A 55,595-nucleotide genomic window follows, 5' to 3' on the forward strand; every position below is an offset into this window, starting at 1 on the left:
CTGTTTTGGCATGTTCTATTTTTCCCTGTGGGCATGAATTGCCAGATCTATAAACATTTATGTAATTCCCATAAGTGTAATTGCATCTATGAGAATAATATCTCCCATTCCACCCAGTTTGCATGAGAGTGTTTTCCACTCCGTATTTTACAAGCAGAGTTTTGCAAGCCTCAGCCGGTGAGGCCTTGCCATATATTTTATATGGCGCATATATGTTCCATGTAAAAACTTCTGCTTTTAATCCGAAGGAAATAATTGATAGTGCCAAGGTGGAAAAAATGGCATATGTCACATTGTGAAATTTATGGTGTGAGGTTGGGTTTAGAAAAAGAGTGGATTTCTTTTTTTTCAGTTCTTTTTGGGAGGGGGAAGGCATATAGCTACTCCAATGTGCTCTAAAGAGGAGGGGGGAATGCGTTTTTGGTTATGTTCGACAAAAGACATAAAGGCTCATTTATTATAAGTTTGACTTGGTGCGACGGGATGTTAAAAGCCCCTTATCATCATAGGTAAACTCAATTACCCGATCTGGTTCGGTGATTTTAAGGGGCAGACGGAATTCGGAGTGCCACTCTGTGGTGATTACCCGCTCATTGGGAGTGCCCTTGGCTTCCGTTCTTTTTATCTCCAAACCGCGATTATTGTGGTCATAATCTGTCACCACACCTTCCCAGTTAGTGACCAGGTCCCGAAAGCCATTCACATCATAGGTTGTGGATTGATTGGCTGCAGCACAGTTATCAGAGCGATGCCCTTCCACACGGGTGACCTTCCGTACGCCATGAATGGTGGTGTAGTGGTAGGTTGTCTCTTTGCCCAAGGCATTGGTGACAGTGACACGAGGATCATCGGCATCATCAATATGGGTGTAGTCCAGAGTGACTTTTTCCTGGCCAGCGTGTTGTGAGGAGGTAGCCCGGCCTTGGGAATCGTAGGTCCAGGTGGCAAAGCGCTTGCCGCGCTCGTCGGTTATACCGGTGAGGGCATGGGGGAGAGAGGTGTTGCCTTCGATATGCTCCGGTTCGTTGTAGTGATAGATGCGCTGTTTTTTGGTTGGTAATGTTACTGACGTAATTTTGTGATCATCATTGTAAACATAGAGATATTGATTATTGTCTGGATCAATAAATTTGGAAACGCGTTTTTTTTCGTCGTATGAGAAGTGGAGACTATTACCTAAGTGGTCAGTAACACGATCAAGCGTTAGATCGTTATCATCACCTCCCTGCTGGCGGCTTGCATCATGAGTTAGGGTTATACTCTGCCCTTGACTGTTAGTTATGGATATTAATCGTCCTTTGCTGTTATATCTTTCCTTGATGTTGTCCTCTGTTGTCACAAGCCATCCGTTAGAGAAGCGTTCAAGTGATATTTTAACGTCAGGATCTGTAATCCATACACCGTCTTTCAGCTTAAAAATAAAGCGTTTTCCATCTTTTCTGGAAACTTTTACCGAAGTCTTTGACTGACTAAAAAACCAGACAAATTGCCTGTATGTATCAAGCCAATGATTTTGTTGAGTGTTATAGTAGCGGGTGAATTCAAGATTGGTTGTCGGGTTCTTGTAGTCTGTCTCATAATGAAACTTATTACCCGTCGTTAATGTGATTGGATTGCCCGCTGTGCATCGATTCTTGCCGTAATTCTTTTCAATAGATATTTTTCGACACAGTCCTGTTTTGTCTGGATAATTATCTGTAGCGCATCCACGCCCTTTATAGATAGCAAGCCAGCGAAAGTGACCTCCGTCCCAGTATCTCGTTCCTTCTAAATAATATATTGGAAGAACGCCGTTACATCGCACATAGCGAGGGTGTTTCCATGCTGATTGTATTTTTTCTTTGGCCCTACTACATGCCCTGGAAGCTTCATTTTCGCTCCCGTATTCGTACGTTGGAATAGCCTGCGTCGGAACTGAAAAGAGCATGAGTATAAATAAGCCTAGCGCTTGATATGGATTCATAAATTATTTTTTATTCGTTTATTATCTGTGATGACATAGCTTGCTTATAATAAGGAATTACTTGTATCTGATTAATGCTGACAATGGGAGTAGTTTCATGACGTTTTATGGGGCTGGTTTGGTCTGACGGGGCGTTAACGACCCCTTGTCATCATATGTAGACTTAGTCATCCAGTCAGTTTTTGTTTGTTTTGAGAGTCTAGTGTCACTTGGAGAGGGCCAATATGTGGTGGTTATCCACAGATTGAGCCCCGGCTATATCTGGGGTATAGGCGCATGATCTTAGGGATTCGGGGCTTGTAATTGACAATTCTCTTGGAAGTATATGCGTATTTTCTTTTTTGCACGCTACCGCCTCCTCCTCCCTATTGGTCCGTATGTGCTTAGTGCGATAGGGGAATTAGAAGGATCTTGTAATGCGTGTTTATTCAAACATACTTTTTTTACGGATATAAGTCACAACTCATAATTTACTTTTCGTTCTTGTGATGTGTAGTAACTTAGATATTTGGTAGTTTCTATAGAAAGGTGGGCTATCTAATTTGTGTTGTTATTGAGAGATGCAACCCTGCTTTTAGCTCTTTTTTATCCAGCTGCACCACCCCACATCGGCAATTAAATCCATTAGGTGGAAAGTGCTTCTCCCAAAACGGGTCATCTACCGGAATCATCTTGCCATTCCACTGTAAATGCTCTGATCGCACCCGGTCATCATCCACCGCGTCATACATTAGATAAGGAGCTGTGTGTTTATTTACCTGAATCTGCTGCCAGGTACCTGCTGCATAGGCATGCTGAATATTCGTACGAAATATGGTCTGTAGCCGTGAGGCAGAGCCTAGCTGTGCGTTCACTATTTTCCCTGTAGCTGGGTCAACAACATCCTTTTTTCCCCACCAGCCTGCTTTCTGTAGCGTTGGAATCAACTGTCCTCTGAACTCCTCCAGCGTAGAGCCATCGGTAATAGCCTGCTGTACCTTAACCTGAATAAACCGCAATAAGTCAGTGTCCATCATCTTAGCTACGGTGAATGCTTTAGCGTGCTCCTCGGCAATCATCTCCTGCCACGCAAAGGTGGGGCGAAGGCCTTTAGCGATAAAGTGTTTAATGGCCTGTAGAGGAGCCAGATCAAAGACGACACTGGCTTCAAAGAAGTTATAGATGCGGATTGCCACAGCGCTTTGCTCCTCAGTCCCGTTGTCCGCGAAGCAGTCCCATCAAGCGGCCTACAAAGTTAGCTTTCTGGAATGACTCCACTGTATGGGGTTTAAGCGGCTCTTCTAGCTCCAAAAACTGCTGCACCTTCTCTTCAAACAGAGCGAGGGATTCGGTTTTATCGAGTTCTTCCAGCAGCTGCCTGACCCGGTCACCATAGAGTTCATCATATTTTGTGGATAAGTATTCTGAGGCATCTGCCAGACTTTGCTGGTCGGCTCTTAGGGCTGCTCGTTTTTGGGTAAGCGGTGTGATCTCTGAAAACTCTTTTGGCAGCGGTGGTGCGCCCTGGCCAGAAGGAGGGAGTGGCGCTGCTTCTTTCTTCTTCCAGCCTTCGCCGTAGGTGTTGAGGATGTACTCTTCTGTGGGTTCATACCCTAACAGAGAAATTCTGTTATCCCGCTCAGCCCTCTCCATCAGGTCTTCTTCCGGCTCGGTTTTGCGCCAGACCTTGGGTGGGTTGGCTTCAGGGAAGTTCCACTCGGTTAGCCAGGTGATGACTTGTTTGTTGAATGACTCACACAGCAGGTCGGCATCCGCCTTAATCACATGCTCTTTCACCTGCTGGTGTACCTGTGCCTGACTGAGGCTGCTGCCATCATCGGTGGTCATGGTCTGGCTCAGGACGATTTTACTAATTGCAGCATCCATACGGTCACAGAGAGCATCGTAATCCGCTGTACCTGAGCGTGCGGCTTCCAGCAGTTCTATCAGAACATTGTCGGGTATCACCAGCCCGCTATCCTGTTGTATGGCGCTCAGGGCCTGCAGGGCTTTGTCCCGCTCTTTGGGGTCGTCAGCTTGTCCGGCGGGGAGTTTGGCGACAGCGGTGGGGGAACCGAATTTTTCCAGAAATACCAGCCAGAACTTGATGCCATTGCGTTTAAAGAAGGCGGGCCAGTAGAGATAGTGCGCCAGCCCCAGACCATAAGGGTTGTCGGCATGATCCTGCCCGGTGGCAAAGACCCAGAACTTTCTTTTGGGCAGCAGTATGCCATTGGGCTTGTTCTGGGCAATTAGACGCAGGTTAAATTTCAGGTCAAACACAAACCGGGAGCGCTCCCGTACCTTGATGGTATCCAGCACTATGCGGCTGCCGTCGGTGGCCCATAGGCATTCGGCCACGCCATAACCGAAGAACACGCTGTAGAGCATCTTGTCGGTGATATCGTCGAAGGAGATATGTTCCAGCTGCTCCTTAATAAAAGCAGCGGCCTGTTTATCCACAGCCGATTCACTGGCGGGCTCCACATCCCATTCGCAGGAGGTGACTGCCAGCCTGCGCTGCTGGAAGGTGCTTTTTACCTGATCATCCCGCAGGATCTCGTTGTAGATGCGCAGGTCTCTTCCGCGCTGGTTCAGTACCGAGTCGGGGTTCTCCAGCAGCATGGCGCTGTAGGCTTGTGCCATTTGGATGCCGTGGTCGGCTTTGGCAATCTCCCTGAAGGTGGGTTTGTTTTTATCCATGTTCAGTATCCTCTGAAATCTGCGGGGCCTTTCACTACGCCATAGGCCTGGTCATCCCTGATTTGTTGTTTGGTGTCTTGCATCTCATAGGCGACAGCACCGACGCGCTTCTGTCCGGTGGCGGCATAATTGAAGCTGGCTTGGTGGGCGTGTGCCCAGGAGAGAAACTGGCTGGTGCTATCGACCTGGTCGTCGTGGGGAGCAAGGGGGAATATGGTCAGTTCCAGCTCATAATCCAGCAGCCAGGGGGCGGATTCCGGTAGATACACCATGCCTGCTTCAAACAGGCTGGAGACAGCAATAAGCCGGTCAACTTTGTTTACACCTTTCGGGTCGATGGGAATAACCGGGCATACCAGTTTAGGACCGTTCTGCTGAACACCTTCCCGCAGTTCCTGAATCAGTGACTGTCCGCTGCCTTTGTCTTCTATCAGCACCGCCTGTGGTTGCCATGCTGTGTAGAGGCTGGTGACGGCTCGTTTCAGGGCCGGGTACTCCATTCGTTCCCGGAACACATCTAGCAGATACCAGCCGCGCCGGGTTTCGCCCCATGTGGTGCAAACCGATGGGTCGTGTATCTGCTCAGGTTTGTAGGCTGTATCCCAGCTCTGCACGATGCGGAGAAACTCCACGGGCAGGGTGTTGTAGCGCTGGAACCACTGGGCTTTGATCAGGCCACCTTCCGGTGTGGCATTCCAGTCACCCATTAGCCACGCCTGCACCAGCCAGGGTGGGCCGGACTTCTTCAGGCGGTTACGGTATTTCGGATCGTTCCTGAGCAGCAGCGGGTTATCTTCCAACCGGCTGGGGATATAGATACGGAGATCGCCACTGGCATCATCCTCTACCGGACACATGCCTTGTGGAGCTGGGTCGATATAGCGCTTCTTCAACCATTCATGGCCGGGGCCGCCGGGGTTGGCGGAGATATTAAAGGTGCTGGGAATACCATAAGGGTTACGCAGGGTGGCCTGCAGTTTATCGATAGGGGCGGAGTCGGGAAAATTGCCCCCTTCATCAATATATAAGTCGGTGTAGGAGTGCCCCTGGTACTTGCCCGCATCAGCATCCCTTTGAAGAGAGCGCAGTCGCAGGTTGGCTCCACCGGGCATCACCCAGGTGGATTTCTGGGTTTTAAACACGGCACCTGTCGGCTCAAACAGTTCGAAGCTGCGGGCAATCACTTCATCCAGCTCCGGCATACTGCGACGGATAAACAAACCCTTGCAGTGGGGGCCGTAGGTCTGGGAGCGCTTCAGCCATTTGCCGAGAAAGCCGTCGGTTTTGCCGCCGCCTCGGGCACCGCCGTAGAGAATATCCTCGAATGGGCATTGCAGCAGGGAGGTCTGCGGGCCGGGCTGGGGTGACCAGGTAACGGGAGCCGATGACATTAATCATCTTGTGGCGGATGGCCAGAGCCGTATTGAGATAACCACTCTTCGGGGGAAAGGGTGGCGGGCAGCAGATAAATACCTGAACCGGCTTCGGTCTCGCCGGTTGGGTCGGTAGGGGCGATTTTGCTGGGAGAGTAAAGCCCGGCCAGTTTGGCCCGGTGATCCATCACCTTCAGGATTTTATCCACAGACTGCGGGTTGCCACGCATGGCATCACTCCAGAGTGCCCGCTGTAAATTGTCGAGCCGGTCCAGTTCCAGTGAGCGCAGATGACGGGTGCTTTCGCCGAGTTTTTCTTCCAGCTCCTGCAGGGCGCGGGTGACATAACGATGGGCCGCTGACTTGGAAATCCCCAGCTGGGACGCTATCTCCCGGTAGGACAGTCCGGCCCGTCGGTATTGCACCGATTCCAGGGCTTTTTGCTTGGCATTGAGCTGCTGCTGGGAACGGCTCATGTCCCACCTCTATATGTCCCGGCTTTATCTCTATCCTGAAAGCTCTCTCTGGTCTCGCTATGGATGGCCTGTTCGCCGGTAAACTCCTGCCAGCGCCGAATAATGACATCACAGTATTTCGGATCAATCTCCATAGTGCAGCACCGGCGCTGATACTTATGGCTGGTGATGAGTGTGCTCCCGGAGCCACCGCAGAAATCCACCACCAGATCACCGGTTTTGCTGCTGTTGCGAATCATCTGCTCGATTAAAGCGATCGGTTTCATAGTGGGGTGTTCCCGGCTGGCGCTGGGTTTGTCGGCATGAATCACAGTCTTTTTGTCCCGCTCGCCATACCAGCAGTGAGCGGCTCCGGGCTTCCAGCCATAGAGAATGGGTTCGTGCTGCCAGTGGTAATCCTGCCTGCCCATAACCGAGGTGTTTTTTACCCAAACCAGGCATTGCTTCAGTTCAAAGCCTGCGGCTTTCAGGCTCTGGCGAAAATTCAGCCCTTCGGTATCGGCATGGGCTACATAGATAGGGCCGCCGGGTTTGAGTACTTCACAAAGGCGGGAAAAATACGCCAGCAGAAACAGGTAAAACTGTTCGTCGCCCATACTGTCGTTGTTGATGGTCAGGGCATCACTGGTCTTGCCTTCATAGCTGACGTTATAGGGCGGGTCGGTCCAGCACATATCGGCTTGCTGGTTATCCATTAAAAGGCTGACGTCTTCTTTGCTGGTGCCATCGCCGCACATCAGTCGATGATCGCCGAGCTGCCAGATATCACCGGGCTGGGTAACAGATGAATCCTGTGGGCCTGATACGATATTTTCATCACCCAAACCTTCTGCGACGGTATTGAGCGCATCTTGTGACGTCAGGTTATCCAGCAGAGCTGCGAAATCCTGGTCATCTACATCAAGGGAGAGAATCAGTTCATCCAGCATTTTCCGGTCGGTAGTGGCCAGTGCGGAGATTGGGTCGAGAGTGGCGAGGGCCTTCTGTTCTTCTTCCTCACTCAGCTCCACATAGAGTACCGGTACATCGTCTTCCCCTTCGCTCTGGGCCAGCTCGACCCGAAGATGCCCATCTACCAGATGACCGGTGGTTTTATTAACAATGACTTGTTGTATCCAGCCAATTTCATTCAATGCACCTTTCAATGCAGCTTGTTGGGTTTTGGGGTGCTTGCGCCAGTTAAAGGGATTGGCCAGTAACTGGTCGGGGCTTTCGGTGCCTTGCCCAATAATCCTGTCTTGCCAGTGTCCCATGGTCGCGTCCTTGCTCGGTTAGGAGTGGATCAGTGCAGCGTTGTATTGGCACTGCGACTGAACAGCCGGTCGAGCTCTTTGTCCTGTTTGCCGCTGCGCCACTCTTCCACACGGTTATGCCAGGCTGACTCACACTCAAAGCAACGGTATTTGTAGTAGGCAAACTCTTCGTGGGTGAGGGGCTTGCGGCACTCCAGACATTTCATACTGTGGTGGTTGTGAGTGTGGTGAGCGTGATTGCTGTTCAAGGTTCGAGTCTCCAATATCTGCGGCGGGCGAGTTGCTGGTGGCCGTAGGTGCTGTGGGCAGTGCGAATCACATCGAGCGCTTTTTGTGGCTGGCCGGATTCGAGATAACTGATGGCGGCATCCATCGTCCCCAGCAGGCAGCCGATATCAAAATCCAGTACATAGGCCAGTTCAGCCAGATCCTGCTTCTTGTATTTCGCGGCGAGCTTTTCGGCTTTCTGCTCACAGGAGAGCTTGTCTGAGGAGCGCTTGTTTGTGGATAAGGTGTCGATAAGCAGGGAGTCGTCGTGTTTATTCACAGGCTACCCCCTTTGGCTTTCAGGGCATGAATCACATAGGGCGCAATATTCTTCACTGCTCGTTCACCAAACAGAAAGCCAAGCACCAACAGGTTGATAGCGATCAGCGCAGACTGTTGCTGGGTATTCAGCGTCCACTCGGAGAACCACTTCCAGTCCAGATAGAGGGTGAAAAAGCCCCAGACCGGACGCTGGCAACCACGGGCAAAAATCAGCAGATGGCCAATGACCGGAATGGCTTTCAGGTCACCGGCAGTGCCTTCAAGGCTTTTAATACGTTCAGTCAGGGCCTGTTCCGCTGCCAGAGAGTGCTGGTGGGCCTGGTTTTTCCGCTGCGACACGATTTGTTCCAGCTTCAGGCGCAGGTTTTCCCGTTTTTCCTCGGACATATCCGGAGGAAAGTAGTCGGTCACCGCCTGGTAGATCACCTGTGGTAATCCTGCTGTCAGGGTGTTGGTAACCTTACCCAGCCACTCCCCAATCATGAGAGTTGCTCCTTCACACTGAAGGGCACGCCATCCCGTTCCCAGCGAATCCCCAGGTCGATTAGTTCATCGCTGTAAGGTTGGCAGCCCAGCTCGTGGTGGATAATGCTTTTCACCAGTCCTTTCATCACCGGTTCAATGCCACCGGGGAAGGGTGTGTCTGGTGACAGGCCGGTAAAGCCTGAGACCGCCTGAACATACGACTCAGTATTGTTTTCTGAAGGGGGAGCCCAGCGGTTGATAATCACCCGTACAGAATTGAGGCGGTGTTTAAGATGATAAGTCCGCAGGGTGCGGGCCATGGCCCGAATGCCGAATTCCGGTGAGATGAAATGGCAGAAGCTTTTATCGGGCTGTTGCTCAGACAACCCCTGCCACTGTTCTCCATGGCGGATATTGCCGGGATTATGATTACGGTATCCGCGAATCAGTGCGACCAGACTCATGCTTCCATTCCCTCGCGTCTGTCTTGATCTCAATCGACAGCCATGACTCGTACAGCTTGACTCCGGCCACCAGCAAGCTGGCGATCACCGCGACTGTGGCTCCGATAGTGAACAGCTTTCTGACTTCTATCCGCAGGCTGCTGACGTCCCTGTGCAACTGCTCTCCGGATTGTTTGATATCACCGATATTGGTGGAGATGTTTTCAACCTGTGTCTGTAGCTCAGTGACACTGTTCTCCAGCATATTCACCCGGGGCGGGGTGGTTTCCAGTGTCGCGATGCGGTGCTGCATTACCGCTATGTCCTGCTCCACATCGCGAATGCGCTCGTCCATAGCGCCTCCTGTTTCGCGGTTGTCCCTGACAGATCTTGCGAACTGTGCGGGCACCCAGACCATAACGGCTGGCAATTTCACCGGACGGAGCGCCGTTGATATGGTCTTCAATAATGGCGTTGTTGCGGGCAATCATTGCCAGGGTGGTGGGAATGTAGATCTGCATACCGCCGAAGGCTGCGGATAACTGTGCAGCGGCTTCCTCGCCCACGCAGGCCAGAATCTCGGAATCAGGCGACATGGTTCTGGGAATATAAATCCGGCGTGCACCGAATCGTTGTTCCAGCAGTGTCGCCTTGTCCCGGCCAATGGCTTGAATAATATCCGCTTCCGTTTTCATCAGGCGTTAAGCCACCATGTTGAAACCGCATGATCGGAGATTGTGCAAGATCTTGTTTCGCCTTCCTGAACCTGTTTCTCATTTCCCATCTGCTCAAGAGACAAGGCCGTTTGATAACGGGATAATCCGGTTTCTATTGAGATTTCGGGTACTGTGAGTCCGTTCTGTTTTTGAAGAGCTTCTTTGATTTTTTGAAAAGTATTGAGGCTCATGCAGCGCGTCCCTGTGCGTTCACTCCTGATGTGAGTTCTATTTTTCACACTAATACGCTATGCCTCCCCTTGTCAAAGTATGACGATAAAAAATATTGTTATTGCGTAAATTGTGATTCGTTATAACGAATTTAACAAGCGAGAACTCTTGTGAGAGATGCAATGAAGTTCCCATTTTTGAAGAAAACAACCAGTAGGAATAAGGTCTTGCCGTTAAAGGGTTTTGTTATTGTCGTCTAATAATTGCTTCAGGTTGTCGAGGGCTTCCTGAGCTGTTTTGAGTTTGCGTTCTCGTTGTTGCTTGTTCAGGTTCATCACAGGCTTGGATTTGTAGGGTAGATGGGCGGGTATTCTGTTCTCGGGTTTCGATAATCTCAGGAACAACGCAATACTGGGAGGCTGCTCCACTTTGTTGCGGCAGGTCTCAATGGTCTGGCCAATCTGCTGCGGCGTAAGCCGGGCCTGCATCAGGGCCTCGGCCCATTCGTGCTTTGCCAGTTTTAATGACTCTTCCGTCTTGCAACGACTGGTCCAGAGGTGGCCGTAGATAATTCCCATCCGTGCATAGAGGCGTTCAGCGTAGCGGTAATACAGGCTGTAATCAGAATCGCATTTGGTCTTCTCGAATGATGCGGGCAATGTCTTGCTCATGGAGGCTTGTCCCTGATGGTTTTTGATTCCGTTGGCGGCGTTCGGTTTCCCATTTGTTCTGGTTTTTCATGCCATTGCGCCAGGCGGCCTTCCAGTCGACATAGGTGAAACCTTTGGCTTGCATGCTGTCGGCCCATGTTTCGGTGGCCTGCTCAATGGGAAGAATGAAACTCGTATTTTGCTGATACCAGCGGTGCATATCTTCGCTAAGGGAAAAATCCTTAGGGTAGGGGCATTTGTTTTTTCTCTTTTCTCTCTTTTTATTAAATTCTTTATTTCCCTTATATAAGAGAGAGCCTGTTTTTGTTGATTTCATCCCGCTATCGGGACGAATCGTTTCAGGTTCGGGATGACTCGTCCCGATTCCGGGATGGTGCGTCCCATTTTCGGGACGTTCTTTGTTTTGATGTGTAGATGTTTCCGTCCCGAAATCGGGACGTTTTTTCCCACTATCGGGACGATCCGTCCCTGATACGGGATGGGTATTCTCCCAAGCATGCTCTAGAGCAATTTTGAAATGTCGAATGCTTGAAGAGTGATGTTCTCGCGATATTGATATGAGTAATTTCTTATTTAGCAGTTGCTGTAGTAACCGGTGAGCGGCGGACTTTGACATAGCCCACATTTTTCCAAATGAGGATGCACTGCCACTGCAAACACAATCAGTGTTTGCGGCTTTCACCATGCACAGTAAAGCCAGTCGTTCCTGCACGGTGAGGTTTTGTTTTTGTGCAATAGTCCAGAAAACGGGATCAACATCCATATTTCTTCGGGTATCGTTTTGCAGTTTTTCAATAAAGGATATACGGTAATATTTATGCTGCTGATTTGGTTTTACGAATTATTTAGATAAACAGCGGAGCAATGGTGTTATGGTATTGCTCCTGAACAAATAATGATCAGTGCAGCTAACAAGTAAATGCAGGTGACGCCTAAGGCGCACCTGATTTAGGCGTTAGACATGGAAATAATAAAAGGCAATGGGAATGGAAGGATTAGGGGCTCGCATAAAGCAGGCTCGCGGTGAGCGGAATATGTCCCAGAAAGAGCTGGCGGCAAGTATCCCCACCTCACAGTCGACCATTAATGATCTGGAATCCGGCAAGAACAAAAGCACTCGTTATTTACTGACAATTGCAGATATTCTCAATGTTGATGCCCGTTGGCTTGAGCGTGGTGTGGGCTCTATCAGTGGTGAAGGCGTCACTATTATTCATCAGGGCGCACCTCTTCCGCTGTATAGCTGGTCTACCCTGACCAGTCTTGCCAATGACCCAGACTTTGAACCTCCAATGATCGATATGATTCATCGCTGCCCGGTGGATCATTCCGAGCGTTCTTTCTGTGTGCATGTGAATGCCATGCAGGCCACGGCCCGCATCCAGGAAGATGAAGTGATTTATGTAGACCCCCGCTGTGAATATATCGACGGCTGTTTTGCGCTCTGCCTGTACGGCAATGTGCTGATGCTGCGACAGTTGATCTCTGATGGGGTGACCACCTATATCAAGACCACCAATGAGAATGTACCGGCGGATCGTCGTCTGGTGCCTGTATCACTTACCGCGACGGAAGAGTGCAGTATCAGCCTGCCTTGTTCCGAGAACGATGACACCCTGGATAAAGTGACTTTGTTTGGCATGGTGATTTTCCGGGGAGAGATTTACCGCTAACCCGGATATTCCCAAGCAGTAAAGACAGATCCTGACAGCTGCCCAGACCGAGCCGCTGTCTTTTTTTGACCCTGTTGTACGCAATAACGGTCATAGGTTACGCATTTGCGAACAATGCGCTGACCAATGATGAATTGAGGAGACAACTATGGCGTCACAACTGCCTGACACTGCCCATCCAGTCGTTCTGGATACCGGGATTTACGACAACCTGCCGGAAGAACACTATCACGCTGATCCGTCGGCCTCTTCCACTGTTCTAAAGGAGATGCGTCGCTCCCCCAAACATTGCCAGGCCCGCTGGATTGGGGAGCGAGGTAAAACAACACGCACACTCACTTTGGGCCGCCTTCTTCATGCTTGTGTACTGGAGCCTGATCGGTTTCAGAAAGTCTTCGCTCCACCGCTGAACAAGAGTGAATACCCTGATGCTCTGGATAAAGCAGAGGATTATAAATCCTGCTGCGAAACCCTTGGCCTTCCGGTATCAGGCACTAAGGCGGTACTGAAGAAAAGGATTCAGGAGACTGCCGGTGATGTGCAGTTCTGGGATGACCTTGTCGAAGCGCATGCTGCCGGAAAGCAACTGATCTCAGAGACTGACTGGGAGATTTGTCAGGGGGTTATGGCTTCGGTCGCCGATCACAGCAAGGCGCGAAAGGTATTTACCGGCGGCGTGTCTGAACGCTCCATCGTCTGGGATGACAACAATACCGGCGAACGTTGCCGTGCCCGACTGGATTATTATCGAGAAGATCTGGGCGTGGTCTTTGACCTGAAAACCACCACCGATGCCCGCCTCGATGCCTTCCAGAGAGATATCTATAAATACGGCTACCATATCAGTGCGGCTATGTATCTGGCCGGATGTCGTGCAGCAGGACTGAAGGCCACATCATTTGCCTGGCTAGCGATAGAGAAAGAACCGCCTTATGCCATCGGCCTCTATGTGGCCAGCCCTGTGATGCTACAGGCCGGACTGGAAGCCTACACCGAATATCTCACCACTTTTGCCGAATGCCGCAACAACGATCTCTGGCCTTCCTATTCTGATGACTTTGTCACCGTAGAACTCCCCAGCTGGCTAAAGCAGAAAGGACTCTGATATGCCGCGACAGAAAACACCCTCAAAGACCGAAGACCGTCCGGAGAAACCGGATGTACGACAGGCCACTATTAAAGACCTGTTTGTCAGCAAGAAAAACACCATAGCCCAGTCGCTGCTGCAGACGCCATTAACACCGGAGCGATTGCTCTCAGTGGTAATGACCGAACTGCGCCGCACACCAAAGCTCAGAGAGTGCACTCATATGTCCATTCTTGGCTCGGTGATCCAGTCGGCGCAGTTGGGGCTGGAGCCGGGTAATGTGCTCGGCTACTGCTACCTCATCCCTTTCTATAACCGCAAAGCCCAGAAACTGGAGTGCCAGTTCATGCTCGGCTACCGGGGCATGTTGGTACTGGCCCGGCGTTCCGGCGAGATAACCAATATCGAAGCCCGGGCAGTGTATGAACAGGACGAGTTCCAGATTCAGTACGGTACTCAGGCCGCTATTCACCATAGCCCAGCCCTTTCCGGAGACGCTGGGGGAGTAATCGGCTTTTATGGGGTCGCACACTTGAAAGGTGGCGCTTCTCATATTGAATGGATGCCGCTGAAGGCCATAGAGGCTATACGGCAGCGGTCGAAGGCTGGGGAGGACGGGCCGTGGCAGACCGACTTTGACGAGATGGGCCGGAAAACGGTGATTCGTCGCATGTTCAAATACCTGCCTGTTTCGGTTGAAGCGCAGCAGGCAGCGAATCTGGATGAACAAATCGAAAGAGGAGAATCGCAGGGTAATGATGCATTGCTGAAAGACGGCGATGGCGGAGTGGTTGTTGATATGGAAAGTGGGGAAGTCCTGGGAGATGTTGCCGGGGCGGATGATTTGAACAGGGTGCTATGAGGTAAATGGCATGTTGAAATGGGTAAAATTAAAACAGTACTACGCCATCTCCGGCGATACCAAGGATGCCTTTTATCGCAAAAAGGCCAAGGGAATCTGGCGGGAAAACCGTGAGTATCGCGTAGCTGGGGACGGCGCGACCTGGATTAACCTGGAAGCGGTGAATAGCTGGGCAGAAAGGAGTCAGCCTCAGCCGCGACAATAGCGAGAACAGGTGTGGACTTATCTGAAATAAATCGCCCTCGCGGTATAGAAATTCGTCAGTTTCCGACATCAGTGACCGTCAGGGTTTTGTTTGTTTATCGCGGTGTTCGAATACGCGAAACATTCATCAATAGACCCATCCCAGTTGATGCGGGCAAGGTGGCGAGACAGCAGTTTCTTCGAGCTATCCAGAAAGATGTGAACAGTGCGATGGCATTGTTATCCCGCATTAAAGAGGATATCGCCAGAAACCATTTTGATCTGGCGGCTTACTTTCCTGAATCCATTTTCCTTCAAAAACTGGGGCTGGCCTCCCATACCAAAACTGTGGGTGAATACCTCACTAGTTTCCTGCTCCGTTCCAAATCCAAAGTGCGCTCGGTGACTTACCGCAAGTACAAGCGCCTATTTGAGAATGAATTAATTCCGCTTTGGGGAGCTATGCCGGTACGCGAACTCAATGCGGGGAGGGTGCGAGACTGGGTCTATGAAAAGAGTCTGTCCACCAGCAGAAAGACCATCTCCAATGAACTTTCACCTCTGAGACAAGCGCTTGATGATGCGGTGTTGGATGAAGCCATACAGCAGAACCCGGTCAGAAAGATTGTGCTGAATAATATTGTTGCGGTGGAATCACGCATCAGTCGCTACAAACCAGATCCTTTCTCCGCTAAAGAGCGGGAGACATTACTATCAGCGATGACTGGGCAGGTGCGGAATATCTTCCAGTTGGCTTTTTATACCGGTCTGCGAACCAGTGAACTGATTGGTCTGACCTGGGACAAGGTGGATTTTGTTAATCGTAAGTTGCTGGTGGATGAAGCCTTTGTAGATGGTAAAAGGCAGCCTCTGAAAACCGCAGGTAAAGGTGTGGCAGAGCGACAGGTTCTTCTGCTGGACCCGGCTCTTGAAGCCTTGCAAAAACAGAAGGTCCATACCTTTTTGTTAGGTGAGTATGTTTTTCACAATCCGCACCACAATAAACCCTGGCAGGGGGATGCACAGCTCAGAAAGATAGGGTGGCAGCCTGCTATCAAACGCTGCGGAGTACGCTATCGAAACCCTTATCAAACTCGCCACACTTACGCCCACATCATGATTAAGAACAATGAGAATATCTGGTGGCTAGCCAACCAGATGGGGCATACCGGCATCGAGATGATTAACCGTCATTACGGCGGCTGGTTAGAAGACTCTGTTGATGTTTATCGCCCACAAAAACTGTTCACCTTGTCTACGAATACCCGCGAAGAAGTAACGCCCTAGCCATTTCCCTAAGAGGCAAAACCTAGTTCTCGAGAGGCATTAGAAGAGGAGTGCCAGAGGCTTTCTGTGTTCCTTAAAGGGCTTGTGGGTCAAATGTGGGGTTGGTTGAAACGGTGCCAGGCGTTCTGAGGCTGTTGGGCTAGGGCGCGTAAGGCCCTGAATTACGGGTAATAAAAAAGGCTGGGAACGTTTAGAGACGTTTCCAGCCTTTTGAGGTTTGGTGGAGGCGGGGGGATTTGAACCCCCGTCCGCCGGCACTCTGCCCTTGGCTCTACATGCTTAGAACTGCCTTTGATTTAACTCTGAACGATCCGGCAGGCGGGATTAACAGAGCGATCCTGGAAAGTTTTAGCTGTCCTGCGTCAGGCCCGCAGGAGGCAGCGATTCTGTTTAAAGTTGCGATCAGTACCAGCCAACAGAAAAGCCAGAGTGATCGGGAGCAGACCGGTTTTAAGCGGCCAGGGCTCCTTGGTAGTTGTCGTCGTTGGCAACTAAATAACGTGTAACAATTTTTTTAACGAGAACTGTTACGCACTCGACATGCACCTCGGGTTTCGTCACCGTCGTCGAATCCTAATCGCCCCCGGCAGGCCGAAACCTTAACGCTGACGCTTATTCTAAATGAACAGGACGGGGCCGGGTCAATAGAAAATTTTGCGATAGATACTTAAAAGGCTACGGTATCATGAATTTTCCATGAAAAAAGGAGCCATCTGGCTCCTTATGTATGGTGTGAATGGTTTGGTGGTATCGTTAACCGCGACCAAGAACCCGCTGTTTTTCGATATTCCATTCCCGCTCTTTGGTCGTGGCGCGCTTATCGAACTCTTTCTTACCTTTGGCGAGGCAGACCTGGGCTTTTATCAGGTGCTGCTTCCAGTAGAGTTTCGTACACACGCAGGTTTTGCCGGCCTGTTGGGTTTCTGCGAAGAGTTTGGCCAGCTCCCGCCTGTGCAGCAGCAGTTTGCGGTCACGGCGGGGGTCGGCAATCACGTGGGTGGAAGCCGTCGGCAGCGGAGTGATTTGAGCGCCTATCAGCCAAGCCTCACCGTTTTTCAGGAGAACATAGCTGTCTACCAGCTGGATTTTGCCCTGCCGGAGGCTTTTCACTTCCCATCCGCTGAGGGCAATGCCCGCTTCAAATGTTTCTTCGAGGTGATAGTCGTGACGCGCTTTCCTGTTCACGACGATACTGGAGTCGCCTCCAGGCTTTTTTGATTTCTTAGCCATAATGCTCGGGAATTATACTTGCCTGTTCATCAAATGCCATGTGTCGGGTGTTTAAAGAACCGACTCTACCCCGGATATTTCATAAACATGCTCCCGATCTCGCTTGTTCCCTGCCGCTCTAAGGAGGTTTGACTCAGTTCACCGGGCGCTTCTGCGACAAACACCTTAGAGTAACAAGGCCCGACGTGATCTTCGGGGCAATTTATGAAATATCCGAGCTACGGAAGCGGGTATCGGATTAGTAGTTGTACCTTATAAGTAAACAGATAAAATGGGCCGCAGCGCAATGTTCGGTTGTCCCTGCGCTTTTTCATTGATTTTATTCCAGTTTTTAAGAATTCTTCGAGGATTTTCATGGCCGAACAGCAAGCGGCACCCTCTGCGCAAACATGGACCCATCGCTGGACATTTGTTCTGGCTGCAGCTGGCTCTGCTATAGGGCTGGGGAATATGTGGAAATTTCCCTACATGACAGGTGTGAACGGAGGCGGGGCATTTGTTATCACCTATCTGGTCTGCATAGCGCTTATCGGTGTGCCGATTATGATGGCTGAGGCTGCTCTTGGTCGCCATGGGCGCCATAGCCCGATCAACAGTATGCGGGAACTGGCCCGCTCCGCAGAAGCTTCTTCGGCCTGGGGGCTGGTTGGCTGGCTGGGAGCCTTAAGTGGTTTCCTGATCCTCTCGTTCTACAGCGTGATCGCAGGCTGGAGCATTGCCTACACCATTGATGTGATCTCCGGTTCCTTCCAGGGAATGACAGTTGCTGAGATTGGTGCGAGCTTTGATGCGCTGACGTCAGACCCGGTCAAGATGACCCTCTGGCACGGGGTGTTTATGGCCCTGACTGCTCTGGTTATTGCCCGCGGTATTCATAAAGGGCTGGAAAACAGCGTTCGGGTAATGATGCCGGGCCTGTTTATTCTTCTGCTGGCTCTGCTGGGTTACAGCGCCCTTGAGTCCGGACACTTTATGGAAGGTGTGACCTTCCTGTTTTCTTTCAATCCCGATGATATGACCTGGGAAGCCGTACTTTCGGCCATGGGGCATTCCTTCTTTACACTGAGTCTGGGTATGGGAGCGATTATGGCTTACGGCGCTTACATGCCGAAAAAGGCTTCCATCGCCCGTACGGTTGGTGCTGTAGCGCTGCTGGATACGGCTATTGCCCTGATTGCTGGTCTGGCGATCTTCCCGCTTGTGTTTGCTAACGGTATGGAGCCGGGTGCCGGGCCGGGTCTGTTGTTTGTTTCCCTGACAACGGCTTTTGCCAACCTGCCGGGCGGCCAGTTTTTCGGTGGTCTGTTCTTCCTGCTGGTTGTTCTGGCGGCCCTGAGTTCTTCCATCTCTATGGTGGAGCCTGTTGTGGCCTGGATTGTTGAACGTTTCCCGGTTGGTCGTGTGGCTGCCACGGTGGTTTACTGCCTGCTGGTATGGGCATTTGGCCTGGGTACAGTGCTGTCGTTTAACGAGTGGTCTGATGTCACCCTGTTTGGTATGACGTTCTTTGAAACGGTTGATTACATCACTGCCAATATCACCCTGCCTCTGGGTGGATTGCTGATTGCGGTTTTTTCCGGCTGGATTATGAAACGTTCCCATATTTATAAGGAGCTTAATCTGTCCACTGTCTGGTTTAACCTGTGGCGTGCGCTGTGCCGGGTGATTGCCCCTGCGGCTGTGCTGGTGATTTTTGTTGCCAATCTGATGGGTTAAGAAAGTCCCTGAAAATAACAGGCAAAATGGCAATAGATATAAGGTTTAATGGATGAAGACAATTCAGCGCTCGGCCCTGGTTATGCACTCGGCGCAGAAAATGTATGACCTGGTAAATGATGTAGCGTCATACCCTGGATTTTTGCCCTGGTGTGCGGGCGCTGAAATTTTAATCTCCGAAGAACGTTTGCAGGAAGCCAGGCTGGATATCAAACGTGGTGGCGTGTCTTCCAGCTTTGTAACCAGAAATACCATGGAACCTGGTTTGAAAATAGAAATGTCCCTGAAGGAAGGGCCGTTTACTGCGCTGTCCGGTGTCTGGGAGTTCAAACCTCTGATGGAGGGAGCCTGCAAGGTTTCCCTCGACCTTTCCTTTGAAATGGACAACCGCTTTCTCAAGTCTGCAGTCGGAAAAGTGTTTGAACAGGCGGCTGCTACCATGGTTGAAGCTTTCTGCCATCGGGCAGATGAGATCTACAGCGGGGCCAGTTGTGCCTGAGGTTTTAATGGTACCTACAGAATCAGGGCAGGTCAGGAATATTCCCGTTGAAGTGGCCTATGCCAGGCCGGACAAACAGAAAATTATTGGTTTGTCTGTTCCTGAAGGCACAACGTTACTGGAAGCTGCGGAGCTGTCCGGTATCTGTGAAGTTTTTCCGGAGATTGATCTGACCACAGCCAGGATGGGTATCTTTGGCAAAGCGGTACCCAAACCGGCTGACCAGGCTTTAAAAAGTGGTGAGCGGGTTGAGATTTACCGGGCGCTTATTGCAGATCCGAAAGAGGTTCGTCGCAGGCGGGCAGAGAAGGCGAAGGCCGCAAAGAAATCCGAAGGGTGAAAAGAATCATTAAAAAACCGGACATTGTCGTCCGGTTTTTTGTGTAAAGTGTTTTTGCAGGGCAGAAGTTGCAGTTCCTTGAATTCAGTTATTCAGTCGCTTTTTCTACCTGGTCGCGGGCTTCCAGTGCATCTTTTCCGGCAGCCCTGCGGACTTGATTGTTTACCGTATTTTCATTCCCGCCCGGGCGTACGTCACCTTTAAAGCTGGTCAGAAGGTCGTTAGTGAAAAACAGGCTTAATGTCTGCTGAGTGCGTTTTTTGCCACCTGGCTGGAAGCTGTAAATGTAATCCCAGCGATCAATATTATAGGCGTCGGGAAGAAGGGATTCCCCCATCACGAATTGAACCTGTTCACGGGTCATGCCGGGACGAAGCCGGTTCACCATGTCCTGTGTGATCACGTTGCCTTGTTGTATGTTTATTTTATAGACACCCGGGAAACTTACCAGCTTGAGGCTGTTATCTGAGAACCAGGAACATCCCCCGATTACAGATGCTGACAGAACCAGGGCAAACGTTGCTTTTAGCTTTTGCATCGTCTACCGACTTCCACTATCTTGGACGGAAATGAGATAATGCCCAGCTTATTACATCTTCAGGGGTTAAGAAAGGGAAACTTGAGTGGAAAATCAAGAGCTTCGTAAGGCTGGATTAAAGGTTACACTGCCTCGGGTCAAAATCTTGCAGATACTGGAAAGTGCTTCTGATCGCCACATGAGCGCCGAAGATGTTTATAAGGCTCTTATTGAGGCAGAAGAAGATGTTGGCCTGGCTACCGTTTATCGTGTACTGACCCAGTTTGAAAGTGCCGGGCTGGTTATAAGGCATAATTTTGATGGCGGGCACTCGGTATTTGAGCTGGCCCATGGTGAGCACCATGACCATATGGTGTGCATGGACTCAGGCAGAATTATTGAGTTCCGTAACGAAGATATTGAGCGTCTTCAGCATGCCATTGCGGAAGAACATGGCTTTGAACTGGTTGATCACAACCTTGTGTTGTACGTGCGCCCGAAGGACAGTTAGCCTGAAGGAAATAAGTGACAGGCACAGATTGAGGGCAATTTTGTTGCTGTCATCTGTGCTTGTCAGACCTGTTCAGGCGTGTCCCGCATTGGTCTTTGCTTCTTCAAATCTTACCCGGGACACCCTGCACCGTATACGTAAGGCAGATGGCATGTAGAGCAGCAGTTCTTGCCTGACCCGAAAGTAAGGCATCCCTGGTAGCAGAAACCAAAAAGAATGAATGTTAAAACGCACCAGTCATGGCAGGAGCAGCAGATCGGAGGGGGTAAGGCTCCTAATCCAGAGGTGGGGCTGGAGTTTGAAGAGGAAGGGTTGGCGAGGTTTCTGATAGAAATATGCACCTTCCTTAAGCTGTCTGGAAGAGGGATGGGGTGGCTAAGGATGTAGACAAACGAACCGCCATCTGCATGCATAGAAATCAATGGCAGTTCCTGTTCAAGGAATTCCCCTGTTTCAGTCATATAACTGATGGTTGAAACAAGAGGGAAATCTGGTCCCTGGTCCAGTACAAGATTTATGCTTTCAGCAACCATTTTTAAATTGTTCAGATCAAAGTCTTTCAGACGACCTTCAACGTCCCGGGAGGGTTCTGAAAAAACTTGTACCGATGGTGAAAACTGTTTGATGTGTTTTCCCCCGTTGTAGTACGCAGTGTCTGATCCCACATGCATCCTGGGTTCTTCAGGGGGCGTCTCGGGAAACGGGGGGTAACTGGATATATTGGATGCATTCCCGGGTAAGGTTACTGCACAGAGTACTGCTGCGAAGAAAAGATTTACAACTCTCATGGATTGCACTCCTGAGCTTTAGTGCCAAGGACATAATAGTAGTAGCTGCTTTGAAAGCAGGTGCTTTTATCCAGGAGTGCTTTTATCCAAGAAAGTAATCCATCGCGAACTGTAGCCCGTCACTGCAAGGGGGAGATGCTTCAGCTTGCTGCATCAGTTGTCTGACTGGCTTAATTGTGAATAGTCCTGGTTCCCGATAAATTCCTCAACAATATTCCGAGCTTGTCTGGTTCCCATGGCTACGCTGGCAGCGTGATGGTTGGGCTCGTATTTCAGCTGATTCTCGTCCAGGTCGTTGACTTTGTGCAGAACAAGAAATTGCTGTGTATACAACAGTGCACGGGTGATAAATAAGGGATGCATAAGGGCGGCCATATTCGGGTTTTTAAAGCTGGATCTGGCCTCTATTGTATTGCCGGGCAGGTTGTAATCTTTTTTCCAGATTGTTTGAATTTTTTCTGAGAGTCTTAATGCGGCCTGTTGTTCGCTGGCTGTGGGTTTTTCTCCTTCATTGCTGGCTATCGCCTGCATATACGACACAACTCCGTCAAAGGCCTGACCAAGTGCGACTGCCATTCTGTTTGCGACAGGGCGGAGTTGCTCTGCCTGCTCGGGAGTAAGTACATCATACCCGTGCAGTGAATGAAGGATGCTGCTCCAGAATACCGTAGTGAGATAAACTCGGCGAATAGAGTCCTCTTCTATGTCTTGGGCTTTTACGACAAATGCCTGGTAAAAGTACAGTTTCTTTCCCATGTACTGATCCATTTCAACAAGTCGGTCGACAATGTTTTGTACCAGCACCGGGGTGAGATTAATGGCTAACAGTTTCTTATCGCTGGGCGCGGATTCATTTATCAAATCTCCACCATGGCCAGGGTCAAGAATACTATGGACAGCGCCCATAATTCGCATTTGCAGGTCTTTGACAAGGAGTACCCGTTCAGCCGGTGATGCGCTGGGATAAATATGTTTGGTTTGAAAGTGGGTGTTCAGGTAATGCCATTGCATCAGCAGATGTTTGAACAGAGTGTTATTAATCTGTGGGGAAACCTCTGCACTGTTCAAATAGGCGTCTCTATCCGCCTGTTGATCTGCGTAGGTTTGCAGGTGATCAATAATGCCTTCCCGGTAACTCTGTGGCAGGTTGGGGCTGAGGGTGTTATTCGGATCATAAAATTCACTGCCATAAACATGACAGGACATGACTGCGATGATTGTAAGCAGGCGCAGAGATTTTCGGGGCAGAACTTTAAATAGACTCGTCCAGCCAAATAAAGGAATTAAGTACTTCATAAATTATTCCTCTGCAAATCTCTCGACAGTCTCTTAGACAAAAGGCAGAAAGGTCCGTTGGTAACAAAAGTGTCAGGCGATATCCGCTACGGGGGCTGTACGGGTAATCATTTCCCGGGCATGGGCCAGGGTCTGGTCGGTAATTTCCAGGCCACCGAGCATACGGGCTACTTCCCGGATGCGTTTGTCCCCTTCTAAAGAAGTCAGACTGGTACTGGTGCTGTTTTTTCCCAGTTTCTTGCTGACATAGAGGTGAGTATGCCCCTGGGAAGCAACTTGCGGCTGGTGGGTTACACAGAGAACCTGGCCCTGGTCACCCAGTTCCCGCAGCAATCGGCCAACGATTTCCGCCGTGCCGCCGCCAATGCCTACATCCACTTCATCAAATACCAGTGTTGAAATACCGGAGGTGTGGGCGGTAATGACCTGTATGGCAAGGCTGATACGGGACAGTTCACCGCCGGAAGCTACTTTGTCCATGGGGCGTGGCGGCATGCCAGGGTTGGTGCTGACCAGAAACCGGATATCTTCCATGCCCAGGGGGCGTGGTTTACCGGGAACAGCCGTCAGTTCAACAATAAATTTACCAGCGGGCATGCCCAGGTCGTGAATATGTTTGCTGACCGCTTTGTTCAGTTTGCCCGCGCCTTTGGTGCGTTTGACTGTGAGTGAGGCTGACAGCTTTTGATAGTTGGCTTCCAGCTCAGCAAGTTTGTTATCCAGCTCATCCAGCTTCTCATCGCTGCATTGAAGGCTTTCCAGTTCCTGCTGCAGTTCAGCGTGAAAAACGTGGAGGTTTTCAGCGGGTGTGTGATGTTTACGGGCCAGGGTGTAAGCAGCGGAGAGTCGGCTGGTGATTTCTTCAAGCCGGGCCGGGTCGGCTTCAAAGTTATCCACAAACTGGTTGATTTCCCCGACGGCCTCTTCTACCTGAATCTGGGCGGTAGCCAGAAGGTCTATCGTGTTTCTTATGGCCGGTGTATCCAGGCCCAGGTCGGTCAGTAGCTGCTGGCTGAGGGAGAGGCCGTGGAGCAGATTGCCGTTATCGTTTTCTGAGCAGAGGTTCAGCACCTGCTGGCAGGCCTGCAGGCTGGCTTCAGTGCTGTTCAGCTGCTTCTGTTCCTGCTCCAGACTTTCAATTTCCCCTTCGGAAATACCCAGTTGGTCCAACTCTTCAACCTGATACTGCAGAAGTTGCTGGCGGGCGTCCTGTGCCTGGCCTCGGTTGCGCAGGGTCTCTATCTGTTCCTTCAGATTGCGCCAGTGTTTCCAGCTTTTGGCTATCTGACTGGCGAGCTTGCCACAGCCAGCGTATTCATCCAATAGACGCTGGTGGGTAGCCGACCGCAGCAGGGACTGGTGTTCGTGCTGGGCGTGGATATCAACAAGCAGCTCGCCTAACTGCTTTAACTCATTCAGAGGAGAAGGTGTGCCGTTTATATAGCCCCGGCTGCGGCCCTCTTTGGTGATGGTGCGTCGGAGAATGCAGTCATTATCGGCTTCCAGTTCACGTTCTTCGAGCCATTTTCTGGCTTCCGGCAGTTTGGAAATATCGAATGTGGCTCTGATATCGGCCCGTTCACAGCCGGTACGCACGCAGTCACCATTGGTGCGGGTACCGATGGTGAGTGAGAGGGCGTCGAGCATTATGGATTTACCCGCACCGGTTTCCCCGGTGATTACAGCCATGCCTCTGGGAATTTCCAGATCAAGCTGATCGACGATGGCAAAGTGACGAATCGAGAGATGTGTCAGCATGGAATCGGTTCCGGCCAGAATCCTGTTTATTTATACAGTAATATTCAAGAGCGCCAAGTTCAATGGTCTGTGGTGATTTTCCTGTGAAGAAAATGATTTTCGGCATCCCTTGAATATGGCCGGAGCATCCCCATATTAAGCGGCAATATCGTATATCTGGACTGCTGCGGAGTTGAAGGATGACTGAGGAACAGAACAAGCCTGAAGATCAGGTTGAAGAAACAGTGGTAGCTGAAGACGCTGCGAAAGAGGCTGTTGAGACAGAAGCTGCTGAGATGGAAGGTCTTGAAGGCGAGTTTATTGATGAAAGCAGTTCCCTGGATGCCCTGCAGGACGAGCTGAACCGTGCCCAGCACGATCTGGCGAAAGCCCAGGAACAGGCCCTGCGCGCTGTGGCTGAAGCGCAGAACGTAAAGCGTCGCGCCCAGCAGGATGTGGAAAAGGCCCACAAATTTGGCCTGGATAAATTTGTTGAGTCCCTGCTGCCGGTTGTAGACAGCCTTGAGAATGGTCTGAAAAGCGTGGAAGCCAGTGATGGTGAACACGATGCCATGCGTGAAGGCATGGAACTGACCCTCAAGCTGTTCCTTGATACCCTGGCCAGGTTCCAGGTTGAGCAGCTCAACCCCGTGGGCGAACCCCTGGACCCGAATTTCCACCAGGCCATGACCATGGTTCCCAACCCTGATATGGAACCCAATACGGTAATGGATGTGGTTCAGAAGGGTTACACCCTCCACGGACGGGTGATTCGTCCGGCCATGGTTGTTGTGGCTAAAGCGCCCTGAAGCTCTCCGGAAGCTAAAAAATTGCCCGTTACATCAGAAGGTGTAATGGGCAATTTTTTATCAGGTCTTCAGGATAGGGCAGGCGTGTTAAGCGCTTTACACTTAACGGCAATGATTTTGATAGATCCTTTCAGCTATGTGTACTTCACCGACTGTCATGAGCTTTTCATACAGGTTTTTGAAGGTGATAAGGGGAGAGTTCCAATCGTTATTCGGGTTTGTATTATCTGCCCAGGAGAGCCATTTGGAGAGTATTTCCCATATACACCTATTAGTGTCTCCCCTTTGTTCTTGGGCGATTATACTGAGTGTGGACGGGTTCAAGCCAAGTGCTGAACCAAGCTCTCTCCAGTGTTCAACTCCTTTGCAGCTGGAATAGACCTTACTGAAGTCGTTCAGGCGGAGAGTTTGGCGTGCTGTTCTGCTAAAGCGTCTTGATACAGGCATCACTTGAGAGGTGGAAGGTATCTCTCTGGATACTTCCGAGAGTGGCGTATCGGACAAAGAATATTTCTCCATGCGATGGACAGCCAGGGTAGCCAGCATTTCCCTGGCGTGATCTGAGTCGTCTCGTTGTCTCAGGTCATTCCAGCGGGTTTTTACTTTAGCCTCGATGCTTTTTCTGACATGGCCTTCTGTCAGTAATCCGTTTTCTTCTAACTCTGATGCCAGGTCTTTCCATAAAAAGGCGTAAAGAAGCTCACCCGGACTATAGCCAAGATCTTGCCAGATACGGTGTAACGCCTGGAGGTTATTGGGTCTCGGTGGATTGGTATACAGCTGCTCTCGTATACGTTCACTTTCAGCTTTATCGACTTCTCGTCCCGCAGCCAGGGCAAGAAAACTGATAAGTGAGAGATCAATAGGGTTTCGGACTTTTTTACCCATGATGTCAGTTTCAAAAATACCCTCATGTATTAAGTCGCAGAGTGTTATCAGGTTTTCCTCTGTTGGCGGATCAGCCTTGACGAGGGTGAGAGAAGGGGGGTGGTACTCTGCTGGTAAAGTAAGCATTTCACGTCTCAGGTCCGCCTTAAAATCGAGTTTTTCTAAATAAGGGTGCTTGCTTGCTGTATCGAGAATGGCAGCTATCAGAGTTATTTTTATTTGATTTCTTGCGGCTGTGCTTTTTTCCGTGCTCTGGGCTTCGCAGGCTGCCTGCAGGGCTGCCAGTCGATTTGCCCGGCCATCCTGGCCATCCATAGCGTCAATAAAGATGCGTGGGTATACGCCATGAATTTCCAGATACTTTTGCAGGGGTTGCCAGGGGAAGGCCTCATGCAGGTTTGATTTGAGCCACTCAATAATGGCAGAGGTTTTTCTGTCCAGCTCAGCTTCAGCGAATTGAGCTGCAGCCGCCACTGTATTAACTTCTCTATGACCTATGAGTGTGGTGGTTATCTGAGGAGGCTGTAAATACGACGGCAGGTGAACTCTTCTTTTCTTCTGCTCACTTTTGGGCTCATCCGTTTTCATCTCGTGATCAGAATCCGAACGGAAAAGTTGTTGTGATTGCCCTGCTGTGAATGAAAGGGGAATGGTGTGTCTGTGTGCCATGGCTGGTATCTCCTCTGTCGTGGGGTATATGACAGGTATCCATGGCGGGAAGTGCTGTTGTTTTGTTATTTGGTCAGCGATGCTTGCCTGATTGTTTTCCATAGAAAAGCCGGACTCAGGTCCGGCTTTCGATTGGTAAATACTGCTGCAGAGTGGGACTGTCTTAGATATTGGTAAAGCGCATAGCGGCAACATCATGGCCACTCTGGGCGGAACCAACAATTGACTGCTGGGCCTCCTCCAGTTGGGCAATGACTTTATCCATCTCTTTTTCCTGTTCATTCATAATCATGGCCATTTCATTCAGCCAGCGATTATCCTGAATGCTGCTGTCATCACTCGCCAGAGTCGATTCGTCTGGCACAAGTGTGTCTGTATTATCAGGGTTCATGGCCACGTCCGTCTGGGATGCTGTATCGCCAGCGGGTATCTGGTCGGGGGTATCAGCGACACCACCATTCTCTTCTATCTTTTCCGCTGTTCCGGTGCCTCCTGCAGGAGATGCTGCTGAAGTCTGGGAAGCTTCTTCCATCAGAGTTTGGAAGAAGTCATTGGGGCCACTGGATTGGTCGATGTTGTCCCTTAATGCCATCTGCTGATCCCGGTTAAAGTGACCATCAAGGAACATCTGGTCCACTTTTCCTTTTATGTGATTTTTAGCCGTTTCGGGGCCGAACCTGTAGGTGGAGGTAAAGTAATCCTGGGACAGTGCCTGCATATCTTCATCAAGCTCCGGAGCGGGTACGCCAAGTAACCCCTGCTGCTGCATCTCCGAAACCATGATCTTCTGTTCGCTGTTGGCCTTGTTCTGCATCATTTCCTGGGGGGCGTTAGAAAGCCATATCAGTCCACCGGTAAAGATGGTTGAGAACACCAGTGCCGCGTTGGCGCAGTGGAACTGTTCTTTGGCTGCGGCGTCTTCGCCTTTTATCTGCTCAAGTTCAGCCTTGCGCGCTTCCTGGGCTTCTTTTACCTCAGTTTTTTTGGCTTCAGCTTCCGCGATGGCTGTTTCATTCTGGGTTTCGTTCATTTCTGTCCGCAGGCCGGCAAGCATGGCTTTCAGCTCCTGTGGATCCATTGTGGACAGCTTGTTCATCAGCGCCGGGTCGGGTGAAGGGATTCCCGCCATTGGGCTGCTTTTTCCTGCCGCTGCCTGGCCTTCCGTCTGGCTGATGGTCAGGTTCTCAGTCCCTGCCCTTTGAGGGGCTTGGGATTCTCCAGTGCGTCCGGGTTGCTGAATCGGACCCGTGCCCGGAGAGCTTATCGGGCGATTGCCGCCAATGTTGCCATCTATGCCTGCCATGGGTTAGCCCTCTTTGTTCTCGCTGTTTGCCCCCTTTCCACTCTTCTTGGCGGACTTCTCCAGAATAGCGTGGGCCAGTTTCCATTCCCTGGCGTATTCTTTGCTTCCTTCCGCCAGCTTTTCCGCCCGCTGCATCATGATACGGGCTTCCTTTTTCTTACCGTTTTTCAGCAGGCTTAACGCCAGGTTCAGGGCGGCCTGGGTGTTGTTGTTATCAATAACAAGGGCCTGCTGGAGAGAGGTTTCCGCAGCATCGTAGTTCTTCAGGCGGTATTCACAGGCTCCCAGGGCAGCCATGTAGTCGGAATTGTGGTGATCGTGGGTGAAGAGATAAAGCATGATATTGCGGGCAGCCTCAAAGTTCTGGCTCTCATACTGCTGGTGACCCAGGGCGTAGATAGCGCCAAGCAAGTCTTTATCCATGCCTTTGCATTCGGCAATGGTTTTTCCCTGATAGAGGGTTCCGGCAGTGGCCGGATTAGTTCCGGCGGCTGTCAGCAGGCGTTTAAAAACACCCATGGTGGCTCTCCCTGTGTTTTATACAAACTTCCTGATGGGGATAACGGCCTGTTTTGCCTAAGTCTTAGAGGGAGGTTGTTCGAGGGGGCGAAAGTTATGGATTTCTGGCGTTCCGCCTGATAGCGGCTTCTGGCAGGAGGCAGGCTTCTGTTTTTTCGTCGATCTCTCCCTGTAGAGAGAGGTTCCGGGGACCGAAAGCAAACAAATTTCAAAAAAATCCATGGTATTCCCTTGAAATCGTTTTTCACCGTTCCCATATACCCGGTCAAGCAGTCAGTTAAGGCGGATGGCAAGTGCCGGAGCCGCATCCGGGCTGATGTGAACACCATTTTCAGGTTTTGTATTTAGTTCAAGCCCCAGGCAGGGGTGAAGTGAACGGAGAGGGTTTCGATGAGTAAAGGCAAAATTATCGGTATCGACCTGGGTACCACCAACTCTTGCGTATCCGTACTGGACGGTGACAGCGTAAAGGTTATTGAGAACGCAGAAGGTGCCCGTACTACGCCTTCCATCATTGCGTACACCGACGATGGTGAAACTCTGGTAGGTATGCCTGCCAAGCGTCAGGCTGTGACCAACCCTGACAACACTCTGTTCGCTATCAAGCGTCTGATCGGCCGTCGTTTTGAAGACAAGGAAGTTCAGAAAGATATCGAGATGGTGCCTTACAAAATCACTAAGGCTGACAATGGCGATGCCTGGGTTGAAGTCAAGGGTGACACCATGGCTCCCCCGCAGATTTCTGCGGACATCCTGAAAAAGATGAAGAAGACCGCCGAAGATTACCTCGGTGAGACTGTGACTGAAGCAGTTGTTACCGTTCCGGCTTACTTCAACGACGCACAGCGTCAGGCCACCAAAGATGCTGGCCGCATTGCTGGCCTGGACGTTAAGCGTATTATCAACGAGCCGACTGCCGCTGCGCTGGCTTATGGTCTGGACAAGGCCAAGGGCGACCAGACTATTGCAGTTTATGACCTCGGTGGTGGTACCTTCGATATTTCCGTGATTGAAATTGCCGACGTAGATGGCGAGCATCAGTTTGAAGTGCTGTCCACCAATGGTGACACATTCCTGGGTGGTGAAGACTTCGACATGCTCCTGATCAACTTCCTGGTTGATGAGTTCAAGAAAGATCAGGGCATCAATCTGAAAGGCGATCCCCTGGCCATGCAGCGTCTGAAAGAAGCCGCTGAAAAAGCCAAGATCGAGTTGTCCTCCGCAACACAGACAGACGTTAACCTGCCTTATGTGACTGCCGATGCGACTGGTCCCAAGCACCTGAACATCAAGATCACCCGTTCCAAGCTGGAGTCCCTGGTTGAAGAGCTGGTTGCCCGTTCTCTGGATCCGGTTCGTCAGGCTGTCAAGGACGCTGACCTGAGTGTTTCCGATATCGACGAAGTTATCCTGGTGGGTGGTCAGACCCGTATGCCTCTGGTTCAGCAGAAGGTTGCTGAATTCTTCGGTAAAGAAGCTCGTAAGGACGTTAACCCCGACGAAGCCGTGGCCATGGGCGCGGCCCTGCAGGGTGGCGTACTGTCCGGAGACCGTACCGACGTTCTGCTGCTGGACGTCACTCCGCTGACCCTGGGTATCGAGACCATGGGCGGCGTGATGACTCCTCTGATCGAGAAGAACACCACAATCCCGACCAAGAAGTCCCAGGTGTTCTCTACCGCTGAAGACAGCCAGGCTGCGGTAACTATTCACGTACTGCAGGGTGAGCGCAAGCAGGCTCACGGCAACAAGTCCCTGGGTCAGTTCAACCTGGAAGGTATTCCCGCAGCTCCCCGTGGAATGCCTCAGATTGAAGTCTCCTTCGATCTGGATGCCAACGGTATTCTGAATGTATCCGCCAAGGACAAGAACACCGGTAAAGAGCAGTCTATCGTGATCAAGGCTTCCTCCGGTTTGTCCGATGATGAAATCGAGCAAATGGTACGGGATGCCGAGGCTAACGCCGAGGAAGACAAGAAGTTTGAAGAGCTGGCCCAGGCCCGTAACCAGGCTGACGGCATGGTTCACGCTACCCGCAAGACTCTTGAAGAAGCTGGTGAACAGGCCACCGAAGAAGAGAAGAGCGCTGTAGAAGCTGCCATCAAGGAGCTTGAAGAAGCTCTGAAGGGTGACGACAAGGACGCTATCGAAGCCAAGTCCCAGGCTTTGATTCAGGCTTCCGGTCCTCTGGCCCAGAAGATGGCTGAACAGACTCAGCAGGCCCAGGGTTCAGATGCCGGAGCAGGCGCTCAGGCTGACGCCGGCAAGAAGGACGATAACGTTGTAGACGCCGAGTTCGAAGAAGTGAAAGACGATAAAAAATAAGACGTCTGACACCTCTGAAATAAAGAGCTGATATGCGGCGCGGGAGTTCTCTCCCGCGTCTGCGTAATGAAGTCCGGAGTTCTCTCACCGGATGCTTTGAACGAAAGAATGTGAATTTTCCGGTTGGTGCCAGGTTAGAACGGTTATGTCGAAAAGAGATTATTATGAGGTGCTCGGGATTGCCCGGGATGCCAGCGACAAAGAGATGAAGAAGGCTTATCGCCGTATGGCGATGAAGTTTCATCCTGACCGGAATACTGGCGATAAAAACACCGAAGAGAAGTTCAAGGAAGTCAACGAAGCCTTTGAAATTCTTTCCGATCCCCAGAAGCGTGCAGCGTACGACCAGTACGGCCATGCCGGTGTTGATCCGAGTATGGGCGGGGGCGCTGGTGGCTTTGGCGGTGGTTTTGGTGGAGCTGGTAACTTCGGCGATATTTTTGGCGATGTTTTCGGTGATATCTTCGGTGGTGGTCAGGGTGGCAGTGGCCGCTCAAGTATTCAGCGGGGTGCCGACCTGCGTTACTCCCTTGAGCTGGATCTCGAAGATGCGGTTCGTGGTGTTGAGAAAAAGATTCGCATTCCGACCCTGGTAGAGTGTGGAACTTGTCATGGCTCCGGAGCCAGGAAGGGTTCTTCTGCCACAACCTGCAGTACCTGTGGTGGTCATGGTCAGGTACGCATGCAGCAGGGCTTCTTTGCCGTGCAGCAGACCTGCCCTGAATGTCACGGTTCCGGTAAGGTCATTAAAGATCCCTGCCATGACTGTCATGGCGAGGGCCGGGTTCAGGAATACAAGACTCTGTCTGTGAAGGTGCCGAAAGGTGTTGATACCGGCGACCGTATCCGTCTCTCCGGAGAAGGGGAAGCGGGTGTCAATGGTGGTCCGGCTGGTGATCTGTATGTGCAGATTGATGTGCGCGAGCACAGCATCTTCCAGCGCGATGGTAAGCATCTGTACTGCAAGGTTCCGGTGACCTTTACCGACGCGGCCCTGGGGGGTGAACTGGAAGTGCCGACCCTTGACGGCAAGGTGAAACTGAAGATTCCCGCAGAAACCCAGAGCGGCAAAATGTTCCGCCTCCGTAACAAGGGTGTTGTTCCTGTCCGTGGTGGCAGTCAGGGTGACCTGATTTGTGAAGTGATTGTGGAAACCCCGGTGAAACTCACCAGTCGCCAGAAAGAACTGTTGGAAGAACTGCAGAAAACTTTTGAGGGTGACCATAAACACTCTCCCCAAAAGCGTAGTTTTTTCGATGGCGTGAAAAAGTTTTTTGATGGTATGACCAGCTGATTTTTTCTGTTGTCAGCATATCTGCAGCCCGGCCATTGGCCGGGCTGTTCTGTTTATAGCCTGTTATGGTTTGTGATTCATTGTCTTCTCAGGTGGTTAGATTGCGTTGATAGCCTGGAATTTCTGGGGGGGCTGCAAGTAGGCATCCTGACTCTCAATCAGCTTCAGTTCCCGGCTACCGGTAGCCCAGGTTTTTTCAAATAAGGCAAAAATTGCCCCAGCCGTGTGTTCCAGGGATTTTTTCAGATTTCCGGTTTTCAGATATTTGGCCAGGAATACGGCAGCTGTCGCGTCACCGGAACCATTTACGGGGTAGGGAAATTCCAGTCTGGGGGTGGCAACCAGCCAGGCTTCGTCTTTGTCTGCTGCCAGCATTTCTATTTGTCCGGGGTTGGCGTCGGAGCGAATCAGGCTGGTCACCAGTATTTTTGAAGGTCCCTGATTTTGCAGCTCTTTTGCGGCTTTCAGGGCGTCTTTCAGGGTTTCCACCTTATAACCGGAAAGCAGTTCCAGTTCAAAGTGATTAGGCGTCAGGATATCCGCATGCTGGACAACAGTGTCCCGGAACAGTTCAGGTATGCCGTCACGGACAAAAATATCCCGGTCGATATCGCCAATAACCGGATCACAGCAGTAGATGGCCTTTGGGTTAACCTCTTTAACCTTGGCTACGGCCTCAAGAATGATGCTGCCTATTTCCACGGCTCCTATATAGCCGGAAAGAATAGCCGTGCATTCAGAGAAAACACCGCGATCTTCTATACCGGCAATAACATCGGACACTGTATCTGGTGAAAATACCGGGCCGCGCCAGCTGTCGTGGCCGGTATGGTTGGAAAACATAACGGTATGGACGGGCCAGACTTCAAACCCCATGCGCTGCAGGGGGAAGACGGCAGAAGAATTTCCCGCATGGCCATAGGCCACATGGGACTGAATGGACAGGATATTCATCCGCTCAAATGCTCATTGAGAAGTTTTAAAGGTTCTGGTACGAACTATACAGGATTGCTGGCTGGGCTGTTTGTGCAGCCCAGCCTTGAACAAGAGAACTTCTTATTTAATAGCAGTGGGAAGCTGTGGCGGCAGAATGGGCACAGGGACATTGTCTTGATCTTGGTGATGTTTTCTCATCAAAAGTTGTTCCTGGGATTCGACTGCGGATGGTTTTAATGCGGTCTGTTCTGCACACCTTTCACAGATATGGTAGGTTTTTCGTGTTTGTTCTTTGCACTCGTCACACACGTATCTCCTGTCTTCCTTTATAAGTTCGAAACATCTGAGGCACTTGATTGTTGCGTAAACATTTTTATATGTCATGTTATGTCCTTCACAGCATTTGACTCCTGCTATTGGATGCGTTGGCTGTTGGGGGGAGGGGACGGCGGTGAAATCAACTTCTGACAATTCGGTGGTCAGAGCTCTCATTTTCTCTGTCAGTTGACGGTATTCCTCGCCCAGGGGAATTATCAAACCTTGCCTTTTGTGTGCTGTGCTGTTGTTAGGGGTCGAGCTGGGGGACGATGTTTTTCTTTGTCGTAAAAAAACAGCGCTTGCGGCCAGAGGTGTTTGCCCAATAGTAATAATTTTTGCTGTTAAAGGGGTTGTAGAGTCTGTCTTCTGAGTACTGTATAAATGGACGGTTTTTTCTTCCGGAAGTCCTTCATCAAGAGTGAGTTTGTGTTGATGAACAGCGGTTTTGTTAAGAGTGTGGTTTTCAAGAGAGTTGTAATCAGTTGTTTCTGATTCAGTTTGTGCTTTTGATATAGTGATCAGCTGAAGATTGTATTGCTTTTCAGTTTCGGGGGGAGCGAATGGAGCAGGGGCTGCCTGTCTTGAGAGGATGGTGTGTGTTGTTTGGTCTGTGAGTGGGGAATTTGACAATTCCAGTGTCGTATTTCTCATCAGATATATCTGTACGGACCCGCTATTCCTTAGGTTGAGGGTAAAATGACTCTTCCTATTTTCTGATTTGTTAAATATCACGCTGACCTGGTGAGCACTGTCTCCCTGAATAAGGAAATAGTGTGATGGAAACTGAGAAGAAGCTGCATTATGGAGTAGTGATGACTGGGAGCTGTGCATCTTCATATCTTTTGCATCGGGGAGTCTTTTTTTTGCTTGAGTGATGCCTTCTTGCCCGTTTCCAGTGCTCGCAGCGCCGTCAGCGGTTCTGGTAACCAGGGTGATTTGGGCAGGGTGGTTCCAGATAAGAGTAGCAACCACCGGCGGTTTAATATTTGCGAAAGCTGTTCCTGCCATCAATAACGCCAGAGCGGCAAAAATACCTTGCAATAACCCCTGCCTGATTTCCCCAAAGGAAAGATTTTGGTTGGATACCCTGTATCTGTTTCTCATAGATTAACCTCGCGTGTGAATATTTGAGCCGCAGGTAATATAGATGCTGATACAGAGTGTGTGGCTTAACCTGTTTTTGATGGGAGGGGTTGCTCCTTCAGTTATGGCTGCGATAATTGCTGGCGGATTTAACGGGGTATGGAGCGAGACGAGACAATGACAAGAATCGCAGTGGTCGGCGCGGCCGGTCGTATGGGCAAGGCACTGGTGCAGGCTGTTCATCAGGATGAGGCTGTTGAGTTTTCAGCGGCTACGGATCGTCCGGGCAGTTCCCTGATCGGGGCGGATGCCGGTGAGCTGGCGGGTATCGGCAAGCAGAATGTTGCGCTGGTTGATGACTTGGAGAAAGTGGTTGGCGATTTTGATGTTGTGATTGATTTCACCTCCCCGGAAAGCACCCTGAAACATGTGGAAATATGCCGGGCTAATGGCAAGGGTATCGTTATCGGCACCACAGGCCTGGATGACAGCCAGAAAGAGGCGTTGAAAGACGCTGCCGCGGATATTCCTGTGATCTTCGCTCCCAATATGAGTGTTGGCGTAAACCTGATCTTCAAGTTGTTGGAAACTGCCGCCCGGGTTATGGGTGATGAGAGCGATATAGAAATTGTTGAAGCTCATCACCGCCATAAAGTCGATGCACCTTCAGGTACGGCTCTGCGTATGGGTGAGATTATTGCTGATACTCTTGGGCGTGATCTGCAGAAATGCGCGGTCTATGGCCGTGAAGGTTTTACCGGCGTTCGGGATAAAGACACTATCGGCTTTGCCACAATCCGTGGCGGCGATATCGTCGGAGAGCATAATGCCATGTTTATCGCCGAAGGTGAGCGGGTAGAGATTGGTATCCGTTCTGCCAGCCGGGCCACCTACGCTAATGGTGCTGTTCGCGGTGCCAGGTGGCTGGCGGATCAATCCAGCGGCCTGTTTGATATGCAGGATGTACTGAACCTGCGTTAAGTTTCCTCACAATAACGGTTGCTCTGATCTAAGCTGGACAAGAAATATCAGAGCAGCCGGACAATGTCTAAAAAACAGAATACTGTTCTTATATTGGGAAGTGCCCCCGATGCTTTGAGAGCCCGCTCCTGGGATTGCTCATGTTTCAGTGCCATAGTGGCCATTAATAACGCCTGGCGCATTCGGGCTGACTGGACCCACAGTATTTTCCCTGAAGATTTTTCCCCTGAAAAACGGCCACAGCCTGGTTCTGAGCAGAGTCTGCATGGCGCTGAGGATTTTGTCAGTGTCCAGAATGCCTATGGAGGGTTTGTTTACGCTGGGGGAACTATGGCATTTACTGCTGCCTATTGGGCACTGGGAGCTTTACAGCCAGATATTATTGCTTTTCTTGGCTGCGATATGGTGTATGGGGAAAGTAATCAGACTCATTTTTATGGGAAAGGTGCAGCTGACCCTTTGCGTGAAGATATCACCCTCAGAAATCTGGAATCCAAATCGGCAAGGTTTGAAATACTGGCTGCGATTGAGGGTTGCCGTGTTGTAAATCTTTCTGAAAAACCGGAAAGCAGGCTTCTGTATCCACGTATCTCTTTTGAAAATTTATCCCTTGGGGACATTGGGAAACATCGTGACTGGAATCATGTCTGTGCAGAGGCCGCCATGGAAAAAGAACGGGAGCTGGGTTATTTTGTGGCCAGTGGTCGGTACTGGGAATGTGCTGCGTCGTTCGATATGGGTGAAATAGATAAGCTGGACAGTCTCTGGTTATCTTCAATTAAGCGTGACTAATGGGTATAGGTAGTTCCGCATATTTCATACGTATAATGGACGATAGTCCGTGTCTTTGTTAGGATGCGTAAAATTTGCCTTAAGCAAGCTGGGATGCTGGCTTGGTAAATTTCAAAATATGTAAAAAGCGAGATGGAACTGCGTTGCATCTCGCTTTTTTACGGATGAAATAACGACAATCAGCGTTGTACAGCAGGAGGACACTTTGAGCAGGACTGCCATACTTGCGCTTGAAGACGGCAGTATCTTCCATGGGATCGCCATCGGCAGCGATGGAGAAACCAGCGGCGAAGTAGTCTTCAATACCGCGATGACGGGATACCAGGAAATTCTGACTGATCCCTCTTATGCCCGTCAGATTGTCACCCTGACCTACCCTCATATCGGGAATACTGGTACCACACCGGAAGATGAGGAAGCTAGGCAGATCTGGTCAGCCGGCCTCGTGATTCGTGACCTTCCCCTTCTTGCCAGTAACTGGCGAAACTCTGAACCCCTCGGTGCATACCTTGAACGACGCAATATCGTTGCTATCGCGGATATTGATACCCGGCATCTGACTCGTATTCTTCGGGAAAAAGGTGCCCAGAGCGGAGCTATTGTTGCCGGCCCCGGTGCCACCGAAGCCCGGGCCCTTGAGCTGGCTGGCGCGTTCCCCGGCCTGAAAGGCATGGATCTGGCGAAGGTTGTGACCACGGCGGAAAACTATTCCTGGACCGAGGGTGTCTGGGTGCTGGAAACTGACAGCCACAAAGACAGAGCCGACGATGCCCGTTTCCACGTGGTGGCCTACGACTTTGGCGTCAAGCGTAACATCCTGCGCATGCTGGCTGAGCGTGGTTGTCGCCTGACTGTGGTGCCGGCTACAACTCCGGCAAAAGATGTTCTGGCTCTGAACCCCGATGGTGTATTCCTGTCCAACGGCCCCGGCGACCCGGAACCCTGCGACTATGCTATTGCCGCAATTCAGGAAATTCTGGAAACCGAGCTTCCGGTGTTTGGTATCTGCCTGGGTCACCAGCTGCTGGCCCTGGCCTCCGGTGCCCAGACCGAGAAGATGAAGTTTGGTCACCACGGTGCCAACCACCCGGTACAGGATCTGGATACCGGCGTTGTGATGATTACCAGCCAGAACCACGGTTTTGCAGTGTCCGAAGAGGGCCTGCCAGGCAGTTTGCGGGCCACCCATAAGTCTCTGTTCGACGGTTCTCTTCAGGGTATTGAGCGAACTGACCGTCCGGCCTTCAGCTTCCAGGGTCACCCGGAAGCCAGTCCGGGCCCTCATGATGTTGCGCCCCTGTTTGACCGGTTTGTAGCCGAGCTGGAAAAGCAGCGATAAAAAGAAAAAGGCGGCTGCGGCCGCTTTTTTCAAGGCGTTATGATTCAAAGCTTCCCATTCAAGGCTTTTCAAATAAAGAACGACGTTGCGGACACAGGCAGTAACATCCAGAAACACAACGCGCAGCGTGAACCATGTGAACAGAGTGTAGAAAAACATCATGGCAAAACGGACAGATATCAAAAGCATTCTGATTCTTGGCGCTGGCCCTATCGTAATCGGGCAGGCCTGCGAATTTGACTATTCCGGTGCCCAGGCCTGTAAGGCGCTGAGGGAAGAGGGTTACCGGGTTATTCTGGTGAACTCCAACCCGGCCACGATCATGACCGACCCGGTGATGGCGGACGCGACTTATATTGAACCCATCCGCTGGGAAACCGTAGAAAAGATTATTGAAAAAGAGCGCCCGGACGCTGTGCTTCCCACCATGGGTGGCCAGACAGCCCTGAATTGTGCCCTTGATCTGGAAAGCCACGGCGTACTGGAAAAGTATGGCGTAGAGATGATTGGCGCCAACGCCGAAACCATCGACAAGGCCGAAGACCGCAGCAAGTTTGATGTGGCGATGAAGAATATCGGCCTGGACTGCCCTCGCGCCGGTATCGCACGCAGTATGGAGGACGCTTATAAAGTCCTCGATATGGTTGGCTTCCCCTGTATTATTCGTCCGTCGTTTACCATGGGTGGTACGGGTGGCGGCATTGCCTATAACAAGGATGAATTTGAAGAAATCTGTAATCGTGGTCTGGATTTGTCTCCGACCAATGAGTTGCTGATTGATGAATCCCTGATCGGCTGGAAAGAATATGAGATGGAAGTTGTCCGTGACAAAAACGACAACTGCATCATTGTCTGCGCCATCGAAAACTTCGACCCCATGGGTGTACACACCGGTGATTCCATCACTGTTGCCCCGGCCCAGACCCTGACCGATAAGGAATACCAGATCATGCGTAACGCCTCCCTGGCGGTATTGCGTGAGATTGGTGTAGAAACCGGTGGCTCCAACGTTCAGTTTGGTATTAATCCGGAAGATGGCCGGATGGTCATTATTGAAATGAATCCCCGGGTGTCCCGTTCTTCTGCCCTGGCATCCAAGGCAACAGGTTTCCCGATTGCCAAGGTGGCCGCGAAGCTGGCGGTGGGTTACACCCTCGACGAGCTGCAGAACGATATCACCGGCGGTGTGACTCCGGCTTCGTTTGAGCCGGCTATCGACTATGTCGTGACCAAGATTCCTCGTTTTGCCTTCGAGAAGTTCCCCCAGGCCGATGCTCGCCTGACTACCCAGATGAAGTCTGTGGGTGAGGTGATGGCGATCGGACGTACATTCCAGGAATCCCTGCAGAAAGCGCTGCGTGGTCTGGAAGTGGGCGTTTCCGGTCTTGATCCTGTTGTTGCCCTGGATAGCCCGGCTGCGGAAGAGAAAGTCCGTGAAGAGCTGATTACTCCGGGAGCCGAGCGTATCTGGTACCTGGCAGATGCCTTCCGTCTGGGGCTGAGCCTGGTGGATATTTTCCGCCTGACCAAGATCGACCCCTGGTTCCTGGCGCAAATGGAAGACCTGCTGAAGGAAGAGGCTGATCTGGCGGGTGTTTCCGTGGCAGACCTGGATTACAGCACCCTGCGTCGCCTGAAGCGCAAGGGTTTCAGTGATGCCCGTCTGGCGACTTTGTTGAATGTGGCTGAAGACGCTGTTCGCAAGCACCGCCTGTCCCTGGATCTCCGTCCGGTATTCAAACGTGTGGATACCTGTGCTGCGGAGTTCGCCTCTGATACCGCCTACATGTACTCAACCTATGAGGAAGAGTGTGAAGCGGCGGTATCTGATAAAAAGAAGATCATGGTTATCGGCGGAGGTCCTAACCGTATCGGTCAGGGTATCGAGTTCGATTATTGCTGTGTGCATGCGGCTTTGGCTATGCGGGAAGACGGTTACGAGACCATTATGGTCAACTGTAACCCCGAGACAGTGTCTACCGACTATGACACTTCCGATCGTCTCTACTTTGAACCGGTGACCCTGGAAGATGTGCTGGCCATTGTTGATGTTGAACAGCCCGATGGCGTAATTGTCCAGTACGGTGGCCAAACCCCCCTGAAGCTCTCCCTGGCTCTGAAAGCCGCTGGTGCCAGGATTATCGGTACCAGCCCGGAAGCCATCGATATGGCGGAAGACCGGGAGCTGTTCCAGAAGATGATCCAGAAGCTGGGTCTTCGTCAGCCTTCCAATGCCACGGTGCGCAGCCTGGAAGACGCTGTGGTTAAGGCTAAGGAGATTGGTTATCCGCTGGTGGTGCGCCCGTCCTATGTTCTGGGTGGTCGGGCCATGGAGATTGTTGGTACGGAAGCTGAACTGAACCGTTACATGAATGAAGCGGTGCAGGTCTCCAACGACAGTCCTGTCCTTCTCGATTTCTACCTGACCCATGCCGTAGAAGTGGATGTGGATGCGATCTGTGACGGTAAGGATGTGGTGATCGGTGCGATCATGCAGCATATCGAGCAGGCGGGTGTTCACTCCGGTGACTCCGGTTGTTCCCTGCCGCCCTACGATCTGCCGGACGATGTTCAGAACACCATTCGTGATCAGGTGAAGGCCATGGCCCTTGAGCTGGGGGTGGTTGGCCTGATGAATGTGCAAATGGCGGTCCAGGATGGCGATATCTATGTAATTGAGGTGAACCCGAGAGCCTCAAGAACTGTACCCTTCGTTTCCAAGTGTATTGGCATATCCCTGGCCAAGATTGCTGCCCGGGTAATGGCGGGAGCGACCCTTGCTGATTTGGGCTACACCGAGGAGATTATTCCTGAGCAGGTTTATGTGAAGGAAGCGGTCTTCCCGTTCAATAAATTCCCCGGTGTTGATCCGATACTCGGCCCGGAAATGAAGTCTACCGGTGAGGTGATGGGGGTTGGTGACAGTTTCCCGGAAGCCTACGCCAAAGCCCAGCTGGCGGTAAAAATGCAGCTTCCGGCTGGTGGGCAGGCTATTCTGAGCGTCCGCGAGCGGGACAAGCCCCGTGTGGCCGAGCTGGCCCGTCTGCTGCGGGATAATGGTTTCTCCCTGTTTGCCACCAGTGGTACGGCTGCGGTTCTGGAAAGGGCCGGTATTGAGGTTGAGGTGGTCAATAAGGTGAAGGAAGGCCGTCCGCACCTTGTGGATAAAATCGTCAATGGCGAAATTGATTTCGTGGTTAATACTACTGAGGGTCGTCAGGCGATAGCTGATTCCTTTACAATTCGTCGATCAGCCCTGATGAACAAGGTGCTCTATACCACAACCATGCCCTGTGCCCTCGCGGTTGCGCAGGCCATTGAGTTTGGCCCGGAGCAGAGTGTCAGACGACTACAGGATTTACACGAAGGTATAACTGAATGCAGCGCTACCCCATGACAGTGGAGGGCGAAAAGGCGCTCCGCGAGGAGCTGAAAGTTCGCAAAGGCAAGGAGCGTCCCAAGATTGCAGCGGCAATCGCGGAAGCCCGTGAGCTTGGCGATTTGAAAGAGAACGCCGAGTACCACGCGGCACGTGAGCAGCAGGGATTTAATGAAGGTCGTGTCCAGGAGCTGGAAGCCAAGCTTTCCAATGCCCAGGTGATCGACATCACTGAGATCGAGAACACCGGCAGGGTGATTTTTGGTGTAACAGTCTCCCTGATGAATGCAGATGATGAGTCTGTTGTTACCTACAAGGTTGTGGGTGAGGACGAAGCCTCCATCAAGGAAGGCAAGCTGTCAGTCACATCTCCCATCGCCCGGGCCCTGATTGGTAAGGAAGAGGGTGATGTGGTTGTGGTTGCCACTCCCGGTGGCCAGATGGAGTACGAGATTGAGGGAGTGAAACACATCTGATTATTGATCTGGTGATAGCCATCCTTCACAGGAAAGTGGGCAGCTTAAGGGCTGTCTGTTTTCTATGGGTGTTTTGCATGCAAGGGTTCCCATGCAAGAGTTCCAGGGCTGGAGCAGCCCTTAGCGGCAGGTGCTTGGAAGATAGGTGTCTGAACTGATTTTATACTGAGGTAGATAATGGTTTTGGCAGGTCCAGGTAATATTTCCACCGTCTGTGGAGGGCCTTAATAGCAGCATTCCGTCAACAGGTAGCCCTGTGCAGTTCGCTCCCAATCCCTCCCCATTGAACCAGAGTTCAATGAATTTCAGGTATCCTGACCACCTTATGCAACTGAGTTCACCGCTTCCGGCTGTGGCCGCAGCGTTATAAAACAGGAGGTTGGTTGTAGGAAGAGAGCCGTTAACTGCATAGTGCTCTGATATTTCGCTTTTAGCTTTTGCAGAAAGCCGTAATCCTTCGGCAATTTGTGTTTGGCGGATATAGGTTTGGTAAAAAGGCATGGCTATAGCTGCAATAATGCCGAGAATAGCAATAACAATCATAATTTCTATCAGGGTGAAACCCTTTTCTGAGTGGTTGGTATTTTTTAGCAATTGCAATCCCGACACATGGCTGTTCCTAGATTTTATTAAAGACTACTTCCAGAAAACTGTCTTGGCGGAATGAATACTGGTGATCAGAGGATGCGCTTTAATGGAATGGCGCTGAGGTGGTGATTCAAAGTTTTTAAGGGAGTGGTTTTTGTCAGAACCGATCTACAGGGTGGGAAGTAATTTGCCTAATTCGCTTAGAGAATCAGGCCTGTTACTGCAGGATAACTGCTCATTTTTTGTAGGCAAAAGTGTCCGCTTTGAAAGTGGCACCCTTGATATTACCGGGCTATAGCAAGTCGACCAGAAAATTTGCCTACAAGTTCTGAGTAGTTACACTGCAGGGGGTCAGCCTGCCGGGCGGAGGAGATTGGAAAGCTTGGCGTTGGGTTCTTTGGCGGGTTTTAGAATCAGTGCGATTTTGCCTATGGTCTGAATATTTTCCGCGCCGCAGGTTTCGCACAGTTCATTCATCAGCTGCTTTCTGGTTTCCCGGTCAGTGATCGCAAACTTCACCTTGATCAGTTCGTGATCTTTCAGTGCTCTCAGGGTTTCTTCGACAACACCTTCGGTCATGCCGTTCTCGGAAACAATAACTACAGGTTTCAGGTTATGCCCGATGGCACGTAATTCCCGTCTTCTTTCGGCTTTTAGCGCCATGGTGAATTCTCCAGAGGGTATATGAATAAACAGGAGGCGCATTTTATAGGTACTTACAGGGGATGCAAGGTGGTAGGGATGTTCCTGATTGGGTAGTCGAGGCTTATTCGCTAAAATGCCCATCTGTTAAATTTTCGGGGCAGGAAAGTGCCTGCTCTGGTCAGAGTGTTTTAGAGGACGGGGGTTGTGTCGAGATCGAAAAGTAGTGCCGGCTGGTTGAAAGAGCATTTTGATGACCAGTATGTCCAGCAGTCCCAGCAGGACGGCTATCGCTCAAGAGCCAGTTACAAACTGCTGGAAATTGCTGAGAAAGATAAATTGTTTCGCCCAGGCATGTCTGTGGTAGACCTTGGGGCAGCCCCTGGGGGCTGGACCCAGGTGGCGGGCGAGAAAATCGGAGACAAGGGGCGGGTGGTCGCCTCCGATATTCTGCCTATGGACCCGATCGCGGATGTGGCTTTTGTGCAAGGTGACTTTACAGAAGATTCTGTACTTGCCGAAATTCTGGAATCAATCGGTTCAGACCAGGTTGATCTGGTGATCTCTGATATGGCACCGAATATGAGCGGCGTGAAAGCGACTGATCAACCCAAAGCCATGTATCTGGTGGAGCTGGCCCTGGATCTGGCCCGTCAGGTGCTGAAGCCCGGTGGAGCTTTCCTGGTCAAAATATTTCATGGTGAAGGCTTTGATGAATATCTGAAGGATATGCGTACCAGCTTTGGCAACGTGGTAACCCGTAAGCCAGGTGCGTCCCGTACCCGTTCCAGCGAAACCTACCTGTTAGGGCGGCAGTTCAGGGGTTAGGGGGCACTGAGCCGATTACAGGGCGTCAACAGGCCCTGACGTAATTTTTCATTATTTCGGGGTTGTAAACAGGGAGAGAGTCCCCAAATTGGTATCAAGACTTTGTTTGGACGGTACGTCCTGAGAGAACATGGTTTTTAACAGTGGTTTTTAATAACAGGCATGATAGTCAGAGTCTGTCTCTGGATGCTGTTTCTGGCTGTCATTCTGTAGTAATGTGGAGTTTTCAGGTATCGCGTTTTGCGTTGCACCTCCTCAATTAACACGGGAAGCTCTGGCGTTCTCACCTGATACAGAGCCTACAAGTTATCAGTCGTACCGAATGCGCTCGGTGAGGGTACATATTTGAATGACATGGCAAAAAATCTGATCTTATGGGTGATAATTGCCCTCGTGCTGTTGACGGTTTTCAAAAACTTCGACGGCATGCAATCCTCTACCCAAAAGGTCAATTACTCGGACTTCGTGACTCAGGTCGATAACAGTCAGGTCAGCCGCGTGCTGATTGATGGTTATACCCTGACCGGAACCTATACCAATAACGAACGCTTCGAAGTCAACCTTCCGCCGACTGTGCGGGATGACAAACTGATGGACGAAATGCTCCGCAATGGCGTCCAGGTCGAAGCCAAACCCATTGAGAAGCAAAGCATCTGGTCCCAGCTGCTGGTGGCCAGTTTTCCCATTCTTGTAATCATCGCTGTGTTTATGTTCTTTATGCGGCAGATGCAGGGCGGCGGTGGCGGCAAAGGCGGCCCCATGAGCTTTGGCAAGAGCAAGGCCCGCCTGCTGTCGGAAGACCAGATCAAAACCACTTTCGCGGATGTGGCTGGCGTTGATGAAGCCAAGGAAGATGTTCAGGAACTCGTAGACTTCCTGAAAGACCCGAGCAAGTTCCAGCGCCTGGGTGGTCGTATTCCCCGTGGTGTGCTGATGGTTGGTTCTCCAGGTACGGGTAAAACCCTGCTGGCCAAGGCTATTGCCGGTGAAGCGAAGGTACCCTTCTTTACCATCTCTGGTTCCGACTTTGTGGAAATGTTTGTGGGTGTGGGTGCGTCCCGTGTCCGTGACATGTTCGAGCAGGCCAAGAAGCAGGCCCCCTGCATTATCTTTATCGATGAAATTGATGCGGTGGGTCGTCACCGTGGCGCAGGTATGGGTGGTGGTCACGATGAACGTGAGCAGACCCTGAACCAGCTGCTGGTAGAAATGGATGGCTTCGAGGCAAACGACGGTATCATTGTTATCGCAGCGACTAACCGTCCTGACGTACTTGACCCCGCGCTGCTGCGTCCTGGCCGTTTCGACCGCCAGGTTGTTGTACCTCTGCCGGATATTCGTGGCCGTGAACAGATTCTCAAGGTGCACATGCGTAAGGTACCCTGTGGAGATGATGTAAAAGCCAGTGTGGTTGCCCGTGGTACGCCCGGTTTCTCCGGTGCTGATCTGGCCAACCTGGTGAACGAAGCGGCATTGTTCGCTGCCCGTTCCGACAAGCGCACGGTTGGCAAACTGGAGTTTGACCAGGCCAAAGACAAAATCATGATGGGCGCCGAACGCAAGTCCATGGTGATGAGCGAAAAAGACAAGGAGATGACCGCTTACCATGAAGCTGGTCACGCCATTGTCGGTCGCCTGATGCCTGAGCATGATCCGGTTTACAAAGTGTCCATTATTCCCCGTGGCCGTGCCCTGGGTGTGACCATGTACCTGCCGGAAGAGGACAAAATCAGCTATAGCCGCAGATACCTGCTTGGCCGTGTGGCCTCCATGTATGGTGGTCGTATCGCTGAAGAGATGTACTATGGCAAAGATGGTGTCTCCACCGGGGCTTCCAACGATATCCAGCAGGCTACCAATATGGCCCGCAATATGGTGACGCGCTGGGGTCTGTCGGAGAAGCTTGGTCCTCTGCTGTATACCGAGGAAGAGGGTGAAGTCTTCCTGGGTAAGAGTCAGGGTACTCATCATGCCGGTGTCAGCGGTGAAACGGCGAAAATCATTGATCAGGAAATGCGTGTGATCATTGATGAGTGCTATGCCACTGCGGAGAGGATTCTTGATGAGAATCGTGGTGCCATGGAGCTGATGAAAGATGCTCTGATGGAGTATGAAACCATCGATGCCGAGCAGATTGATGACATCATGGAAGGCCGTAAACCTCGTCCCCCAAAAGACTGGGATGAGAACGGTGATTCTGGTCATCCGGAAGCGAAAGCGGAGAGGGCTGCTCCGGCCAATGACGCGCCTTCCTCTGACGACTCCAAAGACAGTGGTGATAAGCCCGTTGGCGGACCTGCCGGTCAGCACTGACAGGGTGTAAATGAAAAAAGGGAAGCTTCGGCTTCCCTTTTTTGCAGGTGGGTGAACAGTCAGATTTCAGCCGGGCCTTTTCGGGCGTATACTTCCCTGTCATATCTTTGTAAGGTGACGTGCCTGCCTGGTTGCGTGGGTGAGTTACAGTGTTAATAAAATTTACGGAACCGGTTGCTGTTTAACCATGCAGAAAACACTGAGCTGCGCAGGGCGTGAGCTGGATCTTTCTACTCCTGGGGTGATGGGGGTTTTAAATGTTACCCCGGACTCCTTCTCTGATGGTGGGCGTTACAGCTCGTTTGATCGGGCTATGGATCATGCCCGGAAAATGATTGAGGCTGGTGCCAGAATTATTGATATTGGTGGTGAGTCAACCCGACCCGATGCCAAGGAAGTCCCTGCAGAAGAAGAGATTGGCCGTGTGGTGCCGGTGATCAAGGCCCTGCGGGCGGAATCGGGCGTTATTATCTCCATTGATACCAGTTCCCCTGAGGTGATGAGAGCCGCTGTGGCAGCCGGGGCGGATATTATCAATGATGTTCGTGCCCTGGTGCGTCCGGGAGCGCTGGAGGCCGCCGCTGAGTGCAGTGTGCCGGTTATCCTGATGCACTCCCTGGTTGACCAGCCCGCGCCGGGGTTTAAGCCGGACTATGATGATGTTATCGAGTCCGTGTCCGTCTACCTTATGTCCCGTGTGGAGGCTTGTGAAGCCGCAGGAATAAGTCGGGAACGTATTATTCTGGACCCGGGTTTTGGCGGTGGCATGTTCGGAAAGACCGCTGAGCATGATCTGCAGATGGTGCGTCGCCTGAGGGAGTTTCACACACTGGATTTTCCGTTGCTGGTTGGCGTGTCCCGAAAGTCGTTTATCGGGGCTGTGCTGGAAAATACAACAGATGAACGTATGGCAGGCAGCCTTGCGCTGGCTGTTCTGCTGGCTCAGGCCGGAGCGCAGCTTATTCGTGTTCATGATGTAAAAGAGACCGTGGATGCGCTGAGGATGCTGAAGGCTGTGGAAGCGGCCTGATGTGCGCTTTGCGAAAAGATTGAAGAATTAAGGAAGACGGTATGGGTCGTAAGTATTTTGGAACAGACGGCGTTCGTGGCAGGGTTGGTCAGTTTCCAATCACACCTGAGTTCGTCCTGAAACTGGGCTGGGCCGCAGGCAAGGCCTTTGCCGGGCAGGGCGCAAACAGAGTGATTATCGGCAAGGATACACGACTGTCTGGCTATATGTTTGAGTCCGCCCTTGAGGCGGGTCTGTCCGCGGCGGGTGTGGATGCCTGGCTGCTTGGCCCGATGCCAACGCCTGCTGTCGCCTATCTGACCCGCACTTTTAATGCCAGTGCCGGCATTGTGATCAGTGCTTCCCATAACCCTTATTACGACAACGGTATCAAGTTCTTCTCTGCTGAAGGTACAAAACTGCCGGATACTGTTGAGCTGGCCATGGAAACCCTGCTGGACCAGGAAATGGATGTAGCGGACCCGGCTGAGTTTGGCCGGGCCCGTCGGGTTGATGATGCCGCTGGCCGTTATATTGAATACTGCAAGGCGACAGTGGGTCCCCTTGATCTTTCCGATATGAATATTGTTGTGGATGCCGCCCACGGTGCGACGTATCACGTAGGTCCGGATGTATTCCGTGAGCTGGGTGCGAAGGTTAATGCTATCGGTGTATCCCCGGACGGTCTGAATATTAATGCTGGTGTGGGCTCAACAGATCTGGATGCTCTGAAGGCGAAAGTTGCTGAAACCGGCGCAGATCTGGGTATTGCCTTTGATGGTGATGGTGACCGCGTACTGATGGTCGACAATGAAGGTCGGGAAGTGGACGGTGATGAGCTGCTCTACATTATTGCCCGCTTCCGTCACAGTCAGGGCGGTCTGTCTGGTGGAGTGGTTGGTACTGTGATGTCCAACCTCGGCCTGGAAAAAGCCTTTGAAGGTGCGGGTATTCCTTTTGCCCGTGCCCGGGTAGGTGATCGCTATGTGAATGAACTGCTTCAGTCCCGTGGCTGGCAGTTGGGTGGAGAATCCTCCGGTCATTTGATCTGCCGCCATGTTTCTACCACCGGAGATGGTATTGTTGCAGCGCTCCAGGTGCTCAGGGCGATGGTAAATACCGGCCGAAACCTGAAAGATCTCTGTGGCGATATGGTGAAATATCCCCAGACCATGATTAATGTGCGCATGGTGGAAAGGATTGATCCGGATAAAAATCTGGCCATCAGCGAGGCTGTTCGTCAGACTGAAGCCGATTTGGCCGGGCGTGGCCGGGTGCTGTTACGTACATCTGGTACAGAACCTGTTATCAGGGTCATGATTGAAGGGGAAAATGCTGCCGAGGTTTCGGAGAGGTGCCGCTCCCTGGCTGATGTTGTTGAGGCGGAAGCAGGCTGATAGCCCGATTTTTTACAAGATATATGCGCTGCCGGATTTTCCTGTGGTGTTATTTGCATGTGTGCCCATTGTCATGCGTGCTGACGGTACGCTAACATTCCGTCCCTTCTGATAACGAGGTTTTGTATGCGCAAGCCGCTTGTTGCCGGTAACTGGAAAATGAACGGGTCCCGCAAGTCGGTGGCGGCTCTGCTGGCAGGGCTTAAGACCGGATCTGCAGAGTTGGCCGGTGAGGTAGAAACTGCGGTTTTTCCTCCGGCTGTTTATATCCAGCAGGTAGCAGATGCGCTGGCCGGGAGTCCGGTCGCCTGGGGGCTGCAGAATATCTGTACTGAGGCCAAAGGTGCCTATACCGGTGAAGTTTCTGTCGATATGGCGCAGGATTTTTCCTGTACTATGGTGTTGGTCGGTCATTCCGAGCGTCGTGCTCTGTACGGTGAGTCCGATAAGGATACTGCCGACAAAGTGCAGAGGGCCGGAACGCTCGGACTGGTTCCTGTATTGTGTGTGGGTGAAACGCTGGAAGAGCGTGAAGCTGGTCAGACTATGAATGTCGTATCCCGGCAGATCAGAGTCGTCCTTGATCATGTGGGCGCTGCAGCGCTGGAAAAGCTGGTCATTGCCTACGAGCCTGTCTGGGCGATTGGCACCGGCTTAACAGCGACGCCAGAACAGGCCCAGGATGTTCATGGGGAAATCCGGACTCTGCTTGCCTGTTATAATGCGGATCTGGCATCGCGCACCAGGATTCTTTACGGTGGCAGTGTTAAAGCGTCAAATGCGGCAGAGATTTTTGCCAAGCCCGATGTTGATGGTGGTCTCGTGGGCGGCGCATCTCTGGTTATACAGGACTTTCTCTCTATTTGTGGTGCTGCGGGTTAAAGAATGGAAACATTGATTCTTATTGTTCATGTATTGGTGGCTCTGGGCCTGATTGGCCTGGTGATGTTGCAGCAGGGTAAGGGGGCAGAAACCGGCGCTTCTTTTGGCTCCGGCGCGTCGCAAACCGTTTTTGGCAGCCAGGGCTCCGGGAATTTCCTGTCCCGCTCCACTGCCATTCTGGCGACTGTGTTTTTCGTAACCAGTATCTCCCTGGCCATGATTGCCCGGGACAAGGCTGTTGCGCTGACTTCCGGTGGTATCGAAGGTATTCCCGACCAGATTCCCGCAGCTGTGCAGGAAGCTCCCGCGACTTCCGATGTGCCGGAAGTTGGTGATTCTACAGTAGATTCTTCGGATTCTCCTGTGGTAGACTCTGCCGCGTCTGCTGAGGGTGATGTCCCACAGGGTGAGGTTAAAAAGCCAGCCGTGGTCGCGCCTTCTGAAGGTTCTTCCAGGTAATACTGGTTTTAGCGGTTATCTGTAAGTGGCAGCAGTATCTGAAGCCGAAGTGGTGGAATTGGTAGACACGCCATCTTGAGGGGGTGGTGTCCTATGGACGTGCGGGTTCAAGTCCCGCCTTCGGCACCAGTTTCAGAGGCATCTGCGAAGCAGGTGTTGATATTGTCAGAGCAACCAGCGGGGTCCGTGTTTGACGGCTTATGGATTCTGACAATATACTCTCAAAGTTTTGGTGCGGGGTGGAGCAGCCTGGTAGCTCGTCGGGCTCATAACCCGAAGGTCGTCAGTTCGAATCTGGCCCCCGCTACCAATATTAAGAAAAGCCCCTTATGCAGGGGCTTTTTGTTATGATCGGAAAAATCTGATCTGAAGTGTGGTCGGCTATATACTGACCAAAGCTCAATATGGTGCCGAAAGGTTGTAACAAAGTCCGACGCTGGATGATCTGAAGATGTAATTGGAAACCCGCTTTGCCGAGCATATCCAGCTATGTACATGGTATATGCAATAGAAGGAAGGTGCGGTTCACATATGTATCTGGAATGGCTTCGGCTGTTTTGCGGTACCAGTGGAGGATGGGCTTTTTAGCCCTTTTTTTATTGCTGTTGCGGAGTGATCTTAAGGCAACGTGCTTTTAAGGCAACGTGGTTTTAAGGAAAGCCCAATGCGGTTTTGTCGTCAGTACGAGGGTGTTATCAGTGGCAGGCAAGCTGGAAGTACTGCGCGAGCTTGTTGATCCCGTTGTGAAGTCGCTTGGATGCGAACTCTGGGGGGTTGAGTTCGTTTCGCAGGGTAAGCAGACTAATCTGCGGGTGTTTATCGACAAGGAATCAGGTGTAGGGCTGGAAGACTGTGAAGGTGTCAGCCGTCAGCTGAGCGCTGTACTTGATGTCGAAGATCCGATCGCCAGTGAATATACCCTGGAGGTATCTTCGCCGGGGCTGGATCGACCTCTGTTCACACTGGAGCAGTATGTCGCCTTTGCGGGAAATCAGGTCGACATGCGCTTGCGGGTTCCCTTTGAAGGGCGACGGAAGTATCGGGGAGTGATTCGGGGTGTAGAAGGTGATGAGGTGGTGATTATCTGTGATGACCATGAATACCTTTTTCCCTTTGACACTATTGATAAAGCGAATGTAATACCGCAGTTCTGATGCCTGCCCGCGGCTCCTTCTGGAGGGAAAGCGGGTCCGTAAGGGAAGAACCGGTTTAACGATGCGCGAGGCAGAGCATGAGCAAAGAGATTCTGTTAGTCGTTGAATCCGTCTCCAATGAAAAGGGAGTACCGCCCGATGTTATTTTCGAGGCGATTGAAACTGCCCTGGCGACGGCTACGAAAAAACGCTATGAGACTGAGGTGGACATTCGCGTCGCGATTGATCGGGCAACCGGCGATTACGACACTTTCCGCCGCTGGACCGTTGTAGCGGACGAAGATTTTGAAATTCCTGGTGCCCACCTGACTCTGGATGAGGGCAAGGAGAAAGACGAAGCCCTGGAAATTGGCGATATCTGGGAAGAGCCGGTGGAATCCATCGCCTTCGGGCGTATCGCGGCCCAGACGGCCAAGCAGGTTATCGTACAGAAGGTACGTGAAGCCGAGCGTCGTCAGATGGTTGATTCCTACCGGGATAAACTCGGCGAGCTGGTGAACGGCACCATCAAGAAGGTGAACCGTGACACCCTGATCGTCGACCTGGGCAACAATGCTGAAGCGGTTCTGCGCAAGGACCAGGTTATCCCCCGGGAAACCTTTCGCATGAGCAGTCACGTACGTGCTCTGCTGCACTCTATTTCCGAAGAGAACCGTGGTCCCCAGCTGATGATGAGCCGGACCTGTCCGGAAATGCTGATTGAGTTGTTCCGCATCGAAGTGCCGGAAATTGCCGAAGAGGTTATCGAAATCAGGGCCGCTGCCCGTGACCCGGGTTCCCGCGCCAAGATTGCGGTGAAAACCAACGATGGCCGCATTGACCCCGTGGGTGCCTGCGTTGGTATGCGTGGATCCCGTGTACAGGCGGTTTCCAATGAGCTGGGCAATGAGCGTGTTGATATTGTGCTGTGGGATGATAATCCCGTTCAGTTCGTGATCAATGCCATGCAGCCTGCGGAAGTGGCTTCCATCATCGTTGATGAAGACAACCACACCATGGATCTGGCGGTTGCTGAAGACAACCTGGCCCAGGCCATCGGGCGTGGCGGGCAGAACGTACGTCTGGCCAGTGAGATGACTGGCTGGAATCTTAACGTCATGACTGAAGAGGCTGCCGAAGCCAAGCAGCTTCAGGAATCTGACAAGCAGGCCCAGGTTTTTGTTGAGCATCTGGATGTCGACATCGACCTTGCCCGTACTCTGGTGGAAGAAGGGTTCACCAGTCTGGAAGAAGTTGCCTATGTTCCTGTCGAAGAGATGGCAGGAATTGATGGTTTTGACGAAGAAGTGGTTAACGAGCTGCGCCAGCGTGCAAAAGATCGTCTGCTGACTCTCGCTATTGCCAATGAAGAACGACTGGAAGGTGCCCGGCCGGCTGAAGATCTCCTGGGTCTGGAGGGGCTGGAAGAAAAGCTTGCCTATGAACTGGCAGCCAGGGGTGTACGTACCCTTGAGGAACTTGCTGAACAGGCAACTGACGAGCTGGAAGATATTGAAGGTCTGGATTCCGAGAAGGCTGCAGAGCTGATCATGAAAGCACGGAATATCTGCTGGTTCGGAGAAGAGAACTGAGCTGGCCACTAGAGGAGAAGTTTATATGGCAGATGTAACAGTATCACAACTTGCCGAGGTGGTCGGAGCTCCGGTTGAACGCCTGCTCAAGCAGATGAATGACGCGGGTCTTCCCCATAAGTCGTCTGAGCAGCCGGTTTCTGATGTCGAGAAGGCTGCTCTGCTGGCCCACCTGCGTCGTTCCCATGGTGGTGGCGCGGCTTCCGGTTCTGTAGCGGCAGACCCGGAACCCAAGCAGGTGACTCTGAAACGCAAGACCGTCAGCCAGATGAAAGTGGCGGGCGGTTCCGGCAAGAACAAAATTGTGAACGTGGAAGTGCGCAAGAAGCGTACTTATGTGAAGAGCGAAGCGAAGTCTGATCTTGAGGGCGAGAAGAAGCGTCGCGAAGATCAGCGTAAAGCTGATGACAAGGCATCTGACGAGCGTCGTCAGAGCAAGGCTCGTCGTGAAGAAGACGATGCCCGTCGTAAAGAAGGTGTGCGTCGCAAGACGGAAGAAAACGATCAACGTCGTGCACGTCCGGGCGGTTCTGCGCCTGCGGGCCGTGGTGGTGAGCGTCGTTCATCTACCCGTTCCGATGATCGTCGCCCTGCTCCTCGCCCTGCGCCTCGCTCTGCCCCGGGCGTGGTGCCTGGTGCTGATGCGCCGCCTCCGCCTCCGGCTGATGATGATCGTCGTCGTCGGCGTACGCCCGCCAAGAAGAAAGGCGGCGAGCCTGTAGGTCGAAATGAGGATGGTCGTGGTCGTGGTCGCGGTAAAGGTCGTGGCGGTCGTGATGATCGCGGCGGTAACCGCAACAAGCCGCTGAGTCGTAAGCCGTTCAAGTCTAAAGAGCTTGAGCAGCATGGCTTTACCAGGCCGACAGCGGCTATCGTTCGTGAAGTTGCTGTTCCGGAAACCATTACTGTTGGCGAGCTGGCCAACAAGATGGCTGTAAAAGCGGCGGAAGTAATCAAGTTTATGTTCAAGCTTGGCACCATGGTGACCATTAACCAGGTGATCGACCAGGAAACTGCGGCGGTTGTGGTTGAGGAAATGGGGCACAAGGTCAAGCTGGTGAACGCCGACGCGCTGGAGCATTCTCTGGAGGATGCAGTAGCGGCGGATATTGGTGAAGAGGTTTCCCGCGCGCCGGTCGTTACCGTCATGGGTCATGTCGATCATGGTAAGACCTCTCTACTGGATTACATTCGTAAGGCCAAGGTTCAGTCCGGCGAAGCCGGTGGTATTACCCAGCACATTGGTGCTTACCACGTAACCACCGAACGCGGAATGATCACCTTCCTGGATACTCCCGGACACGCGGCATTTACTGCAATGCGTGCCCGTGGTGCCAAGGCGACCGATATCGTTATCCTGGTTGTTGCGGCAGACGATGGCGTGATGCCCCAGACCGAGGAAGCTGTTCAGCATGCGAAAGATGCTGGCGTACCTCTGGTTGTTGCCGTGAACAAGTGTGATAAGGAAGCAGCTGATCCGGATCGTGTGAAGAACGAACTTTCTGCCCGTAACGTTATCCCCGAAGACTGGGGTGGCGATACGCAGTTTATTGAAGTGTCTGCCCATACCGGTCAGGGCATTGATGACCTGCTGGAAGCTGTTCTGCTGCAATCCGAAGTTCTCGAGCTCAAGGCTGTTGCTGATGGCCCGGCTAAGGGTGTAGTGATCGAATCCCGCCTGGATAAGGGGCGTGGCCCGGTTGCTTCTGTACTGGTGCAATCCGGTACTCTGAACAGGGGTGACAATGTTCTGGTTGGTCAGCAGTACGGTCGTATCCGTGCCATGCTGGACGAGAACGGTAAGCCGATTGATGAAGCTGGCCCGTCTATTCCTGTCGAGATTCTTGGTCTTGACGGAACCCCGGATGCCGGTGACGAAATGCTCGCGGTACAGGATGAGCGTAAGGCCCGTGAAATTGCCATGTTCCGTCAGGGCAAGTTCCGTGAGATTAAGCTGGCCCGTCAGCAGGCTGCCAAGCTGGAGAACATGTTCAAGGACATGGGCTCCGAAGAGAAGCGTACCCTCAAAGTTGTACTGAAGACCGACGTACGTGGTTCTCTGGAAGCGATCACCGCTGCGCTGCATGAGCAGGGTAACGATGAAGTGGATGTTAAGGTTATCTTCGGCGGCGTAGGTGGTATCACCGAGACCGACGCTAACCTGGCTCTGGCTTCCAACGCTATAGTGATTGGCTTTAACGTCCGTGCAGATGCTGCTGCCCGTCGCATTGTTGAGGGCGAAGGTCTGGATCTGCGCTACTACAGCGTAATCTATGACATCATTGACGATGTGAAGCAGGCTCTGACCGGTATGCTCAAGGCTGAGTTTCGTGAGCAGATCGTTGGAGTTGCCGACGTTCGTGATGTGTTCCGTGCGCCGAAGATCGGTGCTGTTGCCGGCTGTATGGTTATCGAAGGTACCATGTTCCGCAACGAGCGTATCCGCGTTCTCCGCGAAGACGTGGTTATCTACGAAGGTGAGCTGGAATCCCTGCGTCGCTTCAAGGATGACGTTAATGAAGTTCGAACTGGCTACGAATGTGGTATCGGTGTTAAGAACTACAATGATGTGAAAGTTGGCGACAAGATCGAAGTTTACAAGTCTGTTGAGGTTCAGCGGACCCTGTAAACGCCGTTCTGAATAAGGAAGGGCGTGCGGCATAAGGCTAAGTGGTTGTTAGCCTCCGCGCGCCTTTTTTATTGTGGCTGTGAGTCTTAGACTCCCGCGTGCGACCGGTACCCGAATGGGTCATTAAGTCGGACGCAGTATCCGAAGCATGTGTTATGCCAAAAGAATTCAGTAGAACCCGGCGGGTAGGAGATCAGATTCAGCGCGAACTGGCTCCCATCCTGCAGATGGAAATGAAAGATCCCCGTCTCGGCATGGTAACCGTGAGCGGCGTGGAAGTCAGTCGTGATATGGCCTTCGCCACTATTCATGTGACCTTCCTGGGTCTGGATGAACAGAAAGATATAGACGAAGCAGTTGAAATTCTGACGGAGGCGTCTGGTTATCTGCGTACCGAGCTGTCCAGCAGAATGCGACTGAGGTTCATTCCTCAGCTCAGGTTTAAATACGACGCCAGCCTGGTGCGTGGCCGCCATATTTCGTCCCTGATTGATGAAGCTGTTGCCAGCGATTCCGGCGACAGT

55 protein-coding genes, 2 tRNA genes and 1 other RNA gene (1 of these 58 running past the window's edge) are annotated in these 55,595 nt (G+C 51.7%); 30 read left to right on the forward strand and 28 right to left on the reverse strand.

Translation table 11 applies throughout. From position 1 onward, the window contains the following. From ACY2RQ_RS14160 to ACY2RQ_RS14235, 16 genes are all read right to left on the reverse strand, one after another. Positions 1-376, reverse strand: a 376-nt coding sequence (locus ACY2RQ_RS14160) for a hypothetical protein (protein WP_490113635.1), incomplete at its 3' end; no start/stop codon positions are given. Positions 377-457: 81 nt separating this feature from the next. Next, positions 458-1,963 (reverse strand): DUF6531 domain-containing protein, encoded by a 1,506-nt coding sequence (locus ACY2RQ_RS14165; protein ID WP_490113636.1) that lies wholly within the window; start codon positions 1,961-1,963, stop codon positions 458-460. A gap of 533 nt (positions 1,964-2,496) precedes the next feature. Continuing rightward, the gene (locus ACY2RQ_RS14170) at positions 2,497-3,138 is read right to left on the reverse strand and encodes a phage head morphogenesis protein (RefSeq protein ID WP_490113637.1); all 642 of its coding nucleotides are present in this window, start codon (positions 3,136-3,138) and stop codon (positions 2,497-2,499) included. A gap of 13 nt (positions 3,139-3,151) precedes the next feature. Next, on the reverse strand, positions 3,152-4,645 hold the full coding sequence (locus ACY2RQ_RS14175) for a DUF935 domain-containing protein (RefSeq protein ID WP_490113638.1): 1,494 nt from the start codon (positions 4,643-4,645) through the stop codon (positions 3,152-3,154). 2 nt (positions 4,646-4,647) lie between these two features. Beyond that, positions 4,648-6,036 (reverse strand): phage terminase large subunit, encoded by a 1,389-nt coding sequence (terL, locus tag ACY2RQ_RS14180; protein WP_490113639.1) that lies wholly within the window; start codon positions 6,034-6,036, stop codon positions 4,648-4,650. After that, positions 6,036-6,494, reverse strand: a complete 459-nt coding sequence (locus tag ACY2RQ_RS14185) for an RNA polymerase sigma factor (RefSeq protein ID WP_490113640.1) — start codon at positions 6,492-6,494, stop codon at positions 6,036-6,038. Before ACY2RQ_RS14185 ends, terL begins: the two co-directional genes overlap by 1 nt. Beyond that, on the reverse strand, positions 6,491-7,747 hold the full coding sequence (locus ACY2RQ_RS14190; protein WP_490113641.1) for a DNA modification methylase: 1,257 nt from the start codon (positions 7,745-7,747) through the stop codon (positions 6,491-6,493). The genes ACY2RQ_RS14185 and ACY2RQ_RS14190 overlap by 4 nt, the downstream gene beginning before the upstream one ends. Positions 7,748-7,776: 29 nt before the next feature. After that, entirely contained in the window at positions 7,777-7,995 is a 219-nt protein-coding gene (locus ACY2RQ_RS14195) for a hypothetical protein (RefSeq protein ID WP_490113642.1), read from the reverse strand. Continuing rightward, complete coding sequence (locus ACY2RQ_RS14200) at positions 7,992-8,294, reverse strand: hypothetical protein (RefSeq protein WP_490113643.1); 303 nt, start codon at positions 8,292-8,294, stop codon at positions 7,992-7,994. The genes ACY2RQ_RS14195 and ACY2RQ_RS14200 overlap by 4 nt, the downstream gene beginning before the upstream one ends. After that, positions 8,291-8,779 carry a hypothetical protein gene (locus tag ACY2RQ_RS14205; RefSeq protein ID WP_490113644.1) on the reverse strand — a complete coding sequence of 163 codons (489 nt, stop codon included), beginning with the start codon at positions 8,777-8,779 and terminating at the stop codon, positions 8,291-8,293. Before ACY2RQ_RS14205 ends, ACY2RQ_RS14200 begins: the two co-directional genes overlap by 4 nt. Then, positions 8,776-9,225, reverse strand: coding sequence for a structural protein (locus tag ACY2RQ_RS14210; RefSeq protein WP_490113645.1), 450 nt, complete (start codon positions 9,223-9,225; stop codon positions 8,776-8,778). Before ACY2RQ_RS14210 ends, ACY2RQ_RS14205 begins: the two co-directional genes overlap by 4 nt. Continuing rightward, positions 9,191-9,469, reverse strand: coding sequence for a hypothetical protein (locus ACY2RQ_RS14215; RefSeq protein ID WP_490113646.1), 279 nt, complete (start codon positions 9,467-9,469; stop codon positions 9,191-9,193). Before ACY2RQ_RS14215 ends, ACY2RQ_RS14210 begins: the two co-directional genes overlap by 35 nt. Then, positions 9,447-9,899 (reverse strand): Mor transcription activator family protein, encoded by a 453-nt coding sequence (locus tag ACY2RQ_RS14220; RefSeq protein ID WP_490113647.1) that lies wholly within the window; start codon positions 9,897-9,899, stop codon positions 9,447-9,449. Before ACY2RQ_RS14220 ends, ACY2RQ_RS14215 begins: the two co-directional genes overlap by 23 nt. Continuing rightward, a complete protein-coding gene (locus ACY2RQ_RS14225) occupies positions 9,899-10,111 on the reverse strand; it encodes a hypothetical protein (RefSeq protein WP_490113648.1) in 213 nt (70 codons plus the stop codon). Before ACY2RQ_RS14225 ends, ACY2RQ_RS14220 begins: the two co-directional genes overlap by 1 nt. A 213-nt stretch (positions 10,112-10,324) precedes the next feature. Further along, positions 10,325-10,762: a hypothetical protein gene (locus tag ACY2RQ_RS14230; RefSeq protein WP_490113649.1), complete on the reverse strand. Its 438-nt coding sequence runs from the start codon at positions 10,760-10,762 to the stop codon at positions 10,325-10,327. Then, positions 10,713-11,525 (reverse strand): hypothetical protein, encoded by an 813-nt coding sequence (locus tag ACY2RQ_RS14235; RefSeq protein ID WP_490113650.1) that lies wholly within the window; start codon positions 11,523-11,525, stop codon positions 10,713-10,715. The genes ACY2RQ_RS14230 and ACY2RQ_RS14235 overlap by 50 nt, the downstream gene beginning before the upstream one ends. A 223-nt stretch (positions 11,526-11,748) precedes the next feature. Here ACY2RQ_RS14235 and ACY2RQ_RS14240 point away from each other — a divergent pair, with 223 nt between their 5' ends. The 5 genes from ACY2RQ_RS14240 to ACY2RQ_RS14260 all read left to right on the forward strand — a co-directional run bounded on the left by ACY2RQ_RS14240 (position 11,749) and on the right by ACY2RQ_RS14260 (position 15,854). After that, positions 11,749-12,435 carry a helix-turn-helix domain-containing protein gene (locus tag ACY2RQ_RS14240; RefSeq protein ID WP_490113651.1) on the forward strand — a complete coding sequence of 229 codons (687 nt, stop codon included), beginning with the start codon at positions 11,749-11,751 and terminating at the stop codon, positions 12,433-12,435. A gap of 148 nt (positions 12,436-12,583) precedes the next feature. Continuing rightward, positions 12,584-13,540 carry a PD-(D/E)XK nuclease-like domain-containing protein gene (locus ACY2RQ_RS14245; protein ID WP_490113652.1) on the forward strand — a complete coding sequence of 319 codons (957 nt, stop codon included), beginning with the start codon at positions 12,584-12,586 and terminating at the stop codon, positions 13,538-13,540. Position 13,541: 1 nt separating this feature from the next. After that, positions 13,542-14,384: a recombinase RecT gene (locus ACY2RQ_RS14250; RefSeq protein ID WP_490113653.1), complete on the forward strand. Its 843-nt coding sequence runs from the start codon at positions 13,542-13,544 to the stop codon at positions 14,382-14,384. Positions 14,385-14,394: 10 nt separating this feature from the next. Next, positions 14,395-14,589, forward strand: coding sequence for an excisionase family protein (gene xisR / locus ACY2RQ_RS14255; RefSeq protein WP_490113654.1), 195 nt, complete (start codon positions 14,395-14,397; stop codon positions 14,587-14,589). A gap of 11 nt (positions 14,590-14,600) precedes the next feature. Beyond that, positions 14,601-15,854: a tyrosine-type recombinase/integrase gene (locus ACY2RQ_RS14260; RefSeq protein ID WP_490113655.1), complete on the forward strand. Its 1,254-nt coding sequence runs from the start codon at positions 14,601-14,603 to the stop codon at positions 15,852-15,854. A gap of 218 nt (positions 15,855-16,072) precedes the next feature. Here the strand turns inward: ACY2RQ_RS14260 and ssrA are convergent. Beyond that, positions 16,073-16,439: a transfer-messenger RNA gene (ssrA, locus tag ACY2RQ_RS14265) on the reverse strand. Positions 16,440-16,607: 168 nt separating this feature from the next. Continuing rightward, the gene (gene smpB / locus ACY2RQ_RS14270) at positions 16,608-17,084 is read right to left on the reverse strand and encodes an SsrA-binding protein SmpB (RefSeq protein ID WP_490113656.1); all 477 of its coding nucleotides are present in this window, start codon (positions 17,082-17,084) and stop codon (positions 16,608-16,610) included. A 354-nt stretch (positions 17,085-17,438) separates the two neighbouring features. Between smpB and ACY2RQ_RS14275 the strand changes: the two genes are divergently transcribed. From ACY2RQ_RS14275 to ACY2RQ_RS14285, 3 genes are read left to right on the forward strand one after another with little or no spacing between them, the layout of a single operon-like run. Next, complete coding sequence (locus tag ACY2RQ_RS14275) at positions 17,439-18,800, forward strand: sodium-dependent transporter (RefSeq protein WP_490113657.1); 1,362 nt, start codon at positions 17,439-17,441, stop codon at positions 18,798-18,800. Positions 18,801-18,852: 52 nt separating this feature from the next. Next, entirely contained in the window at positions 18,853-19,299 is a 447-nt protein-coding gene (locus tag ACY2RQ_RS14280; RefSeq protein ID WP_490113658.1) for a type II toxin-antitoxin system RatA family toxin, read from the forward strand. Positions 19,300-19,306: 7 nt separating this feature from the next. Continuing rightward, on the forward strand, positions 19,307-19,639 hold the full coding sequence (locus ACY2RQ_RS14285; protein ID WP_490113659.1) for an RnfH family protein: 333 nt from the start codon (positions 19,307-19,309) through the stop codon (positions 19,637-19,639). Between the two features lie 88 nt (positions 19,640-19,727). On the opposite strand, the gene ACY2RQ_RS14290 is transcribed toward ACY2RQ_RS14285, so the two are convergent. Further along, positions 19,728-20,177, reverse strand: coding sequence for an outer membrane protein assembly factor BamE (locus tag ACY2RQ_RS14290; RefSeq protein ID WP_490113660.1), 450 nt, complete (start codon positions 20,175-20,177; stop codon positions 19,728-19,730). Between the two features lie 85 nt (positions 20,178-20,262). Between ACY2RQ_RS14290 and fur the strand changes: the two genes are divergently transcribed. Further along, entirely contained in the window at positions 20,263-20,667 is a 405-nt protein-coding gene (gene fur, locus ACY2RQ_RS14295) for a ferric iron uptake transcriptional regulator (RefSeq protein WP_490113661.1), read from the forward strand. Positions 20,668-20,883: 216 nt separating this feature from the next. Further along, on the forward strand, positions 20,884-21,054 hold the full coding sequence (locus ACY2RQ_RS14300; protein ID WP_490113662.1) for a hypothetical protein: 171 nt from the start codon (positions 20,884-20,886) through the stop codon (positions 21,052-21,054). 554 nt (positions 21,055-21,608) lie between these two features. On the opposite strand, the gene ACY2RQ_RS14305 is transcribed toward ACY2RQ_RS14300, so the two are convergent. Both ACY2RQ_RS14305 and recN read right to left on the reverse strand, forming a co-directional pair. Then, entirely contained in the window at positions 21,609-22,751 is a 1,143-nt protein-coding gene (locus ACY2RQ_RS14305; protein WP_490113663.1) for a hypothetical protein, read from the reverse strand. A 72-nt stretch (positions 22,752-22,823) separates the two neighbouring features. Beyond that, complete coding sequence (gene recN / locus ACY2RQ_RS14310) at positions 22,824-24,509, reverse strand: DNA repair protein RecN (protein WP_490113664.1); 1,686 nt, start codon at positions 24,507-24,509, stop codon at positions 22,824-22,826. A gap of 179 nt (positions 24,510-24,688) precedes the next feature. Between recN and grpE the strand changes: the two genes are divergently transcribed. Then, positions 24,689-25,297: a nucleotide exchange factor GrpE gene (grpE, locus tag ACY2RQ_RS14315; RefSeq protein ID WP_490113665.1), complete on the forward strand. Its 609-nt coding sequence runs from the start codon at positions 24,689-24,691 to the stop codon at positions 25,295-25,297. 102 nt (positions 25,298-25,399) lie between these two features. Here grpE and ACY2RQ_RS14320 read toward each other — a convergent pair whose 3' ends face one another. The 3 genes from ACY2RQ_RS14320 to ACY2RQ_RS14330 all read right to left on the reverse strand — a co-directional run bounded on the left by ACY2RQ_RS14320 (position 25,400) and on the right by ACY2RQ_RS14330 (position 28,676). Further along, positions 25,400-26,956 carry a death domain-containing protein gene (locus ACY2RQ_RS14320; protein ID WP_490113666.1) on the reverse strand — a complete coding sequence of 519 codons (1,557 nt, stop codon included), beginning with the start codon at positions 26,954-26,956 and terminating at the stop codon, positions 25,400-25,402. Between the two features lie 61 nt (positions 26,957-27,017). Further along, on the reverse strand, positions 27,018-28,157 hold the full coding sequence (locus ACY2RQ_RS14325; RefSeq protein ID WP_490113667.1) for a hypothetical protein: 1,140 nt from the start codon (positions 28,155-28,157) through the stop codon (positions 27,018-27,020). Between the two features lie 3 nt (positions 28,158-28,160). Continuing rightward, positions 28,161-28,676, reverse strand: coding sequence for a tetratricopeptide repeat protein (locus ACY2RQ_RS14330; protein ID WP_490113668.1), 516 nt, complete (start codon positions 28,674-28,676; stop codon positions 28,161-28,163). Positions 28,677-29,066: 390 nt separating this feature from the next. Here ACY2RQ_RS14330 and dnaK point away from each other — a divergent pair, with 390 nt between their 5' ends. Then, positions 29,067-31,001, forward strand: coding sequence for a molecular chaperone DnaK (gene dnaK, locus ACY2RQ_RS14335; RefSeq protein ID WP_490113669.1), 1,935 nt, complete (start codon positions 29,067-29,069; stop codon positions 30,999-31,001). Between the two features lie 145 nt (positions 31,002-31,146). Beyond that, on the forward strand, positions 31,147-32,295 hold the full coding sequence (dnaJ, locus tag ACY2RQ_RS14340; RefSeq protein WP_490113670.1) for a molecular chaperone DnaJ: 1,149 nt from the start codon (positions 31,147-31,149) through the stop codon (positions 32,293-32,295). Positions 32,296-32,391: 96 nt separating this feature from the next. Here dnaJ and pdxY read toward each other — a convergent pair whose 3' ends face one another. Together pdxY and ACY2RQ_RS14350 are read right to left on the reverse strand one after the other, a co-directional pair. Beyond that, positions 32,392-33,249 (reverse strand): pyridoxal kinase PdxY, encoded by an 858-nt coding sequence (gene pdxY, locus ACY2RQ_RS14345; RefSeq protein ID WP_490113671.1) that lies wholly within the window; start codon positions 33,247-33,249, stop codon positions 32,392-32,394. A gap of 102 nt (positions 33,250-33,351) precedes the next feature. Then, a complete protein-coding gene (locus ACY2RQ_RS14350; protein ID WP_490113672.1) occupies positions 33,352-34,653 on the reverse strand; it encodes a hypothetical protein in 1,302 nt (433 codons plus the stop codon). 156 nt (positions 34,654-34,809) lie between these two features. Between ACY2RQ_RS14350 and dapB the strand changes: the two genes are divergently transcribed. The 5 genes from dapB to greA all read left to right on the forward strand — a co-directional run bounded on the left by dapB (position 34,810) and on the right by greA (position 41,599). Next, entirely contained in the window at positions 34,810-35,613 is an 804-nt protein-coding gene (gene dapB, locus ACY2RQ_RS14355) for a 4-hydroxy-tetrahydrodipicolinate reductase (RefSeq protein ID WP_490113673.1), read from the forward strand. Between the two features lie 63 nt (positions 35,614-35,676). Next, positions 35,677-36,405, forward strand: coding sequence for a hypothetical protein (locus ACY2RQ_RS14360; protein ID WP_490113674.1), 729 nt, complete (start codon positions 35,677-35,679; stop codon positions 36,403-36,405). A 205-nt stretch (positions 36,406-36,610) separates the two neighbouring features. Continuing rightward, the gene (gene carA, locus ACY2RQ_RS14365; protein ID WP_490113675.1) at positions 36,611-37,744 is read left to right on the forward strand and encodes a glutamine-hydrolyzing carbamoyl-phosphate synthase small subunit; all 1,134 of its coding nucleotides are present in this window, start codon (positions 36,611-36,613) and stop codon (positions 37,742-37,744) included. A gap of 160 nt (positions 37,745-37,904) precedes the next feature. Then, positions 37,905-41,141, forward strand: coding sequence for a carbamoyl-phosphate synthase large subunit (gene carB, locus ACY2RQ_RS14370; protein ID WP_490113676.1), 3,237 nt, complete (start codon positions 37,905-37,907; stop codon positions 41,139-41,141). Continuing rightward, positions 41,123-41,599, forward strand: a complete 477-nt coding sequence (gene greA / locus ACY2RQ_RS14375; RefSeq protein ID WP_490113677.1) for a transcription elongation factor GreA — start codon at positions 41,123-41,125, stop codon at positions 41,597-41,599. The genes carB and greA overlap by 19 nt, the downstream gene beginning before the upstream one ends. Positions 41,600-41,719: 120 nt before the next feature. On the opposite strand, the gene ACY2RQ_RS14380 is transcribed toward greA, so the two are convergent. Next, positions 41,720-42,208 (reverse strand): pilin, encoded by a 489-nt coding sequence (locus ACY2RQ_RS14380; protein WP_490113678.1) that lies wholly within the window; start codon positions 42,206-42,208, stop codon positions 41,720-41,722. A 330-nt stretch (positions 42,209-42,538) separates the two neighbouring features. Further along, positions 42,539-42,850: a YhbY family RNA-binding protein gene (locus tag ACY2RQ_RS14385; RefSeq protein ID WP_490113679.1), complete on the reverse strand. Its 312-nt coding sequence runs from the start codon at positions 42,848-42,850 to the stop codon at positions 42,539-42,541. Positions 42,851-43,036: 186 nt separating this feature from the next. Here ACY2RQ_RS14385 and rlmE point away from each other — a divergent pair, with 186 nt between their 5' ends. From rlmE to rbfA, 12 genes are all read left to right on the forward strand, one after another. Next, entirely contained in the window at positions 43,037-43,657 is a 621-nt protein-coding gene (gene rlmE / locus ACY2RQ_RS14390) for a 23S rRNA (uridine(2552)-2'-O)-methyltransferase RlmE (RefSeq protein WP_490113680.1), read from the forward strand. Positions 43,658-44,011: 354 nt separating this feature from the next. After that, complete coding sequence (gene ftsH / locus ACY2RQ_RS14395; protein ID WP_490113765.1) at positions 44,012-45,970, forward strand: ATP-dependent zinc metalloprotease FtsH; 1,959 nt, start codon at positions 44,012-44,014, stop codon at positions 45,968-45,970. 187 nt (positions 45,971-46,157) lie between these two features. Further along, on the forward strand, positions 46,158-47,000 hold the full coding sequence (folP, locus tag ACY2RQ_RS14400; RefSeq protein WP_490113681.1) for a dihydropteroate synthase: 843 nt from the start codon (positions 46,158-46,160) through the stop codon (positions 46,998-47,000). 41 nt (positions 47,001-47,041) lie between these two features. Next, positions 47,042-48,376: a phosphoglucosamine mutase gene (glmM, locus tag ACY2RQ_RS14405; protein ID WP_490113682.1), complete on the forward strand. Its 1,335-nt coding sequence runs from the start codon at positions 47,042-47,044 to the stop codon at positions 48,374-48,376. A gap of 126 nt (positions 48,377-48,502) precedes the next feature. Beyond that, complete coding sequence (gene tpiA / locus ACY2RQ_RS14410; RefSeq protein ID WP_490113683.1) at positions 48,503-49,258, forward strand: triose-phosphate isomerase; 756 nt, start codon at positions 48,503-48,505, stop codon at positions 49,256-49,258. A 3-nt stretch (positions 49,259-49,261) separates the two neighbouring features. Then, the gene (gene secG / locus ACY2RQ_RS14415; RefSeq protein ID WP_490113684.1) at positions 49,262-49,717 is read left to right on the forward strand and encodes a preprotein translocase subunit SecG; all 456 of its coding nucleotides are present in this window, start codon (positions 49,262-49,264) and stop codon (positions 49,715-49,717) included. Positions 49,718-49,760: 43 nt separating this feature from the next. Next, positions 49,761-49,846 (forward strand) — tRNA-Leu (locus ACY2RQ_RS14420). A 104-nt stretch (positions 49,847-49,950) separates the two neighbouring features. Beyond that, positions 49,951-50,027, forward strand: a tRNA-Met gene (locus tag ACY2RQ_RS14425). Between the two features lie 388 nt (positions 50,028-50,415). Beyond that, positions 50,416-50,871 (forward strand): ribosome maturation factor RimP, encoded by a 456-nt coding sequence (gene rimP / locus ACY2RQ_RS14430; RefSeq protein WP_490113685.1) that lies wholly within the window; start codon positions 50,416-50,418, stop codon positions 50,869-50,871. Positions 50,872-50,948: 77 nt separating this feature from the next. Continuing rightward, complete coding sequence (gene nusA, locus ACY2RQ_RS14435; RefSeq protein ID WP_490113686.1) at positions 50,949-52,442, forward strand: transcription termination factor NusA; 1,494 nt, start codon at positions 50,949-50,951, stop codon at positions 52,440-52,442. 25 nt (positions 52,443-52,467) lie between these two features. Continuing rightward, positions 52,468-55,071, forward strand: a complete 2,604-nt coding sequence (infB, locus tag ACY2RQ_RS14440) for a translation initiation factor IF-2 (protein WP_490113687.1) — start codon at positions 52,468-52,470, stop codon at positions 55,069-55,071. Between the two features lie 155 nt (positions 55,072-55,226). Continuing rightward, a protein-coding gene (rbfA, locus tag ACY2RQ_RS14445) for a 30S ribosome-binding factor RbfA (RefSeq protein WP_490113688.1) crosses the window boundary here: on the forward strand, positions 55,227-55,595 show its 5' portion. It continues 18 nt past the right edge of the window; 369 of the gene's 387 nt are visible here — the first part of the coding sequence; its start codon is at positions 55,227-55,229; the stop codon falls past the right edge of the window.

This window comes from Parendozoicomonas sp. 209JJ7-1 (genome assembly GCF_058147085.1).

What these genes read in the sequence shown, in the direction of transcription:
- ACY2RQ_RS14165 (WP_490113636.1), bottom strand. Translation starts at nt 1,963, where the DNA reads ATGAATCCATATCAAGCGCTAGGCTTATTTATACTCATGCTCTTTTCA.
- ACY2RQ_RS14175 (WP_490113638.1), bottom strand. Translation starts at nt 4,645, where the DNA reads ATGGATAAAAACAAACCCACCTTCAGGGAGATTGCCAAAGCCGACCAC.
- terL (WP_490113639.1), bottom strand. Translation starts at nt 6,036, where the DNA reads ATGTCATCGGCTCCCGTTACCTGGTCACCCCAGCCCGGCCCGCAGACC.
- ACY2RQ_RS14185 (WP_490113640.1), bottom strand. Translation starts at nt 6,494, where the DNA reads ATGAGCCGTTCCCAGCAGCAGCTCAATGCCAAGCAAAAAGCCCTGGAA.
- ACY2RQ_RS14190 (WP_490113641.1), bottom strand. Translation starts at nt 7,747, where the DNA reads ATGGGACACTGGCAAGACAGGATTATTGGGCAAGGCACCGAAAGCCCC.
- ACY2RQ_RS14205 (WP_490113644.1), bottom strand. Translation starts at nt 8,779, where the DNA reads ATGATTGGGGAGTGGCTGGGTAAGGTTACCAACACCCTGACAGCAGGA.
- ACY2RQ_RS14210 (WP_490113645.1), bottom strand. Translation starts at nt 9,225, where the DNA reads ATGAGTCTGGTCGCACTGATTCGCGGATACCGTAATCATAATCCCGGC.
- ACY2RQ_RS14215 (WP_490113646.1), bottom strand. Translation starts at nt 9,469, where the DNA reads ATGCTGGAGAACAGTGTCACTGAGCTACAGACACAGGTTGAAAACATC.
- ACY2RQ_RS14220 (WP_490113647.1), bottom strand. Translation starts at nt 9,899, where the DNA reads ATGAAAACGGAAGCGGATATTATTCAAGCCATTGGCCGGGACAAGGCG.
- ACY2RQ_RS14225 (WP_490113648.1), bottom strand. Translation starts at nt 10,111, where the DNA reads ATGAGCCTCAATACTTTTCAAAAAATCAAAGAAGCTCTTCAAAAACAG.
- ACY2RQ_RS14230 (WP_490113649.1), bottom strand. Translation starts at nt 10,762, where the DNA reads ATGAGCAAGACATTGCCCGCATCATTCGAGAAGACCAAATGCGATTCT.
- ACY2RQ_RS14235 (WP_490113650.1), bottom strand. Translation starts at nt 11,525, where the DNA reads ATGGATGTTGATCCCGTTTTCTGGACTATTGCACAAAAACAAAACCTC.
- ACY2RQ_RS14240 (WP_490113651.1), top strand. Translation starts at nt 11,749, where the DNA reads ATGGAAGGATTAGGGGCTCGCATAAAGCAGGCTCGCGGTGAGCGGAAT.
- ACY2RQ_RS14245 (WP_490113652.1), top strand. Translation starts at nt 12,584, where the DNA reads ATGGCGTCACAACTGCCTGACACTGCCCATCCAGTCGTTCTGGATACC.
- ACY2RQ_RS14250 (WP_490113653.1), top strand. Translation starts at nt 13,542, where the DNA reads ATGCCGCGACAGAAAACACCCTCAAAGACCGAAGACCGTCCGGAGAAA.
- xisR (WP_490113654.1), top strand. Translation starts at nt 14,395, where the DNA reads ATGTTGAAATGGGTAAAATTAAAACAGTACTACGCCATCTCCGGCGAT.
- smpB (WP_490113656.1), bottom strand. Translation starts at nt 17,084, where the DNA reads ATGGCTAAGAAATCAAAAAAGCCTGGAGGCGACTCCAGTATCGTCGTG.
- ACY2RQ_RS14275 (WP_490113657.1), top strand. Translation starts at nt 17,439, where the DNA reads ATGGCCGAACAGCAAGCGGCACCCTCTGCGCAAACATGGACCCATCGC.
- ACY2RQ_RS14280 (WP_490113658.1), top strand. Translation starts at nt 18,853, where the DNA reads ATGAAGACAATTCAGCGCTCGGCCCTGGTTATGCACTCGGCGCAGAAA.
- ACY2RQ_RS14285 (WP_490113659.1), top strand. Translation starts at nt 19,307, where the DNA reads ATGGTACCTACAGAATCAGGGCAGGTCAGGAATATTCCCGTTGAAGTG.
- ACY2RQ_RS14290 (WP_490113660.1), bottom strand. Translation starts at nt 20,177, where the DNA reads ATGCAAAAGCTAAAAGCAACGTTTGCCCTGGTTCTGTCAGCATCTGTA.
- ACY2RQ_RS14300 (WP_490113662.1), top strand. Translation starts at nt 20,884, where the DNA reads ATGAATGTTAAAACGCACCAGTCATGGCAGGAGCAGCAGATCGGAGGG.
- ACY2RQ_RS14305 (WP_490113663.1), bottom strand. Translation starts at nt 22,751, where the DNA reads ATGAAGTACTTAATTCCTTTATTTGGCTGGACGAGTCTATTTAAAGTT.
- recN (WP_490113664.1), bottom strand. Translation starts at nt 24,509, where the DNA reads ATGCTGACACATCTCTCGATTCGTCACTTTGCCATCGTCGATCAGCTT.
- grpE (WP_490113665.1), top strand. Translation starts at nt 24,689, where the DNA reads ATGACTGAGGAACAGAACAAGCCTGAAGATCAGGTTGAAGAAACAGTG.
- ACY2RQ_RS14320 (WP_490113666.1), bottom strand. Translation starts at nt 26,956, where the DNA reads ATGGAAAACAATCAGGCAAGCATCGCTGACCAAATAACAAAACAACAG.
- ACY2RQ_RS14325 (WP_490113667.1), bottom strand. Translation starts at nt 28,157, where the DNA reads ATGGCAGGCATAGATGGCAACATTGGCGGCAATCGCCCGATAAGCTCT.
- ACY2RQ_RS14330 (WP_490113668.1), bottom strand. Translation starts at nt 28,676, where the DNA reads ATGGGTGTTTTTAAACGCCTGCTGACAGCCGCCGGAACTAATCCGGCC.
- dnaK (WP_490113669.1), top strand. Translation starts at nt 29,067, where the DNA reads ATGAGTAAAGGCAAAATTATCGGTATCGACCTGGGTACCACCAACTCT.
- dnaJ (WP_490113670.1), top strand. Translation starts at nt 31,147, where the DNA reads ATGTCGAAAAGAGATTATTATGAGGTGCTCGGGATTGCCCGGGATGCC.
- pdxY (WP_490113671.1), bottom strand. Translation starts at nt 33,249, where the DNA reads ATGAATATCCTGTCCATTCAGTCCCATGTGGCCTATGGCCATGCGGGA.
- ACY2RQ_RS14350 (WP_490113672.1), bottom strand. Translation starts at nt 34,653, where the DNA reads ATGAGAAACAGATACAGGGTATCCAACCAAAATCTTTCCTTTGGGGAA.
- dapB (WP_490113673.1), top strand. Translation starts at nt 34,810, where the DNA reads ATGACAAGAATCGCAGTGGTCGGCGCGGCCGGTCGTATGGGCAAGGCA.
- ACY2RQ_RS14360 (WP_490113674.1), top strand. Translation starts at nt 35,677, where the DNA reads ATGTCTAAAAAACAGAATACTGTTCTTATATTGGGAAGTGCCCCCGAT.
- carB (WP_490113676.1), top strand. Translation starts at nt 37,905, where the DNA reads ATGGCAAAACGGACAGATATCAAAAGCATTCTGATTCTTGGCGCTGGC.
- greA (WP_490113677.1), top strand. Translation starts at nt 41,123, where the DNA reads ATGCAGCGCTACCCCATGACAGTGGAGGGCGAAAAGGCGCTCCGCGAG.
- ACY2RQ_RS14385 (WP_490113679.1), bottom strand. Translation starts at nt 42,850, where the DNA reads ATGGCGCTAAAAGCCGAAAGAAGACGGGAATTACGTGCCATCGGGCAT.
- ftsH (WP_490113765.1), top strand. Translation starts at nt 44,012, where the DNA reads ATGGCAAAAAATCTGATCTTATGGGTGATAATTGCCCTCGTGCTGTTG.
- folP (WP_490113681.1), top strand. Translation starts at nt 46,158, where the DNA reads ATGCAGAAAACACTGAGCTGCGCAGGGCGTGAGCTGGATCTTTCTACT.
- glmM (WP_490113682.1), top strand. Translation starts at nt 47,042, where the DNA reads ATGGGTCGTAAGTATTTTGGAACAGACGGCGTTCGTGGCAGGGTTGGT.
- tpiA (WP_490113683.1), top strand. Translation starts at nt 48,503, where the DNA reads ATGCGCAAGCCGCTTGTTGCCGGTAACTGGAAAATGAACGGGTCCCGC.
- secG (WP_490113684.1), top strand. Translation starts at nt 49,262, where the DNA reads ATGGAAACATTGATTCTTATTGTTCATGTATTGGTGGCTCTGGGCCTG.
- nusA (WP_490113686.1), top strand. Translation starts at nt 50,949, where the DNA reads ATGAGCAAAGAGATTCTGTTAGTCGTTGAATCCGTCTCCAATGAAAAG.
- infB (WP_490113687.1), top strand. Translation starts at nt 52,468, where the DNA reads ATGGCAGATGTAACAGTATCACAACTTGCCGAGGTGGTCGGAGCTCCG.